Raw genomic sequence first — 56,631 nt, forward strand, 5'->3', positions numbered from 1 at the left:
TGTCGGCCTGGTAGCCGGTCTCCTCGTAAATTTCGCGCCGGCACCCGTCCACCGGATGCTCGGCGAGGTCCAGGCCACCGCCGGGCAGGGTCCAGCCTTCACGGCCGCCCTGCTTCCAATAGGCCAGCAGGAGGGAACCGTCGCGGATGATGACACCGTAGGCTGCGGGGCGGGTGTCGAAGGCCAAAGTCATTGATCAAGCCTAGCGGCCGGCCTGCCGCTTCCTCCCCGGCCCGCCGGTCAGCCCTCCTCGGCCACCAGTTGCAGCACGCCGAACACCGGTTCCTGCCGCAGGACGCGGACATCGGTGATCCCCGCTGCGGCCAGCCACTGGCGGAACGAGTCCTGCAGCCGCGGCACGTTCATGCCGAGCCCGCTGCCGAGGATGACGGGACCTTCGATGCCGAGTTGGCGGACGGTCTGCTCGGCCAGGCCGGCGAGGTCCCGCCCGGCCCGGTCAATGAGTGCCTGGCTTGGCGCGTGCCCGGCGTCGGCCGCTCCGACCACGAGCCGGGCCTGCTGGGCCCAGAACCGCCGCCCGGTCGCCGGGGAATGGAACAGCGCAATCAGCTTGTTCGGGTGGTCCACGCCGCAGGAGTCCAGCAGGGCCCGGGTGAGCTCATCGGGATCGAGCCCGAGGTTCATCCGGCGCAGACTGTGGCGGACGGCTTCCCGGCCCAGCCAGTAGCCGCTGCCTTCGTCGCCGAGCAGGTAGCCCCAGCCGCCGGCGCGGGCCTCGCCGCCCCGGCCGTTCCTGCCCCACGCCGCGGAGCCGGTACCGGCAATCACGGCGACGCCGGTGCTCGCGCCGCCGGCCGCCAGCAGGAGACGGGAATCGTGGACCACGGTGACCCTGGCTGCCGGAGCATGCGGTGCAATCAAAGCCGCGAGCGCCGCAGCATCCTCGTCGGTGTCGATGCCGCCCGCGCCCGCGTAGACCCGAGCGACCTCGCCGCCGCCGATCCGGGCGAAGAGCTCGGCCAGGTTGCGGGCGGCTTCCGCGGCGGTAACGTTCTGCACGTTGGCGCTGCCCACTGACACATCCGCCACCGGTACGCCGCCCTCGAAGCGGACCCCGCGGGTCTTGGTGCCGCCGATGTCGAGCCCGATCACGGCGCCGGCGGGGGTGGCGGAAGGGGCGTCCGGCGCGGCGGGGATGTCAGAATGGGTCACCGGACCAGCCTACTGAATCAACGTCAGGAGCGAGCCATGCCACACGGCATCTTCAACACCCGGGTCATCGCCGCGCCGATGGCCGGAGGGACCTCCACCCCGGACTTCGTCACAGCCGTGCACGCCGCCGGCGGTCTGGGCTTCCTGGCCGCCGGCTACAAGAGCGTGGCGGCCATGCAGGCCGAGATCCGCACGGTCCGCGGCTCCGGTGCACGGTTCGGCATGAATGTCTTCGTTCCGGACCCGGGCCAGCTGCCGCCGCCCGCAGCCGTACTGGCCGAGCTGGCGGACTACCGCCGGCAGCTGGACGCCGAGGCGCGCCGGTACGGGGTGGAACTGCCTGCCCTGCGGCTCGATGACGACGACGCCTGGCGCGGCAAGGTGGATGCCCTGCTGGCGGATCCGGTGGAGCTGGTCAGCTTCACCTTCGGTCTTCCCGGCGAGGACGTCGTCAGTCGTTTGAAGCGGGCCGGCTCGGCGGTTCTGGCCACCGTCACCTCGGTGGCGGAGGCACGGCAGGCAGCGGAGCAGGGCGTCGATGCCCTGGTGGTGCAACATGGCTGCGCCGGCGCGCACAGTGCAGCGTTCCTGGCGCGCCCCGGAGGGTCCTCGACGGCGCCGGCCACGACGGCGGAGCTCGTCGCGGCCGTCCGGGCGGCCGTGCAGCTGCCGCTGGTGGCAGCCGGCGCTGTGATGGACGCTGCCGGGCTGGCGGCGGTACTCGAGGCGGGGGCGGACGCCGCGCAGCTGGGCACCGCGCTGCTCCGCGCCGACGAAAGCGGCGCCCGGCAACTGCACAAGGACGCCCTGGCCAGTGCGCACTTCACCGGTACCGCCGTGACGACTGCCTTTACCGGGCGCCCGGCCCGTGCGCTGGTCAACGAATTCGTCCGGGACCACCCGACCGCCCCGGCCGCCTACCCGGCGGTGCACCATCTGACCGCGCCGCTGCGGGCCGCCGCCGCAGCCGCGGGCGACGCGGAACGGCTGAACCTCTGGGCCGGGACCGGGTGGCAGCGCGCGCGGTCCGGCTCCGTGGCCTCGATCCTGGCCGACCTGGTGGACTGACCGACGACGGAGCGTGCGCATTCGAAGCATCGCGATGCCAGGCCATAGGCTGGTTCCATGCCTCCCTCCCCCGCTGCCGGACCGCACCCCGGGGGCCGTCGGCCGACGCCTGACAGCTGGCCGGGACACGCCAAGGGCTCGGCGGCATACCGCCGGATCCTGGCCGGCCTTGCCTTTGCCGGCGTGGCCACGTTCGCCCAGCTCTATTCCACTCAGGCCGTGCTGCCGCTGATCGCACGCGAACTCCAGGTCACCGCGGCGGAGGCCGCTCTCACCGTTTCGCTGGCCACGGTGGGCCTGGCCCTGACGGTTCTGCCGTGGTCTTTCCTGGCCGACCGGGTGGGACGGGTCCGGGCCATGGCGTGGGGCATCTCCGCCGCGACGGTCCTGGGCCTGCTGACCCCGCTGGCGCCAAGCTTCCCGGTGTTGCTGGCCCTTCGGACGCTGGAAGGCATGGCGCTCGGCGGCATCCCCGCCATTGCCATCGCCTACCTCAACGAAGAAGTGAACAAGGCGCACGCCGCCCTGGCCGCGGGCAGCTACGTGGCGGGCACCACGCTCGGCGGGCTGGCCGGACGGCTCGTGGCCGGTCCCGTAGGTGAACTGTGGGGCTGGCGGGCGGCGGCGCTGGCCGTGTCCGTCATGGCAGCCCTCGCCGCTGCCCTGTTCCTGGTCTCGGTACCGCCGGCACGAAATTTCACTGCGGCGGCAGCCAGCGGACTGCGCGGGGCCGTCTCGACGCTCACCGGGCACAGCCGAAACCCCCGGCTGCTCGCCATCTACCTCCAGGCCTTCCTGCTCATGGGTGGCTTCGTGGCGGTGTACAACTACCTGGGCTTCCGGCTCTCGGGAGAACCATTCAGCCTGCCTGCCTCCCTGATCAGCCTGATCTTCCTGGCTTACCTCTCCGGCACTGTTTCAGCCCGGTGGGCGGCGGGGCTGACGCTGCGCTTTGGCCGCCGCAACGTGATGTTGGCCGGCACGGTGCTGATGATCGCCGGTCTCGCGCTGACCCTGGCCCAGTCCCTAGTCCTGATCCTGGCCGGCCTCGTGCTCTTCACCGGCGGATTCTTCGCGGCCCACAGCATCGGTTCCGGCTGGACCGGCGTGATCGCGAGTACGGGGCGGGCGCAGGCCGCCTCACTGTACAACCTCGCCTACTACCTCGGCTCCAGCGTCATCGGCTGGGCCGGGGGGCTGCTTTTCCAGTCCCTCGGCTGGGCCGCCCTGGCCGTGGCGGTGATGGCACTGGCCGGCACGACGGCGGTGGTCACCGCCGTCGTGCATCCCGCCGGCCCGGGCGGTCCGGTGGTCCGCGGAGGCGGGCCGGTGCCGGCACCCTAACGGGTCAGCGGGTCCCCTCGAGAGCCTGCACCAGGTCCGCAACAATGTCCGCCGGGTCTTCCAGGCCGACCGAGACGCGGAGCAGGGCAGCGTGCGGCTTGGCCTCGGCAGCCACCGGGCGGTGGGTCAAGCCGGCAGGGTGCTGGATGAGCGTGTCGACGCCGCCGAGCGAGACAGCGTGGGTGATCATGCTGACGGCCGACGGCATGCGCTCGGCGTGCTCGGCGCTGTGCAGTTCGATCGACAACAACGACCCCGGCCCCGCCATCTGCGATCCGACCAGGCCCTGCGGGTCGCATTCAGGCAGGCCCGGGTAATAGACGCGCCGGACGAGGTCGTGCCCGGCGAGGGCGGATGCGACTTTCTCGGCGCCGGACTGCTGTGCCCGCACCCTGACCGGAAGCGTCGCGAGCCCCCGATGCAGCAGGTAGGCCGGCCACGGCGTGAGGATGCCTCCGGTGATGGCCCGCAGCTGCCGCAGCCGGACGGCCCATTCCGGGGGGACCGCCACGACGCCGCCCATGGCGTCGCCGTGGCCGCCAATGAACTTCGTGGCACTGTGCAGCACCATGGCCGCGCCGTGCCGGAAGGGCCGCTGAAGGACCGGCGTAGCGAAGGTGTTATCCACCAGCAGCGGCACGCCGTCGGCCGCGGCCGCCATCGCCGTGATGTCCACCAGCTCAAGGCTCGGGTTGGCTGGGGTCTCCAAAATGACCAGGCCGGTATCGGCCCGCAACGTAGCGTGCACGCCGTCGGGCGTCGTGAACGTGACCTCGGTGCCGAGGACACCGGAGGCCAGCAGGTGGTCGCTGCCGCCGTACAGCGGCCGGACCGCCACCACGTGCCGTTTCCCGGTCGCGACGACGGCGAGCAACACTGCGCTCAGCGCGGCCATGCCGGTGGCAAAGGCCACGGACTCGGGGGCGTCCTCCAGCAGCGCGACGCCTTCTTCGAACCGGGACACGGTGGGATTCCAGAGCCGCTGGTAAACCGTGCTCTGGCCGTCCAGGTGCGGGCCGCCGGTCGCCATCTGCTCGTACGCGAGGCCGCCGTCGTGGACCGACGGCAACGGCGCCGTGGTGGAGAGATCAATCGGGACGGCGTGGACGCCAAGGCCGGTGAGACCGGCCCGGCCGGCGTGGACCGCCAGCGAATCTTGAGAGAGCACCTTACTCCTTACGAATATTCCTCATTGAATGCGATAACTATGTGGCAATAATTCGGAGCTTTATAGTGCCTTCGAATGGAAGTGTGGGATTCGACTGTTTATGATGAACTCACATCACATCGAGGAGGATCCGTGAGCAGTAGCACGAAGAATGTTCGGCCGGGGGCGGGCGCCGGCGAACCTCTGGACGCCATCGACGAGCGCCTCCTGGCCGCGCTGGTGGAAGACGCCCGCGTCTCCAACAAGCAACTGGCCGAACTGGTCGGAATCGCGCCGTCCACGGCCCTGATGCGCACCCGGGCCCTTTCCGAGCGCGGCATCATCGAGGGCTTCGAGGCCAAGCTGAGCCTCGCCGCGGTGGGCCGCTCAGTACAGGCGCTCATTGCCGTCCGGCTGCGGGCCCACGACCGCGAACAGATTGACCGCTTCACCGCGAGGGTCCCCAAGCTCCCCGCGGTGCTCTCCACCTTCCACACCTCCGGTTCGGTGGACTACCTGTTGCACATCGCCGTGGCCACGACGGAAGACCTCCGCGACTGGGTGCTGGACAACTTGGCCACCGACCCCGTCGTCGGCCACACCGAGACCACCCTGGTGTTTGACCACATCCAGGGAAACCACGGACCCCTGCCGGACTAACCTGGCGCACAGCAGCTCGAAGCCCGTCACGGCCGACCCGGGTCCGCCGACGCCGGCGGCCCGGTTCGGCAGGACACTGGCCGCTGCTGGATAATGTCCCGGTGACCATCATTGACAACGCCGTCTACGTCGACGGCGTCCGCCGCGCCGAGCCGAGCGACCTTGCCCAGACATTTGAAACGCTGACCGAACTTGGCGGCATGGCCTGGATCGGTCTATACCGGCCCACCGAGAAGGAAATGGCGGCTGTCTCGGCAGAATTCGGGCTGCACGGCCTCGCCGTCGAGGACGCGATCTCCGCACACCAGCGGCCCAAACTTGAGCGCTATGACGACAGCCTGTTCACGGTGCTCCGCCCCGCCCGGTACCTGGACGAGTCCGAGACCGTGGAGTTCGGCGAGTTGCACGTCTTTACCGGCCGGAACTTCGTGGTGACGGTCCGGCACGCTGAGACCTCCGTCGTCGGGAACGTACGGCGGCGGATGGAGGGACGTCCCGACCTGCTGTGCCATGGTCCCGAGGCGGTCCTATATGCGCTGATGGACCAGGTGGTGGACGATTATCTTCCGGTGGTCGCGGGGTTGGAAAACGACATCGACGAGATCGAGGACCAGCTGTTCAGCGGCGACCCGCTGGTCTCACGCCGCATTTACGACCTCGCGCGGGAAGTCATCCATTTCCAGCGCGCCATCCACCCCCTGCCCGCGATGATGCAGCAGCTGCGGGAGGGTTTCGAGAAGTACCACGTGGACACCGAGCTCCGGCACAACCTCCGGGACGTCGAGGACCACGTGGAGCGGCTGATTTCCCGTGCGGATTCGTTCCGCGACCTGCTGCAGAACGCGCTTACCCTGGACGGCACGCTGACCGCCAACCGCCAGAGTGAGGCCAGCGCCGAACAAAACGAGCAGGTCAAGAAAATTTCCTCGTGGGCCGCCATCTTCTTCGCGCCGTCCTTCGTGGCCGGCGTGTACGGGATGAACTTCGAACGGATGCCCGAGTTGCACTGGACCTTTGGCTACCCGATGGCGATCGGCATGATGGCGGTCACCGCTGCCGTCATGTATACCGTTTTCAAGCGCAAGGGCTGGCTCTAGGGCGGCGCCGGGTTCCAGGGCCGGGGCCTCTTCGCCGGGCCGGCCGGGACTACGGCGTCGGCCCGCGGCGGCGGGCCTGGGCCACCAGCCGGGCGAAAGCCAGGACAAACACGGTCTCGATCGCTGCCATCAGCGCCAGCCAGAGCCACTGCCCGTGCCCGATGAAGTAGACCGCCCCAAGCAGGACCAGCACTGTGCCGAGCACCAGGGCGTACACGGCGAACCCGACGGCGACGCGGACACTGCGCACTCCGGTCCGAAAACCGAAGCCATACGGCTCGCCGCCGGGAAAGCCGCCGACCCGGTCGCGTGCGGCCGGTGGGAGCCGGTCAAACTCCTCCCAGGGGTCACCTTCGTGTTCCCGATGCTGTTCGGCCATGCTCCTATTATCCCCGCGTTACCCCGCGCGTGCCGCCAGCCCGCCCTTCGCTCGCAGCCCACCCCGGGTGCTGCCTCAGCGGGTCAGGCGGCCTGCACATCGACCTCTCCCGGGGCACCGCCCGGCGTACCGAAAATGAGCCGGCGGGTGGCGATTTTCTCGGTAAAGAACCGGTCGTGGCTCACCACGACGACGGCGCCGGGGAAATGCAGCAGCGCCCGTTCCATTACCTGGGTACTCGAGAGGTCCAGATGGTTGGTGGGTTCGTCGAGCAGCAGCACCGAAGCCCCGGAGAGCAGGCACTGCGCCATCGCCACGCGCGCCTTCTGGCCGCCGGAAAGATTGCCGATCTTCTGCTTGAGGTCGGCCTCGGAAAACTGGAACATCGCCAGGAAGCGGTTGACGGACTTCTTCGTGGCGCTGAAGGCCAGGCTGTCCGGCAGGGCGTTAACCGCGTGCGAGACGGTGTCGCCGTCGTCGAGGTCCGCAAGCATCTGGTTGTACGAAACGAAACCGGGACCCTTGGCCCAGGTCACCTCGCCGGAATCGGGGACCTCCTCGCCGGTCAAAACCTTCAGCAGCGTGGATTTCCCGCTGCCGTTGGCGCCGAGGACGGCGATCCGGTTGCCCTTGCGGATTTCGAAACTCAAGTCGTCGAACAGCAGCTTGTCGCCGTAGGACTTGCCGAGCCCCTCCACCCGGCACAGAACGTCCTTCACATGGAGTCCGCCGTAGAGCTCCGTGACGATCTGGTCCACCGGCCGGGGGTTCCGGGATTTCTTGATCCTGGCGAGCTGGTTGCCCAGCCCCCGACCGGCGGCCTTAGCGGCTTCGCGGCGGTCCGCGATCCCCTCGGCCTCGAAGGCGAGGAGCTCGGCCTCGTGCACAAACTGCTGCTCGAGAGTCTTGAGCCGGAACTGCTTCTGGACGACGTATTCGCCGAAGTTTCCGGGGTATTCGTGCAGGTGGAAGTTCTCGACCTCGATGATCCGGGTGACGACGGCGTCGAGGAACTTCCGGTCGTGCGAGACGATCACCGCGGCGCCCTTGAAGTCGCGGAACCAGCTTTCCAGCCACTCCACGCCGGCCACGTCCAGGAAGTTGGTGGGCTCGTCGAGCAGCAGAACGTCCGGTCCCTCAAGCAGGATTTTGGCGAGCGCCGCCCGGTTGCGCCAGCCTCCGGAGAGATCGTCGATGGGACAGTGGCGGTGCGCGGTGTCGAAGCCGAGGGTGGTCAGCACGGTATCGATGCGGCGCGGGTAATCCCAGCCGTCAAGCCGGTCCATCTCCTCGAACAGTCCGGCCTGCCGGCTGATCAGACGGTCGAGTTCCGCTGCCGCGGGATCTTCGGCAATGGCGGCGTCGATGGCGGCAAGCTCGGCCTCCACTGCCTTGATTTCGGCGAACAGCCCGTCCAGCACCTCGGTGATGGTGGCGTCCCCGTTCAACTCGGAGAACTGCGAGAAGTACCCCACCCTGGTACCCAGCTCGACACTGACCGTGCCCGTGTCCGGGGCCACCTGGTCAAGGATCAACTTGAGGACGGTGGTCTTACCGGATCCATTCTTGCCGATCAGGCCGACTCTGTCCCCTGGTTCGAGCCGGAAGAACGCTTCCCGGAGGACTGGGGTGTTCTCAAAGCGGACACTGACGTCGTGCAGCCGGATTAGGCTCATGGAAAGGGTCCTCTCAAGGGGCGGGTGCGTTGTTCAGAATATCCCGGACCTGCCGGAGACATCCGCGGGCCGGGCTGAGCCCTCAGCCCACCGGGCTGCGGGGCGCGAACATAATGACGGACACCCCGGCGAGGCAGATCAGCGATCCGATGATGTCCCAGCGGTCTGGACGGAATCCGTCAAACGCCATCCCCCAGGCCAGCGATCCCGCGACAAAGACGCCGCCGTACGCGGCAAGTATCCTGCCAAAATGCGCATCGGGCTGCAGGGTGGCGACGAAGCCATAGAGTCCCAGGGCGATGATGCCCAGCCCGGCCCACCACCAGGCGCGTCCTTCGCGGACTGCCTGCCAGACCAGCCAGGCACCCCCGATTTCGGCAACGGCGGCAAGGGCAAAAAGGAGCACGGACTTCGCAATGGTCATGGCCTCATCATCCCGCACGGGGTGTTATACCTCGCGCCGTGGTGGTTGACTTTCAAGCGGGCCGCACCGCAGCCGAGCACTACCGGACGCCGCAGTGGCACGCCGGCCCGACCGGTTGATCCGTTTCATTGAGAAGGAGAGCACCATGACTGACATCACCATCATTGGTTCCGGCAACATGGGCCGCGGTATCGGGACCCGCGCGGTCGCGGCCGGACGTTCCGTCCAGATTCTCAGCTCCAGCGCCGAGGACGCCCGGAAGCTGGCCGCCGAGCTGGGGTCCGGGGCAACGGGGGCCGCCTCGACCGAAGCACCAGACGGCCGCATCGTCGTCCTGGCCCTGCCCTTCGATGCCGCCAAAGAGGTCGTGAGCAGTTACGGCGATGCCCTCGACGGCCGGATCATCATCGACATCACGAACCCCATCAACTTCGAAACCTTCGATTCGCTCGTGGTGGCACCCGGCACCTCTGCCGCTGAAGAGATCGCCAAACTGGCCCCCGCCGGGGCAACTGTGGTCAAGGCCTTCAACACCACCTTCGCCGGGACGCTGGTCGCCGGCGAAGTGGCCGGACAGCCGCTGGACGTTTTCATCGCCACAGACTCGGAGGAAGCCCGCACCGAGGTTGCCGACTTCGTGACGGCCGCAGGGCTCAGGCCGCTGCAGGTCGGAGGACTGCACCATGCCCGCGAGCTCGAAGGCTTCCAGCTGCTCCTGATGGGCCTGCAAGCCAATCCCGCCTACGAAGACTTCAACTGGGGCACGGCGCTGAAGATCCTGGGTTAACTGCACTCGGCAAACCGGCACCCGGCCGGGGTCGGCCGGGTGGCGGCTTGCCGGTTGGCCGGCGCGGGACCTAAGAACGCAGTCCTTGGGCTTTCGGCTTCCGGTCCAGGACCAGCGCGGCCGCGATCCCGAGCATCCAGACGTCCTTGGCCAGCGCCGTTCCCTGTGGAGTGGGCCGGATCCCGTCCTCCAGCGTCATGCCCGGCGTCTTCAGGTACGCGGCGAAGAGGGATCCGGAAAACATGCCCAGCCCCAGTCCGACCAGCCGGCTGGGCAGGAAAGGCGTCAGCAACGCGGCACCGAGCGTCATCTCTGTGTAGCTGAGCAGCTTGCCGAATTGTTCCGGTTCCAGCCGGCCGAACTGAGGAATGACCCTGACCGCCATTGACTGCAAGCCGGCGGCGCTGTCCGCGTCCAGATTGCGCTTGCCCAGTCCGGCGTTAAGGATGAACGCGCCCGTCACGGCGCGAAGAGGTATGTGGCTGAGTTGCATCGTGGCTCCCTTGGAATAGCCGGTACACGCGCCCCGGCCCGCCGTCGTTACATCCATCCTGACGCTGGCCCCGTCGCCGTCGCCGTGGGTTTCACCCTACCGGCGATGTCCGGCCTTGGAAATGCTCGGCGCAGGGTGGTGGGCGTCATCATGTGCGCCAGCATCGTCGGCGGGGTCGCAGTTGGTACGCCGGCGCCAGGGCTGGTTGCTGGTCGCGCGGGGCGCCGGCGTGGCAGCCACCCGTCGGCAGCGCCGACTGGGACCTGCGCAGGGTGCCGCCCAGAGCCCGGCGGCTTCCGTGCGGCTGTCCGCGGTTAGCTGAACTTGTGGGGTCCCTACTTGAAATCATGATCCTAAGTAGGCTTAGGATGGCTTATGGCCGTATTGATCGGCCGCCAAACCGTAGGAGGAAACACCATGGGACTAGGCGACAAGATTGAGAACGCAGCTGAAAAGGCTGGCGGCAAGGGCAAGGAAGCTGCCGGCACCGCGACCGGCGACGAAAGCCTGCGAGCCGAAGGCAAAGCTGACCAGGCCAAAGGCGACCTGAAGCAGGCCGGCGAAAAGGTCAAGGACGCGTTCAAAAAGGACTGACCCGAACCGAGCGAAGGGCGTACCCCCCGGGGGTGCGCCCTTTGCTCTGCCCGGCACCGAGCGCACGGCCCGGCGCACGCGCGGTCCTAGAACCTTCCGTATCGCGCACGGGCCATTGAGTAGACCCCGTAGCAGACCAGCCCTGCCGCGGTCGCGGCGAGCAGGAACACTCCGTACGGCTGGGAACCCAGCGTCTTCAGACCGCCGTCGAGTCCGGAGGATTTGGAAGGATCTGCGGTGGCGGCGGCTACGATCACGAGGATGCCGACGACGCCGAGCACCACGCCTTTGGCTGCGTACCCTATGGTCCCAATCCACTCAACCGCCTGGCGGGCCCGGCCCGGCTGCTCCACGTCCTCCATGAACTTGCGCGTGACTCCCCGGTAAACGTAAAAGACGCCGCCACCAACGATGGCGAGGCCAACCACGACCAGCAGCACCACCCCTGCGGGAGCCCCCATGAGCTTGCCGGTAAAGTCACTGGTTGACTGGCTGGAGTTCTTACTGCCGCCCGAGGCGAAGACGGCGAACGTAAAAGCCAGGAAGCCGAACACGATGGCTTTGCCCACCGCAGCGCCCGCCCCTCGCAGCTTCTTCTTCGAGTCGGTCTCAGAGCGGACCGCGAAGACCGCCTCGCTGAGCATCCAGAGGGCCAGCGCTGCACAGGCCGCAAACCCGGCCCATAGAAGAATCGTGCCGCCGGGCTTGGAAGCGATCGATCCGATGGCCCCGGACTGGTCCGCCTCACCGCCCCGTCCACCGACGACCTGCAGCGCAATGACCCCTATCATGATGTGGACCAGGCCGATAAAGACGAAGCCCCCGCGTGCGAGCATCCGCAGCGCGGGGCTCCGGCTCGCTGATGCTGCTTCGGATACCGCCCGGTTAGCCTTCTGCGAGGCGTTGCCCATTCCCAGACCCTCCCGATATGTACTTGATCCCCTGTTGTGCGCTGCCCGAACCATCGGCAGTTGCCCTGATGCATCAGTGTAGGTCCCCGCATGGCTGCGCGGACAGGTGTACCCGGACGCCCGGAGCGGACTGCACGATGGTCGCTTACCCGGGCGTCATTGCCGCCCTGGTGTGCTTGGCCGCGGCGCTCCTGGTTCATCGCCGGAAGACACGGTGGCCGCCGGGGAGCCCTCGAAGCCGAGCCTCACTTACTCAGGCCGAAGACGAGTAGCGCGCACTCTGGCGTGCACGACGGGTAGCCAATAGCCTGCGGTCAACCCGCGTGCGCGGGGTCTACCCGACGTTAGGAGCTTTCAAATGCGCCCTCTGAACCGCGTCCTCGCAGGCGTCAGCGTCGTGCTGGCAACAGCCCTTCCCGCCTCGGCAGCCATGGCGACCCCCGCCGAAGTCCTCCGAACCGGCCTCGTCGGCGGCTACTATAGTTGCGCCAACGAATTAGTCACCGTCGAGGGCACATACCAACAAGTCAGCCAGACCAAAGCCGACGGGACCGTCACCTACCACGTTTCCATCAAGGCCACCGGCGTCGGCGACAAGGGGAATGTCTACGTCCTCAATGAGAACGCATGGACGAATTTCAACGCCGACGGCAGCGTAGCCGTTCAAAGTAAGTTCCGCATGATCAGCAAAGGCCCGGCCAGGAACCTGCTCCAATTTGTCGGATTCACCATCTCGCCCAGCGGCGACTTCAACCTGACCACCGACCGAAGCGTCTGCGTGGGCTGATCCCCGGCGCCCGGCGGTTGCAACGGCCATGGAGTCACTCATCGACCCAAAGGGATATCAAAGTGTTTATTCCAGGCACTCAAGGGTTCAAAAACCCCTGCAAACTGTGGAGCTAAGGAGATTCGAACTCCTGACCTCTTCGATGCGAACGAAGCGCTCTACCAACTGAGCTATAGCCCCGTAAGAAAGCCGCTCCCGACGGGAACGGCGATTCCAACGTTCCTAGGCTACAAACTATCCGGGCGCAACGCCAGCCAGCGCTCAAAAGTCTGGGTACCGTGTCGCTCCTCGGGCGCCAGGTTGAGGCCGGCGCGAAGGTATCTTCCCATCGCCCCCGGCAGCGGAAACTCCAGCAGCCAGCCCCGCGACCCGGAGGACCGCTGCCAGATGCGGGCCAGCTCCGCCATGCTGTGGATCTCGGCACCGCCGATGGTCCGGACGCTGTGCGGCGCGGCCCCGGGCGGCGCCAGCGCCACCCGGACCAGCTCCGCCGCCACGTCAGCGGGAGCGATCGGCTGGAACCGGGCGCCTTTGATCACCGGCACCAGCCGCAGCCGCGCACCGGCCGCAAACAGCCGCGCGAGCAGGGAATGGAACTGGGTGGCCCGAAGCACTGCGGTCCGGAGTCCGGACCGCTCGTAGACCTGTTCCTTGGCAGCCTTGGACTGGTAGTAGCCGGAGGTGCTCCGGTCGCAGTTGACGATCGAGAGCAGGACGGCCCGGGGGACGCCGGCGTCCCTGGCCGCAGCGAGCAGCCGTGCACCGCCGTCGGCGAAGTTCTTCAGCGCCGTACCGGATCGCCCCTCCAGGCAGTCGATCACCACCTCGACTCCGGCCAGAGCCGCGGGCAGCCCTTCCCCGGTGGTGACATCGCCCCGGAAATACTCTGCGCCCCCAACGCGGCCGGGCGACCCTGCCGCGGGCGGGTTGCGGCTGAGCACGGCCACCCGGTGCCCGGCGGCAACGGCTTGGCCTACTACTTCCCGTCCAACTTGGCCGGTGCCCCCGGCAACACAGATTCTCACCATGAGGCTCAGGGTAACGCCGATTGCGACAAAAAAGCCCCGGACCGCCTACGTGTCGGCGGTCCGGGGCGGCCAAAGCGATCAGGCGCGGCGCCGCTGCAGGACGTCGTCGAGGTTGCTCAATGCGCTCTGGCCTTTGCCCAGCGGCTTGGACTCGGCGTCGGCCGCCTCCGGCTGCCGGACGGACGCCTGCTTGAGTGAGGGCTTGCCGGTTGCCTTCGGGGCTTCGGGCAGGTCCAACGGTTCCGGGGCGGGCCGCTCCGCCTTGGGCGCTGCTACGTAGCTCGGCTTCGGGACCTCCACGGGGTTCCAGCTCGTGCCGGTGGCGCCGGCCTCCTCGGCGTGCCGGACGGCTGTGTCGCCGGACGCTGCGGCCTCGGCCAGCGCCGCCTGCCGAAGGTCCGCTGCGGTGAGTGGCTTGACGGCTGGCACTGCGGCCCCGGCTTCCGCGTCGAAGAGTACGTTTTCTTTGACCGGGACGGCCGGAGTCGAGGCCCGGTCCGCGACGCGTTCCGCCGGCGCCTCACTCGGTGCCGCGCTCATTGCCCTCCGGAATGCTGCCTCAACCTTTCGGCGGCGGTCCCGCACCGCCAGCCGCCGGAGTGCGACGACGGCGGCAGCCGCGGTGAGCATACAGACGGCTGGCACCCATCCCGAGCCGATGCCAAAAAGCCGCAACGCGCCGGAAATGACGCCGGTGAGCAGGGCTGCCAATCCGAGCAACGCGAGGGTGAGCCTGCCGTACCGGATCCGGAACGCCGGCGCGGCCGTTGCCAGCTTCCGATCGCCGTCGATGTCCGGGGAACTCGGGGCGGACTCGGGGCGCTGCGTACTCGTCATCGGTTTCTCCTGCGGGACCGCCATTGTCATCATGTAACCGGCGTGAGGGTCTGCTTTTTCTACATCTGCGGCGTTGATCAGGAGTTCGCCGGCCGTTTGCAACCCTGGGCGGCCGTTCCGGAGCATGTAGGGAGCCACCCATACAATCCAGAGCGCAACAGCAATGACAAGGATCACTGAGCTGCTGAGAGGGAAGTCCACACTCAAAACGGTATGAGCAAGAAGGCGTCCCGGGCGGCATTGCCTGCGGTGTGTCGCGGCACAACTGCCAAATCACTGGATTTATGGCGAACCCGCTGGTCAGGGGCCGGTTTGTCGGGCGTTCAGGCGGGACGGATCCGCAGCCATTTGGCGAGCAGGCCCTCGGGTACTTCCTCGGCCGTGAGCGCGAAGCTGCGGTGGTCCGCCCACTGCCCGTTGATGTGCAGGAACCGGGGCCGGTAACCCTCGTCGCGGAATCCGAGTTTCTCCACGACGCGCAGGCTCGGCCGGTTTTCAGGGCGGATGTTAATCTCCATCCGGTGCAGCCCCAGTGTCCGGAAGCAGTGGTCCGTGGCCATGGCGACGGCGGTCGGTGCGATCCCCTGGCCCGCGTGGTCACGGTCCACCCAGTAGCCGAGCGTTGCCATCATCGCCGACCCCCAGACGATCGAGGAAACGGTCAACTGACCGACGATCACGGGTTCCTTGTGCCCGGGGGTCCAGGCGGTGATCACGAACGGCAGTGCGGTGGCCTGCGCGGCCTGCGCCTTGAGTGACCGCACCATCTGGCGGTAGTCGGGCAGGCCACCCCCGGGTGCCGGATTGGACGCTTCCCACGGCGCCAGCCACTGCTCGTTGCGGGCGCGCAGTTCGCTCCACTCCCGGCGGTCGCGGTACCTGATGGGACGCAGCACGAGGTCGCCGCACTCCAGCGTCACCGGCCACTGGAAGTTGCCCCCCATGGAACTAGCTCGTCAGGCTGGCAGCGAAGCCCGGCAGCCAATCGCGCAGCCCCGGGCCGAGGTCCTCGCTGTCGGCGGCAAGCTGGACACAGGCCTTGAGGTAGCTCAGCTTGTCGCCGGTATCGTAGCGGCGGCCGCGGAAAACAACACCGTACACGCCGTATCCCTCGCCCTCGCCGGCGGAAAGTTCCTGCAGGGCATCCGTCAGCTGGATCTCTCCACCGCGGCCGGGCTCGGTCCGCTCCAGGACCTCGAAGACCGCGGGGTGCAGGACGTAGCGGCCGATGATGGCCAGGTTGGAGGGAGCCTCAGCGGCGTCGGGCTTTTCCACCAGGTGTTTGATGCGGACGTAGTCGCCGCCCTCAACCGCTTCAACGTCGGCGCAGCCGTAGGCGCTGATCTGCGAGGGCTCGACCTCGATCAGGGCCACCACGGAACCGCCGGTCTTCGCCTGCACCTCGATCATGGTGCTGAGCAGCTCGTCGCGCGCATCGATGAGGTCATCGCCGAGCAGCACGGCAAACGGCTCGTAGCCGACGTGCTGCTTGGCGCGCAACACTGCGTGACCAAGGCCCATTGGGTCGCCCTGGCGGACGTAGTGGATGTCGCCGAGGTTGCTGGCGGCCTGGATGGACTCCAGCTTGGCCGTATCGCCCTTCGCCTCCAGCGTCGCTTCCAGGGTGGGAACCCGGTCGAAGTGGTCCTCGAGGGCCCGCTTGCTGCGCCCGGTGATCATCAGGATGTCATTCAGGCCCACGCTCACGGCCTCCTCCACCACGTACTGGATGGCCGGCTTATCGACGACGGGCAGCATCTCCTTTGGCATCGCCTTGGTGGCGGGAAGGAAGCGGGTGCCGAGGCCCGCAGCGGGGATGACGGCCTTACGTACCGGAGCGTTGGGTGTAGTCACTCGACTAATGTAGCGGAGGGGTCAAACATCAGGTAATTTGGCCCCGCTGGCGCGCCCGCAGCGAAGCGGACGGATCGGAGACGAGGGGAAGCTACGCAATGAACAGCAAGGACGAGATCCGGTCCAGCCACCGACGTGCCCGGGCGGCCCTTTCGCCGGCCGCCGTGGAGGGTGCCGGTGAAGCCCTGGCCAGCCATGGGGTGGCGTGGGCCGGTGGGTTGGCAGACGGAAAAGGCACCTTCGCGGCCTACCTCGGGGTCAACTCTGAGCCGCCCACCCACGCCCTCCTGGCCGCGCTGCACGGCTCCGGGTACCGCGTATTGCTCCCGGTCTGCGAACCCGACCTGGAGTTGAGCTGGGTCTATTGGACTCCCGCGACGGAATTCGTCCGCAGCCGCTTCGCTCCGATCCAGGAACCGGCCGGCGAGCGGCTGGGGACATCGGTGGTACTGGGCGCATCGGGCATCTTCCTGCCCGCCACTGCCTTGGACCTCTCGGGCAACAGGATCGGCCAGGGCGGCGGTTACTACGACAAGTTCCTCGCCTCCCTTCGAACGCTGCGGCGGGAGGCCGCCGGGACGGTCGCCGGGCAACTTCCGACGGCGGCCCTCGTGTACGACGCCGAAGTCCTGCCTGCCGGCAGCATCCCGACCGAGCCGTTCGATCAGAAGGTGGACAACGCCCTGACCCCCCGCGGGCTGATCGGGCTGCGGCAGGAATCGTAGAGCCGCGGATGGTAGCAGCGCGGATGCTGGCAGCGCGGGCCCGGGTGATAGAATTAGCACTCAGGCCCTCCGACTGCTAAGGGCGCGTAGGCTTCCTACGCGTTGGGGCGCAGCACGGTAGCGATCCCGCTTACCGTATGTGCACCCGTTTGCAGCCGACGGACCTGTTCGTTTGCCCCAGAGGAGGAACCCAGTGCCCACGTATGCCTATGCCTGCAAGGACTGCAGCCATGCCTTCGAAGTTGTGCAGTCCTTCACGGACAGTTCGCTGACATCCTGCCCGGAATGCCAGGGGACCCTGCGCAAGAAGTTCAACACCGTCGGCGTCGTGTTCAAGGGCTCCGGTTTCTACCGGACGGACTCCCGCGATTCCAAGGGGAGCACCGTCTCGCCCGCCCCGGCTCCGGCCGCACCCGCTGCCCCTGCTGCGGCTCCGGCGGCGGCTGCAAGCTAGGCCCAACCGCCGCCGCGGGAGCGGCGAGCCAACGGACCTCGGCCCGTTTGTCCACATAGCCCCGGCGGCGCTGCCCGGCCCACTGGGGACGCCGTAGCGTGGGCCCATGGCACTTCGCAGCCGCCCCCGCTGGTCTCCGCCAGGGTCCGGACCCCGGCAAGCTGGTACACGGTTCCGCTCCGGCATTTCACCCATGCAGCCGCCGTGGCGGCGGCTCCGCGGTTGGCTGCGACGGAAACGCCGCCTCACCGTAGCTCTGCTGCTCTGCCTCGCCGCGGGAGCGACCGTTCAACAGTTGACTCCCGCTCCCGAGGCAACGGTGTCTGCCTGGGCAGCGGCCAGCGATCTCCCGGCGGGCCGCCTGATCGCCGCCAATGACTTGGTCTCGCTTGAGGTCCCCCCGCCGCTGCTGCCTGCCGGGTCCCCCGGCCGCGCGGCACTGGTGGGAAAGCAGCTCGCCGTTGCCGTACGCCGGAGCCAGCTTTTCTCCGATGTCCAGCTCGTCGGGCCGGGGCTATTGGCCGGCAGTCCCGCGGGCGCCGCGGCGGTACCGCTGCGAATGGCTGACCCCGCCTCCATCCAGCTGGTCTCCCCCGGCCAGCTCGTCAATGTGGTGCTCTCCAGCGGGAACGGCTACGAGCAGGCTGCCACGTCCCAGCTCCTCGCCTCCGCCGTTCCGGTGTTGTGGACCGCCGCCCACGGGAGCAAAGCCGGCCAATGGCTCGACTCCGGGGAGACCGAAGGCCTGATGGTTGTGGCCGCGGACCCCGACCAGGCGCGCAAACTGGCCGGGGCATCGACGCAGGGCAAGTTGTTCTTTGTCCTCGTGGCCGCGCCACCCGGTTAGCGGTCCAGAGGGTTAGCGGTCCAGAGGGTTAGCGGTCCAGGGCCGCACGGTAGGTGACCGGTCAGCCCCAGTGCGGGGGACGCTGCTCGCGCAGCCATGCGTCGTGGTCGTAGTCGGCGGCTCGGTCGCCCCAGCGGCGCGGATCATCCTCTGCGGCTTTATTGGGCAGCAGCGGGCCCGGCTTGGTCGCGCGATGTTTCCGCCGGTCCTGCTGGGGTTCCGCTGGCTGCGGGCCTTCTGCCTGTGCCTCGCTGTCTGCGCTCATCGCTCCGGCCTCCTTGCTGCGGGTAGCTGTTCCTGTCCGGGATTTCCGCGCCGGTCAGCTTCGGTCGGCGGCCCCGGACGCCGCAAACACGTCGCGGTCGTCATCCACGCTCAGGTTTTCGATGTCATCGGAGAAGCCTGGCGAGGTCCGGAGCCGGCTCGGCGGCACGGGTTTCTCCAGCCCGAGGTAACCACCGATCCGGTCTGCGCAGGCGGATGGATCCGTGAACACCTCTATGGTCCATAGTGGCATGTACCGCCAGCCCATGCGCTCGAGCAGTTGCGGCCGCAGGCGGCTGCGTTCGCGCACACTCATCCGGCGGTACCGCTCCGTGCCGTCAGACTCGATCGCCACGGGGCTGGGGATCTCGGCGTCGTCCTGGCCAATGGTGTGCATCGGGTCGGCCGCGGCCACCATGTCCAGCACGCCGTCGTACTGGTGCCAGACCCGGGCGCCGCGGGCCCGGAGCCGGTCGCCCAGGTCTGCCACCAGCGGGTCGGCGCCGAGGGCCTGTTCGCTGGCCGCGGCGCGGGAGGCAGGGCTGCCCAGGTCGGAGTGGCCCGCAATTTCGCGGTTCAGGAGTTCGTAGAAATCCACTGCACCGTGGCTGAGCCGGGTGACGTCCAGGTCCTCCGGGCGGAAACAGGTCAGAACGTGCAGGGAGCGGCGGGCCCTGGTCATCGCCAGCGCGAATTTGGCGCGGCCGCCGTCGGCTGACAGCGGACCGAGGCTATGCAGCGCGCGGCCGTGCGGCGTGCGGCCGTAGCCGGGTGAGAAGATCACCCGGTCGCGGACCAGACCCTGTGCCCGTTCCAGGTCCACCACCCGGAAGGACTCGCCACCGGCGGTGAAAAAGCTGCCCAGCAGGGGGTGGTTGGGCAACTGGAGCCGGATCGCCTCGCCGATCCGTGCGGCGTGCCGCAGGCTGCCGGTGACGACCGCCAGCGAGGTGCGGGGGCGTAGCCGCGCGTGCTCGAACACCAGCTCGACGACGCGGTTCACTTCGGCGACCACCGACTCAACGCCGTCCTGGTCGGCGCTGGGCAAGCCCGTCCCATCCGGCAGATATTCCATCGTCAAGGCCCGCTCCAGCCCCGTCGCGGACTGCCCCTCGGGGAGCCGGCGGAGCTCGCCATCGTAGAACCCCTTGCTCAGCTGCCGCACCAGGTCCTCATCGACTGCACGGTAAACCGTCCTGAGCTTCCGCGTCGGCAGCACGGCGGACAGGGCCCGGAAGGCGCTGGTCACGCCATGGTGCGAGCTCTCGCCGGCCGCCAGCCGCTCCACCCCCACCGTGAAGCTGCGTGGACTGGCGATCCGGTCGTCGCCGAAGGCAATGACCTGACGCGAACGTGCGACGGCGGGCAGCACCGCCTGCAGCGACGTCGCCTCGGCGTCGAGGATCACCACCGCGTCGAAGCGTTGCTCTGCGGGCAACAGGCTGGTGAGCAGATACGGGCTGACCGACCAGACAGGCACCAGCATGGGGATCAGGTCCGGTGACTGTGCGGTCAGCGCCGCCGTCGTGACCCGTCCGTCCTTGAGCAGGCTGCGCAACAGTTCGGCCTGGCGGGGCTCCTCCTCAAGGCCGGCGCGCCACCGTTCGGACAGCTTCCAGCGCAGCCGCGCGGCTCCGCTGGCGATGTGGGCGTTGTCCGCGAGCCGGTACTCCGCCTCAAGCTGGCGGAGGGCGTCGCCGTCGGACATCGCGAGGTAGTCATCGCCGCTGATCATGGCTTCCAGTGCCGACTGCCACCAGGCGAGCTCGAGCTCGGCGGACACAGAATCCGCGGGAACTTCACGCTCTGCAAGGTCTGCGAGCAGTTCGCCCAGGCCGTGTTCGCGCATATTTTCGACGAGCAGCGTCCGTTCGGGCAGCGTCTCGAGCGTGCCGGTATCCGCCACAAGCCGGTTAAGGCGCTCAATCAGCTCGTCGTACGGAGTGTCATGGACCGCTCCCCCGGCGCTGGTGTGCCGGACCGCATCGCCCAGTTCGGTCAGCTCGGCTTCCAGCTCCCGGTACAGGCCGCTGATTTCGGCCAGCCCGGACGGCACCGCCGGGTGCCGCTGGGTGGTCGCGTACTCCGTCCAGGTGGCGCGCTGCTCCTGGACCAGCACCAGTGAACTGTGCAGGTCGGCGATGTGCACGCCTGGCCGGACATACTCCTTGGCGACGCGGCGCAGCCGGGAGCGCTGCATGGAGGGCATGTCGATGTTCCGCTCGCGCCGCCACGAGGACGGAGCGGTGGCCGAGATCAGGTCATGGACCGGCCGGTCGAAAATGTCCGGCGTGAACTTATCCAGGCTCTCCCGGACGGCGACCAGCAACTTGATCTGGTCCCCCCACTCGGTGAACGTTTCACCCAGCCGGATCTCGGCGTGCTCGGCCACGGAGTTCATCCGTTCCCGGAGCTGCGGGAGCTTTTCCGCGACGGACCGGGCCACCTGCTGGGCTTCCTCGGTTTCCTTGCGCGTCAGGAGCCGTGCGCCGTGCCAGGGGCTCGTGGTCGACGCGTGGCTGAAGCTGCCCAGTTCGGCCGCGCGGCGGAGCCGGCCGGCAAGCTCCTCCCGGTCCCGGATGCTGTCCAGGACGCTGCGTTTGAGCCGGACCGTGGTGGCCGGCGCCGGGTGGATCGCGGTCAGCGCCGCCAGGGACTGCATGGCCTCGTACGGCGAGCAGCCCCAGCGCTGCCGGACGTTGTGCAGGGAGGCGACATGGTCCATCAGGGCGTGCCGGTGCGCGGTCAGCGTGGCATGGAGGTTCTTCAGCTGCGGTTCGAGGGATTTTTCGTTGCGAACAATGGCCCGGACCAGCTGGCCCTTGAGCTGCAGCGGCGTGGAGTTACCGGAGAGCTGGACGAGGACGGATTCAAGGCCCAGCGTCTCCAGTTGCGCGGACAGCTCGCCGAGGCTGGCCCGGCGGTCGCCGACGACCAGGACGGTCTTGCCCTCATCGATCAGCGTGCCGATGGTGTTGACGACTGTCTGGGTCTGGCCGGTGCCGGGCGGGCTGCTGACCACCAGCGAGTCGCCCGCCCGCACGGCGTCCACCACGTACTGCTGGTCGGCGTCGGCGTCGAGCAGCAGGAGTTCATCGGCGGGGTCGCGTTCGTCGGTACCCGGGAACCGGCCGTCCTTGAGCGCCGGCACGTCCACCGGCTCCCCCGAGCCGGCACGCGCCAGCGCTGCCACCAGGGGGTTGCCCGGGTTGATCCACGGATCGTCCAGGTTCCCGGCAAGGTCGGCGAAGGTCGAGACCAGCAAGTTGTGTTCAATCTCTGCGCCATGGATCGGCTGGATCAGGGTGCCCAGGCGGTCCAGGACGGGCTGCGGATCGTAACGGGCCGTGCTGTAGGCCATCCGTGTGACGGCGTTGACGTCGAAAACGATGCCGTGGACGTTCTTCAGGTGGCGGACCAGAGCCGGATTGATGCGCGCCTGCTCGGTGAGTTGCAGCTCGTAATCGTCTTCGCCGGGGCGCACGGTCAGCGATATGGCGGTCAGCATGACGGGTGCGGACACACGCTGCGGCTTGCCCCCGACGGCCGAGGTCCACACGACGGTGCCCGCGGAAAAGTACCCGGCGTCAATGCCGCGGTCGTTGGCCAGTTCGAAAATCTTGGAGCGAAGGTTGCGGGAAGCCCGGGCGGCGACGACGTACTGCTGGCGGTCCCGGATCAGCGTTGACAGCCGGGTGCGGCGGCCCGCCATCAGCTGCGCCAGGCCTGAAGGGTGGGCATGCGTCAGGTCAATGGAGCCTTCAGGGGTTTTCGTGAAGCGCAGCATGGTGTCCGCTCCGGTGACGGGTTTAAGACCCGACAGCCATTTCCTGAACTCATCGGAGCCCTCGGGGTGGCCTTGACCAACTGACACTGCTGCCTTCTTTTCTGTTCTCGCGGTTTCTGAGTTCGCGCGGGACGCCCTTGACCATACCGGCATGCTTTCGAGCGTAGCCCGAATCGGGCCCGGGTGAGGGGCCGCAACACTGGAGCGGGCCAAATTCGTGCGGCGGGTCACTGAGGCGAAGTGGCGGGTAATGCGCAAATGGCCGGCCCCGAAGGAGGACCGGCCACTCGTCATGCTATTCCCACTCGATGGTTCCCGGCGGTTTGCTGGTGACGTCCAGGACCACCCGGTTGACCCCGTCCACCTCATTGGTGATCCGGTTCGAGATCCGGGCCAGCAGCTCGTACGGCAGCCGCGACCAGTCGGCCGTCATGGCGTCTTCCGAGGACACCGGGCGCAACACGATCGGATGGCCGTAGGTGCGGCCGTCGCCCTGCACACCGACGCTGCGGACGTCGGCCAGGAGTACCACCGGCATCTGCCAGACCTCGTTGTCCAGGCCCGCCGCGGTCAGTTCGGCGCGGGCGATCGCGTCCGCCTTCCGGAGCAGGTCCAGCCGTTCCTTGGTGACTTCGCCGACGATCCGGATGCCCAGGCCGGGCCCGGGGAAGGGCTGCCGGCCGACGATTTCCTGCGGCAGCCCGAGCTGGGCTCCGACGGCCCGGACCTCGTCCTTGAACAGGGCGCGGAGCGGCTCCACGAGCTCGAACTGCAGGTCTTCGGGCAGGCCGCCCACGTTGTGGTGGCTCTTGATGTTGGCCGCGCCCTCGCCGCCGCCGGATTCGACGACATCGGGGTACAGCGTGCCCTGGACCAGGAACCTGATCTTTTCGCCGTCCGCCGCTGCCTCGGCAACGATGGCGCGTTCGGCCTCCTCGAAGGCCCGGATGAATTCCCGGCCGATGATCTTGCGCTTGGTTTCGGGGTCGCTGACCCCGGCCAGGGCGGCCTGGAAGCGTTCCTGTTCGTTCGCGACGTAGAGCTTGACGCCGGTGGCCGCAACGAAGTCGCGTTCGACCTGCTCGGCTTCGCCTTCACGCAGCAGCCCGTGGTCCACGAAGACGCAGGTCAGCTGATCCCCGACGGCGCGCTGCACCAGTGCGGCGGCAACGGCGGAGTCGACGCCGCCGGAGAGACCGCAGATAACCCGGGAGTCCCCAATCTGCTCGCGGATGCGTTCGATCTGTTCCTCGAGGATGTTGCCGGTGGTCCAGTTGGGTTCGAGCTTGGCGCCCTTGAACAGAAAGTTTTCCAAAACTTCCTGCCCGTAGGCGGAGTGCTTCACCTCGGGGTGCCACTGCACGCCGTACAGGCCTTTTTCCTCGTTGGCGAAGGCCGCGACGTCGGCGCCTGCGGTCGTCGCCAGTACTTCGAAGCCGGCCGGGGCTTCGTGGACGGAGTCGCCGTGGCTCATCCAGGTGTTCTGGTGCTGCGGCATGCCCTCGAGGATGGAGCGGCCGCCGCCAATGGTGGTGGTTTCGGTGGCGCCGTATTCCCGGAGCCCGGTCTGCGCGACCTTTCCGCCCAGGGCGTTGGCCATGGCCTGGAAGCCGTAGCAGATGCCGAAAACCGGGACGCCGGCCTCGAACAGGTCTGCACCGACGCTTGGCGCGTCTTCGGCATAGACGCTCGCGGGGCCGCCGGAAAGGATGATTGCGGCCGGGTTCTTGGCCAGCAGCTGCTCGGTGCTGTAGGTATGCGGAACGACTTCCGAATACACATTCGCTTCCCGGACGCGGCGGGCAATCAGCTGGGCGTACTGGGCACCGTAGTCAACAACCAGCACGGGCCTGTGGGACGTCTGGGATGCAGTGGGAGTGGTCACCATCCCAGCCTACTTTGCGGCGCCGGGTGGCCGCATCCTGAGAAGCCGCGGGTAAGCGAACTCACAGCCGGAACCGTCCGGCTCAGTAGCGCTGCGGGGCCTGCGGATGGGCGGCGAGTTCCGCCTCCACCTCGGCGTGGAACTTCTTCTCCACGAAGAAGGACAGGAACGGTACGACACCGCCGAGCGCCAGGATGATGAGCTTGGCAAAGGGCCAGCGCATCAACGACCAGAGCCGGAAGTTGGAGATCAGGTAGACCACGTACATCCAGCCGTGCACGATCAGCACGGTGACGGACACGTTGACTCCCCCGATGACTCCCGGCGGCTCGGCGTCGGCGAACCCGAAGCCGAACGGCTTGCCGGTGACGGCGTCGGTGCCGCCGGCAAAAAGGTAGTGGCCGAAGCCGTAACGGGCGATCAGTTCCGCACAGAGCAGCAGCAGCATGCTGCCCGTGAGGTAGGCGAGGACCTTGTAAAACTTCAGTGCGGAACGGATCTGGGCCTCGGTGCCGCCGAAACGGCGTTTCTTTCCGCCGGGGTTGCCGGTTTCGTAGGGCTGCTGCGGCTCGATGGCCGGTTTGGGCTCGATCATGATTGCACTCTCGGATTGGTGGGATGCTGGTCGGTTTCGGAGGAATCAGCGTCGTGGGGGCCGGCTGCGGCCCGTCGGGCTGCGGCTTCGTCCTCGGCGTCTTCGAGGCTGCGCCGGTAGTCGTCCTTGACCAGGCGCCACCAGATGAAAAGCGCGAAGCCGGCGAAAACCACCCACTCTGCGGCGTAAAACAGGTTCAGCCAGTTGACCGTTTGGGCCGGGGGCTGCGGGCCAATATTCAGCGGTCTGACGGCGCCGACTGCGGCCGCGTCGGCACCGGCGGAACGTTCGGCGCTGGCGGCGATGAACCCGGGGTAGCTGCTGACCTGCCAGGCGTTGATCAGTTCTGCGACGGATACGGCGCTAGCGCGGCCGGGGCCGGCGTCGGTGTTGGGCAGCGGCGCCTCGGACGGGATGAGCCGGCCGGTCAGTTCGACGGTGCCCGACGGCGGCGCGGGTGCGTCAGCCGGATCGGCAACCCAGCCGCGGGCTACCGGGATCCAGGTTTGCGGCGAAGCACCGGCACCTGTCAGCGCCGGCGCGCCCTGGACAGCGAAGGCGGTGACAATCCAGTAGCCCTTGGCGCCGTCGTTGATCCGGCCCGCCACCAGGACCTGCTTCTCTCCGTCGTACCGGCCGGAAGCGGTGACCATCTGATCCGACACGGTGCCGGGAAAGAACTCGCCGGGCTTCAGGACAGCGGTGAGCGGGCGGGCGTCCTCGGTTCCGGTCGAAACCGGCGCTTCGGATTGCGTGGACCGGCCGAACTGCCACTGGCTGAGCAGCACAAAGACCGCGGAGATCACGAGCGCAAGCACGAGGCCTGCGATCCAGCGGGGTTGGAGGGCGGTTTTCAGCACCCCTTAACCGTACTTCGTCCGTGTGTAGAACAACGACACGGGCTGCCCTGCTGGCGGGGTCGCCTGCCCCAGAGCGGGCCTGCCCCGGTCCCTAGTGGTCAAAGAACACCAGGCTGGAGTTGATCAGCTCCGCGATGACCTCGGGATCGTAGGCCCGCCGGAGGGATTCCCGGAATGACTCCTTGGACAACGAGCGGGCCATGGTGGCAAGGACCTCCAGGTGGTCCGAGAAGGAACTCGCGGGCGTGGCGATCAGCAGCACGACGGTGGCCGGTCCGTCGGCCGCGCCGAAGTCCAGCGCCCGGCCGTACTTCGTGATGCCGACCGCGATGGAGGTGCGGGACACAAATTCGCTGCGGGCATGCGGAAGACCGATCCCGCCGGGAAGCCCGGTGGCCATCTGATGCTCCCTGGCGTCGACGTGGTCGAGGAATCCTTGCAGGTCGGAGATCCGGCCGGCGTCGTACATCCGCCTGGCGAGCTGCGCTGCGGCGTCGAACTTGTCTGCCGCGTCGAGCTCGAGGATCACCATCTGCGGGGTGGTGAGGTCGGCGTCGTACCGGTCCAGTGGTTCCGCCAAGAGTTGTCCCTTCAAATTGGCGTCCGTGCGCCGCCGGAGCCGCGCCGCGCCCGGTCAGCGTCACGCGACGATCAGCGCAGCGGAACGATGTCCTCGACGCCCAGCCGAGCGGCGTCCGCGGACTCATCATCGGGTTGTTCCTGGCTCAGCCTTTCGGCGTCGACCCGGGCCAGGTAGTGCTTGATTTCACTCTCGCGCTGCGCGTCGCTCCAGCCGAGAACCGCACCGATCAGTTCAGCCACCACGGGCGCCGCGGACACGCCACGGTCCCACGCCTCGATCGATATCCGGGTCCTTCGGGTCAGCACGTCCTGGACATGGCGGGCGCCCTCGAACCGGGCCGCGTAAACAGCTTCGGCGGCCAGGTAATCGTCGGCGCCGGGCAGCGGCTCGGCGAGGTCGGGGTTTTCGGCGATCAGCGCGAGCACCTCCGGAGCCATCGAACCGTAACGGTTCAGGAGGTGTTCGATCCGCGCCACGTGCACGCCGGTCTCCTCCGCCATCCGGTTGCGCTTGTTCCAGGCGGCCTTGAAGCCGCTCGCGCCGAGCAGCGGGATGGAATCGGTGCACGACGGCGGGACGCGCTCGTCCATGCTGCGGGTGGCTTCGTCAACGGCGTCTTTTGCCATCACCCGATAGGTGGTCCACTTGCCGCCTGCCACGACGACGAGGCCGGGGACCGGGTGGGCCACCACGTGCTCCCGCGACAGTTTGGCGGTTGAGTCATTCTCCCCCGCCAGCAGGGGGCGCAGGCCGGCATAGACGCCCTCGACGTCCTCCCGGGTCAGCGGCCGTTTCAGGACCTTGTTGACATGCTCCAACAGGTAGTCGATGTCCTTGCTGGAGGCGGCAGGGTGGGCTTTGTCCAGGTGCCAGTCGGTGTCGGTGGTGCCGATGATCCAGTGCCGGCCCCACGGGATCACAAACAGCACGGACTTCTCAGTCCGCAGGATCAGGCCGACCGTGGACTGGAAACGGTCCCGCGGCACGACCAGGTGGATGCCCTTGGAGGCCCGGACTTTGAGCTGGCCGCGGTCGGTCACCATCGCCTGGGTCTCGTCCGTCCAGACGCCGGTGGCGTTGATGACCTGTTTGGCCCTGATGTTGAAGCTCGAGCCGTCCTCGTGGTTGACCACCTTGGCGCCCACGACCCTTTCGCCCTCGCGCATGAAGTCGACCACCGCCATCTGGTTGACAGCGTGTGCGCCGTAGTACGCCGCCGTCCGCACCAGGTTGGCCACGTATTTCGCGTCGTCGACCTGGCCGTCGTAGTAGCGGATGGACCCGACGAAGGCATCGTCCTTGAGGCTGGGCGCCGCCCGCAGGGTGCCACGCCGGCTCAGGTGCTTGTGGAACGGTACGCCGCGGCTGTGGCCGCCGGTGATGGACATCGCGTCGTAGAGGGCAATCCCGGAACCGACGTAGGGCCGTTCCAGGAACCGCTTCGTCAGCGGGTAGAGGAACGGAACCGGCCTCGCCAGGTGCGGGGCGAGGACCGAGAGGATCAGGCCGCGCTCGTGCAGGGCCTCCTTGACGAGGGCGAAGTCGAGCATCTCAAGGTAGCGCAGGCCGCCGTGGATCAGCTTCGAGGACCGGGACGAGGTGCCGGCCGCCCAGTCGTTGGCCTCGACGATCCCGACGCTCAGGCCCCGGGTGACGGCGTCCAGCGCAGCACCCGCGCCCACGATGCCGCCGCCGACGATCAGGATGTCGAGTTCCTTACCGGGTTCCGTGCTGGCTTTGAGGACGGCAATGGACGCGTCGCGTTCGGCGGGTCCCAGCGCACCGCCGGCCATGGGAGCTCCACCGGGAAAACTGTTCATCTCATGCCTCCGTCTGGATCAAACGTCGTAGTGCACCACACTACTTCCAAGTGCTCCGGAAGGGCAGGGCTCCGCCGCCGCGCAGCCGCGGGGATCAGTTGCCGGCGTAAGGCGAGACGACGACGTCGACGCGCTGGAACTCCTTCAGGTCCGAATAGCCGGTGGTTGCCATCGACCGGCGCAGCGCGCCCACCAGGTTGGAGGTGCCGTCCGTGTGGTGGCCCGGTCCGAACAGGACTTCCTCCAGCGGGCCGACGGTGCCGACGTTGACCCTGTCGCCGCGGGGAAGCTCACTGTGGTGTGCTTCCTGGCCCCAGTGCCAGCCCTTGCCGGGGGCTTCGTCAGCACGGGCAAGGGCGGTGCCGAGCATGACCGCGTCCGCGCCCACGGCGATGGCCTTGACGATGTCCCCCGAGCTGCCCATGCCGCCGTCGGCGATCACGTGGACATAGCGGCCGCCGGATTCGTCCATGTAATCCCGGCGGGCCGCCGCGACGTCGGAAATCGCGGAAGCCATCGGTGAATGGATGCCAAGGGCGCGGCGGGTGGTGGTGGTGGCGCCGCCGCCGAAACCGACGAGCACACCCGCTGCGCCGGTGCGCATGAGGTGCAGGGCAGGGGTGTAGCCGGCAGCGCCGCCGACGATCACCGGAACGTCGAGTTCGTAGATGAACTGCTTGAGGTTCAGCGGCTCGTGGTCCTTGGAGACGTGTTCGGCTGACACCGTGGTTCCGCGGATCACGAAGATGTCGACGCCGGCGGCCACCACGGTTTTGTAGAACTCCTGGGTGCGCTGCGGGGTCAGGGAGCCGGCGACGGTGACACCTGCGGCGCGGATCTCGGCGAGCCGGGAGGTGATCAACTCCGGCTGGATCGGCGCCTTGTAGAGCTCCTGCAGGCGCCGGGTAGCCGACGGGCTGTTGGTCTCGCTGGCAAGGGCAGCGATCTGGTCGAGCACCGGCTGCGGCTCCTCGTAGCGGGTCCACAGGCCCTCAAGGTCCAGGACACCCAAGCCGCCCAGGCGGCCCAGGGCGCTGGCCGTCTCCGGGGACATGGCCGAGTCCATCGGCGCCGCGATCACGGGCATCTCGAACTTGTACGCATCGATCTGCCAGGAGACAGACACGTCCTTGGGGTCGCGGGTACGACGGTTGGGGACGATCGCAATGTCATCCAGGGAGTAGGCACGACGCCCACGCTTGCCACGGCCGATCTCGATCTCGTAAGTCACTGCTCTAGGTTATCCCAGGCGTGGCTCCTGGCCGTGGTTCTGGGCGGCCGGGAGTCTTTCCGCCGCAGGCTCGGGACGGACCCGCGCCTGCGCTCAGCGGGCGAGGCGGACCTGGCGGACTGGCACGATCCGCGCGACAGCGCCGGCTACGGTCCCCTGTAGCCGGTCGCAGAGCGCGGCCCAGCAGTTGCGTTGGCTACAGTGGCTCCATGGCTGAGCGCTGGGTCTTTGACGGGCATATCGCCGGGATCGGTGCTGCCTCAGGCTTCCGGGCCGTGATCGGCCTCTGGCATGCCTCCCCGTTCGCTGCCTTCGCGGACGTCATGGTCCAGGAAAGCTCCGGGCGCCGCCTGTTGCTGGCCCCCTCCGCGGAGGTGGCGGAGTTCGTCTCCACCACCTACCGCTTCGACGAGGTGCATGTCGTGGAGGTGGATGCCAGCCTGGACGACGGCCGGCTGGCAGTTGCCGCCGGTCCGCGGCGCATCGACGCCGCCGTCGGTCCCAGGACGGTGATGGGCCTAGGTCTCAGGGCCGTCCCGCACCGTCTGGCTGTCCATCCGGCGTGGCTGCGGGCCATCGACCCGCTGGCTGCCCTCCTCAGCCCGGGGGCCCGGACCTCCGGCGCCGCCGGGAACGGCCGGCGGGAGTCCTACGGCGTGACAGATCTGCACCGGATCACCAGCGCCCGGGTCGCCTGGGACGGCGCGGACCAGGGCACCCTGGTACCGATCCGGCCGGCCGTGACCTTCGGCTTCAGCAGCGTTCCCGCCCGGCCCAGCCTGGCGAGGGTCCGCACCACCGTGGTGGAGTCCGCCTCAGCCGGGGACAAGTCCCCATCGCCGCGCCGTTACGAATGACGTAGTTTGGGTGCAGAGCACATCACGGTGCAGTGAAAATTGGGGGACATCATGGCGCTTGGGATTTACGGCGCGGACATGGAACAGCTCCGGTCGCTGTCCACATCCTTGGGGCAATCAGGCACGCGGCTGAAGAGCGTGGAGACCGGGGCTCAGTTCCGGCATGAGCGGACACCGGCATGACGCGCACGGCAACGGATCCCCGCGCAACGGCGTTCGGCTTCGGTCAGCGCCGGTCCTGGGTCTTCTCGGCGTGGTGGTACCCCGCAGTGCTGGCGGTGGCCGGAGCAGTGCACGCCGGACTTGCCGCCGCCCTGGGACAAAGCGCGGAGATTGGGGTGGTCATGATGATCCTTGGCGGAATCTTCGCGGCCCTGGGCTGGGCGTTCACCGCCTGGCCGCGCTTTACCCGCAAGCCGCCGAAGCCGGCCTCGGACATCCCCCGGGTGGAACAGGGAATCCGGATTACCCCCGGCATGATCCGGACAATGCTCATCGCCAGCGCCGTGGGCATCGTGGCCTTGGCGGTGCTGACCCCTATGGGCGGTTCCGTGGACGCAGTCCCCCTGCTCGGCATGCTCGTGGCAGTGCCCCTGGGCGTCGCCGCAGGTCTGGCGTATACGGGCCGGCTCATGAGGAACAGCTCCGGGCTCTACTCCCGATGGCTCGACCGCCGTTAGGCACGTGGCGCCACCCTGACGGCACCGCGGGTCGGGTTACGGACCGCTTTGAGGGTCCAGGCTCAGCTGCGACTCGAACATCCTAAAGTAGCGGCCACGCAGCGCAACCAGTTCCTTGTGGGTGCCCTGTTCCACGATCTGCCCGTCCTCGAGCATGTAGACGACGTCGGCCTTCTCGATCGTGGCAAGCCGGTGGCTGATGGCGATGATGGTGCTGCCGCGTTCGGCGAACAGCCGGGTGAAGATCCGGTGCTCCGCGAGAGCGTCAATGGCTGAGGTGGGCTCGTCCATCACCATGAACTCGGCGTTCCGGTAAAAGTTCCGTGCCATGGCCAGCCGCTGCCACTGTCCGCCGGAGAGCCCGCTGCCCTTGCGGCCGCGAGGGTCTTCCATCCAGTTGCTGACGTAGTTGTCCAGGCCGTTGGGCAACTTGTCGATGAACTCCAGGGCCTCCGCGTCGGCCGCGGCCCGGCGGACGCGGCCGTCATCCCGGGGTGCGTGGACGTCGCCAAAGAAGATGTTCTCCGCCGCGGTGGCGAACTCGTATTTGAGGAATTCCTGGCTGAGCACCGCAAGATGGCGGTGCCAGGACTTTACGTCGATGGCGGCGAGGTCAACGCCGTCGAGCAGTACCTGCCCGGAGTCCGGGCGGTAGAGCCCGGCAAGAATCCGGATCAGGGTGGATTTTCCGGCGCCGTTCTCGCCCACGATGGCAACGTGCTGGCCCTGCCGGATGGTCAGCGAGATTCCCTTGATGACTTCCACCTCGCTTCCGGTGTACGAGAACCTGAGGTCCCGCAGTTCCACGGTCCGCGGCGTCTGGCGGAGGGCCGGGGCATGGCCGGAGTGCACCGGCAGCGCCATAAACAGCTCGTAGTCTTTCAGGTTCGCGAGGTCCTCGTCGATGGAACTGAGTGAGGAGACCAGGTTGTTGGCGGTGGACAGGGCGCGGCTGACAATTTGCTGGACGTAGAGGAACTGGCCCACCGGCTGGGCCCGGGCGATGACCTGGCCCACCACCCAGATCAGTGACACCAACTCCGCACCGTACTGCAGCGCGTCGGCGGCGAGTTGCTTCGGGATGTAGCGCTTCTGGAAGTCCAGCCGGCGTTTCTCGTCCGCGTCCCGGAGCCGGGACCGGAGCCCCATCAGGTAGCCGACAATCCCGTAGAGCCGCATCTCCGCGATGTGCTGCGGCCGCAGCAGGTTTGTTTCAATCATCCGGCGCTGCCGGCGCGAATCGACCTGGGTATTCCAGTGCGCGATCTGTTCCCGGGAGAGCTTGAACTGCAGGTAGACGCTGGGCACAATCGCGATCAGGACAATCACAGCGATCCACCAGCTGACGAGCAGGAGCGCCCCGATGGCCAGGATCACCGAGACCAGCTGGGTGAAGATGGCGGCGATCCGGTCCAGGACCCGCGCGTAGGAATCGGAGAAACGCTTGGCCCGGTCGTACAGGTCCACCGTCTCCTTGTCGTCGTAGCGCCAGAAGTCGAGGGCGAGGAACCGCTCGTACATCTGGTCCCCCACGACCGCCCCGACCCGGAAGCTCATCAGCTGCTGGATGTAGCGGTCCACGCTGCTGAACGCGCCCCAGAAGAGACCGAGGGCCGCCGTGATGACGACGTAAACGATCGCCCGCTGCCCGGCGGCGGCGTTGCCCGCATAGGCGGCCGCCAGCGCCGTCGTGGTCAGGGCGGCGAAGTAGGTGGTGACCAACGGCAGCACCGCCGAGATCAGGGAGCCGAGTACCTTCATCACAACGGCAGCCGGCGAGGCCCGGAAGCTGACCCGAAGCACCTGGGCAACCGCCCGGGCGTAGGGCCTCAGCGCGAGCTTTCGGCCGGGTTCCCGGGCGGGCCTCAGTTCCGACACGTGGGTTTAGCGGGAGCCGTAGTTCGGTGCCTCCACCGTCATCTGGATGTCGTGCGGGTGCGATTCCTTCAGCCCTGCAGCGGTGATCCGGACGAACTTTCCGCGGGCCTTCAGCTCGGGAATGGTCGGGGCTCCGGTGTAGAACATGGTTTGGCGCAGGCCGCCGACCAGCTGGTGCGCCACCGAGGCCAGCGGGCCGCGGTAGGCGACGCGGCCTTCGATACCCTCCGGGATGAGCTTGTCATCACCGGAAACGTCCGCCTGGAAATAGCGGTCCTTGGAGTAGGAGGTGTTTTTCCCGCGGGTCTGCATGGCTCCGAGCGAACCCATGCCGCGGTACAGCTTGAACTGCTTGCCGTTGACGAAGATCAGGTCGCCCGGGGACTCGTCGCAACCGGCCAGCAGGGAGCCGAGCATGACGGTGTCGGCGCCGGCGACCAACGCCTTGCCGATGTCGCCCGAGTACTGCAGGCCGCCGTCGGCAATCAGCGGCACGCCTGCCGGGATGGACGCCTTGGCGGACTCGTAGATCGCCGTGATCTGCGGAACGCCGACGCCGGCCACCACCCGGGTGGTGCAGATTGACCCCGGGCCCACGCCGACCTTGATGCCGTCGGCGCCGGCGTCGATCAGGGCCTGCGCCCCTTCGCGGGTCGCCGCCTGGCCGCCGATGATGTCGACGTGCGCCGCTGCCGGGTCGGCCTTCAACCGGGCGATCATGTCCAGCACGCCCTGCGAGTGTCCGTTGGCGGTGTCGACGAAGAGGGCATCGACGCCGGCGTCGACCAGCGTCATGGCCCGCTCCCAGCCGTCACCGAAGAACCCGATGGCGGCGCCGACGCGCAGCCGGCCCTCATCGTCCTTGGTGGCCAGCGGGTACTGCTCGGCCTTCGTGAAATCCTTGGTCGTGATCAGGCCCTTGAGCCGGCCCTGCTCGTCGACCAGCGGAAGCTTTTCGATCTTGTTGGTGGCGAGCTTGTGGGAGGCTTCCTCGCGGCTGATGCCGACATGGCCGGTGACCAGGGGCATCTTGGTCATCACGTCGCTGACCAGCCGGATACCGAAGTCCGTTTCCGGAACGAAGCGGGTGTCGCGGTTGGTCACGATGCCGAGCAGCCGCATGCCTTCGTCAACCACCGGCAGGCCGGAGACCCGGTAGTGCGAGCAGATCTCGTCCAGTTCGGCGAGGGTGGCCTGGGGGCCGATGGTGAGCGGGTTGGTGATCATGCCGGACTCGCTGCGCTTGACCCGGTCGACCTGGTCGGCCTGGTCGGCGATCGAGAGGTTCCGGTGCACCACGCCGAGGCCGCCTTGGCGCGCCATCGCGATGGCCATCCGGGATTCGGTCACGGTGTCCATCGCCGCGGAGAGCAGCGGGGTGTTCACGGTGATGCGCTTGGAGATCCGCGATGATGTGTTGGCCTCGGAGGGAATGACGTTGGTGTGCCCGGGCAGGAGCAGGACGTCGTCGTAGGTCAGGCCAACAAAGCCAAAGGGATCGTGTTCGGGCTGGGTCATGAGTGCGCCTCTTACCTTGGGTTTTCCGGGTTCACGGGTAGGGATTGCAGCAGATGACCAGCCCGTCATTACGGGCGTGGCCTGTGCAGAAGTGTTGAGTAAATAGTAGAACCTTGGCGGCGATCCCCATATTCCGCGCGGTCATTGTGAGCTGGGGCATGCGCCGGCGCCGGAACCGTCCAACCGGCGTCACTTCCAGCCGGTGGCAGCGAGCAGCCGTTCTTCAAACATCGGGATCATGGTCTGGACGTAGGTCTTGGTCAGGTGGTTGTCGTCCTTGTAGACGTAGACATTTCCGACCACAGCGGGGCAGGTCCCGTCGGCGCAGATGAAGTCGCTCATGTCCATCAGGTGGAGGCGGTCGACCTTTCCGCGGTAATCGTCAAGCGGCGAGGATGCGGCCAGCGACTCCTGCAGCGGGACGTTGCAGTCCGCCGCGTCGGCCCCCTTCTTCTGGACGCACTCGGGCATGTTGATGCTGAAGCGGGGGTTGTCACGGATGCCGACGACGTCGATGCCGGCGTCGGTGAACGGCTTGATCCCCGGCAGGTACTGCGGCACTTCTGTTTCGTAGGGAGCCTCCGCGTGGGTGAGCGAGGCAACCGTGAAGACGGCATCGGGTTGGTGTTCCAGGACGTAGTCGGCACTGGCCTTGTTGAAGGCGTTGCAGTCGGCGTCCCGCTCGGCGGCCTCGGCACCGAAGCGGCAGTTTCCCTTCAGGAGGGTGACCACTTCCCACCCGCGGCTCGCAGCGATCGGCCCGAGCGCCGCCATGTACTGCTGGGCGTGCGAGTCCCCCAGCACCACGATCCGCTTGGTCACGTGGTCAGGGCGGGCGTTCTGCAGGCACCCGGCCAGCAGCGGATCGTCCGGCACGTTGCTGTCCGTGCACAGGCCATCAATGTCGGCCCATTCGTTCTTCATCGCCCCCGGCGCCGGGATGATCTTGGCCGCCGGCGTCGGTTTGCCGGCGTTTTCCGGTGCCAGCGCCGCCGCCCCGGGCGTCAACTCCCTGGGCTGCGAGGCGGCCGCCGCCTCGTCGGCGCTCATGTGGGTCTGCCAGGCGCTGACGGGGACGGCCAGGAGGGCGCCGCAGGCGGCGATGACGACGGCGGTACGCCACGCTCGGCGCTGCGGCCAGTGCCAGTCGCGGAGCGGCTTTTCCACAAAGCGGGTGGTTACGACCGCCAGCAACACGGAAGCGGCGACAATGGCCAGGCCCTGCCACAGGTCCGGGGCGCTCAGTCCCAGGGCCGAGAGCGCGAGGACCAGGAGGGGCCAGTGCCAGAGGTAGAGCGCGTAGGAGTTGTCGCCGAGAGCCACCAGGGGGCGCCAGGTCAGGAACCGGTCCACGCCAAAGCGGCTGCCGCTGCGGCCCGCCACAATGATGGCTGCTGCGGCCAGCGTCGGCCACAACGCGATGAAGCCGGGGAACGACCGGTCCACGGTCAGCAGCAGGCCGCAGGAAAGCATCGCGGCCAGGCCGGCCCAACCCAGCACCACCCGGAGCGCCTTGCCCGGTTTCAGGTACGGCAGGCCCAGTGCCAGCAACGAGCCGAGGGCGAATTCCCAGAGCCGGGTCCGGGTGTCAAAGTAGGCATAGGCCTGGTTGCCCGCCGTCTGGTCGATCGAGTATGCGAGCGAAACGGCGAAGATCGCACCGAAAGCCAGGGCCAGCAGCAGCCGGTAGTTCAGCAGGCGCTCGTGCAGCCCGGTCCAGCGCCGCAATGCGCGGCGCAACAGCGCGGTCCCGGCGAAGACCAGCGGCCACAGCAGAAACACCTGGCCCTGGATGGACAGCGACCAAAAGTGCTGCAGCGGGCTTGCTCCCGAGTGGTCCTGCGCGTAGTAGTCGACGGCGGTGTCTGCCAGGAGCCAGTTCTGCCGGTAGAACAGCGAGGCCCAGGCCTGGTCGAGGATATCCGCCCAGCGGCTCTGCGGCAGGACGGCCCAGGTGCCTACCAGCACAGCCAGCACCACGACGACGACAGCGGGCAACAGGCGTTTGAGCAGGTGCAGCCAGTGGTTCAGGAGCCGCAGCGGCTTCCCGTCGTCGACCTTGCGGGCGAAGCTGAGCGTCATCAGGAAGGCGGAAATGAGCAGGAAAATGTCCACACCGCCGGAGACTCTCCCGAGCCAGACGTGGTAAGTCACCACCATGAGCACGGCGAGGGCCCGGAGACCTTGCACTTCGGGCCGGTAACCCGATTTTCGGCTCGCCGGAGAGCCCGCCGCCACATGGCGCGGGCTCTCTGCGGTCAGCCGGTTCGGCACGTTCGGACCCTTCACGCCGTCTTCCAAAGCAGCAATGTTACCGATCCGTAATGTTAACTGCCAATCGACGGGCAGCGTCTAAGCCAGGCTGTCGCGGCTTAGTTCCATCCGGTGGCAGCGAGGAGCCGGTCCCGGAACATGGGCGCCATGCTCGCTGAGTAGGTGCGGCTGAGGTGGTTGTCATCCAGGTAGACGAAGGTGTTGCCGACGACGCCCGGGCATTCGCTGCCGTCGCAGATCAGGTCGGTCAGGTCGAGCGGGACCACACCCGGCAGCGTTCCGAGCGCGTCGAGGGGGCTGGTGGCGGCGAGGAGCCCGTCCCGGGCCGGCCGGCACTCCTGCGCACCGGCACCCTTCGTCACCACGCACTCGGCCATGTTGAACCCGAATCTGGGGTTGTCGCGCAACACCACCACGGCGATGACTTCGTCCGTCCACGTCTTCAGGGAGGCCTCCAGGCCGGGGATCAGGGTCTCCTCTGGCGACGAGGGCGCCGCGGCAGTGCCGACCATCACCATGACGTCCGGCGGGTTCCTCTTGATCTCGTCGGTCACTGCGGCGTTGAACTCATCGCACTCGGCGAGTCCCTGCGAAGCCGTGGTGCTGGGTTTACAACCACCCTTAACAATCGTGTACAGCCGCCAGCCTTTGGCGGCGCTGACGGGCTCGACTGCGGGGAGCCATTGTTCGGCGTGCGAGTCGCCCAGCACCAGCACCGTTTTGGCTCCGGCACCGGCCAGGCCCGCTTGCTTGGTCTGCGTACAGTTTCCCTGCACGAGTGGATTCTGCGGCTTCAAATCCCCGCTGCACGGCTCCGGAAGATTGGCCCAGTCTTGCCCCAGCCGCTCCGGGGCGGGAAGCAGCGTCGCGTCGGCATCGGCCTGGCTGACAAACTCGGGCGTGAGCGCCTGGGCCCCGGGGTTGTTGCGCGCCGCTTTCGCCAGGTCCGCCTGGCTTTCGAAGTAGAGCTGCGTCTGGAGTCCGGCGAGCGGAACCGCCGCCACGGCCGCGGCAGCCACAATAGCAATGGCGGCGCGGCGGCGCCGCAGTTCCGGCCACTGCCAGCTCCGCCAAGGCTTCTCGATGAAGCGTGTGGTCAGATAGGCGAGGATCAGGGAAACGGCCACAATGACCACCCCGGTGATGGGTCCCGCCTGGTCCCGACCGGTAGCAGCCAGCGCGATGACCAGCACGGGCCAGTGCCACAGATACAGCGCATAGGACGTGTCACCCAGCCGGACCAGCGGACCGGAGCTGAGGAAACGGTCAACGCCGAGTCTGCTGGCGGTCTGGCCGGCGACAATGACGCACGCCGCGGCAAGGGTTGGCCAGAGCGCAACAAAACCCGGGAACGATCCCTGGACGTTGAGCAGGATGCCGCAACTCAGCATCGCCACAATTCCCAGCCAACCAAGCAGCACCCGCCAGCGCCGGGGTATCCGGAGGGCGGGCAGCGCCAAAGCCACCAGGGTACCGAGGGCAAATTCCCACAGTCTCGCGCGGGTATCGAAGTACGCCTCGGTTTGGTTCGCAGCCGTGAAAATAATGGAGTGGGTGAGCGAGGCCACGAAGACCGCCCCGAAGACGAGACCCAAAAGCGCACGGTATCTAAGCCTGAAGCGCCGCGCCACCAGCCCTGCCAGAACGAAGATGATCGGCCAGAGGATGAATACCTGGCCTTGAATCGACAGGGACCAGAAGTGCTGGAAAGGGCTGGCCAGGCCACGGTTGGCCGCGTAGTAGTCGGCGGCCTGCGATTGCAGCAGCAGATTTTCCGTGTAGCTCAGCGATGCCCAGCCCTGGCTGATGATCTCCAGCCAGCGCGTCCTGGGCAGGAACAGCAGGCTGGCGGCGAGGATGGCGACGATCACCACAGCGGCAGCAGGGAGCAGGCGCCGGAACAGGTGCAGCCAGTGCTTGATCAGTCCGGTTGGCTGACCCCGCTCATAGCGCCCGACGAATTGCAGGGTCATGAGGAAGGCGGAAATGAGGAGGAATACGTCCACACCGCCGGAAACCCGGTCCAGCCAGATGTGGTAGGTCATCACCATGAGGACCGCCAAGGACCGCAGACCCTGGATTTCCGGCCGGAACGACGATTTTCGGCCCGCTTGAGGCACCCGGCCGGTCAGGGCAGAGCTCGGTATGGACTTTTGCTGTGTCATAGAAAACGCCTCAGACAGATAACCAAAGCAACCATGTTACCCACTCGTAATATTTCCCGCCATTTGGTGCGCGTACCGCGGAGCTCCATTGAGCCATGCGCACATGTGAATTTCCGGAGAGCCATGCACTCGGTTGCGCCCCGCGCGGGCCGCGGCGGCCGGGCGAGCGCAGAAAAAAGACCGGGCCAGCGTACGCCGGCCCGGTCCCTTTCGCGCTGTTGCCTTAGTGCTGGTGGCCTGCGTGCTCGTCTTCCTCGGCAGGCTTCTCCACCACAAGGGTCTCGGTGGTGAGAACCAGTGCGGCGATCGAGGCTGCGTTGCGGAGAGCCGCCCGCGTCACCTTGACCGGGTCGATGACACCGGCAGCGATAAGATCCTCGTACTCGCCGGTCTTGGCGTTGAAGCCCTGGTTAAGCTGGGATTCAGCGACCTTGGCCACGACGACGTAGCCGTCGAAGCCCGCGTTCTGGGCGATCCAGCGCAGCGGCTGGGTCAGCGCCCGGCGGACGATGCCCACGGCAGCTGCCGCGTCGCCCTCCAGCGCCTGAACGGACGGATCCTCATCGAGGGCCTTGAGCGCGTGGATGAGGGCCGAGCCGCCGCCGGCGACGATGCCTTCTTCCAAAGCAGCGCGGGTGGAGGATACGGCGTCCTCGATCCGGTGCTTCTTTTCCTTCAGCTCGACCTCGGTGGCGGCGCCGACCTTGATCACACCGATGCCGCCGGCCAGCTTGGCCAGACGCTCCTGGAGCTTTTCCTTGTCCCAGTCGGAGTCGGTGCGGGTCAGCTCGGCGCGCAGCTGGGCAACCCGGGCCGCGACGTCCTCAGCGGAACCGGCGCCGTCGACGATGGTGGTGTTGTCCTTCGTCACGGTGATGCGGCGGGCGGTGCCGAGCACCTCGAGGCCCACGGTGTCGAGGCTCAGGCCGAGCTCCGGGGAGACCACCTGGGCCCCCGTCAGGGTCGCGATGTCCTGCAGCATGGCCTTGCGGCGGTCGCCGAAGCCCGGTGCCTTGACGGCCACGACGTTCAGGGTGCCGCGGATGCGGTTGACGATGAGCGTCGAGAGCGCCTCGCCGTCGACGTCTTCAGCGATGATGAAGAGCGGCTTGGAGCTCTGCAATGCCTTCTCCAGCAGCGGCAGGAATTCCTGGACCGAGGAGATCTTGCCCTGGTTGATCAGGATCAGGGCGTCTTCGAGGACCGCTTCCTGGCGTTCCGCGTCGGTGACGAAGTACGGGGAGAGGTAGCCCTTGTCGAACTGCATGCCCTCGGTGAGGACCAGCTCGGTCTGCGTGGTGGAGGATTCCTCGATGGTGATCACACCATCCTTGCCGACCTTGCCGAATGCCTCGGCCAGGAGCTCGCCGATCTCGTCGCTCTGCGCGGAAATCGCGGCGACGTTGGCCACGTGGTCGCCTTCGACCGGGCGGGCGTTTTCGAGCAGGCGGGCGGCGATGGCCTCAACCGAGACCTCGATGCCGCGCTTGATCTGTCCCGGGGCCGCGCCGGCCGCGACGTTGCGCAGGCCTTCCTTGACCAGGGCCTGGGCGAGCACGGTGGCGGTGGTGGTGCCGTCGCCTGCGACGTCGTTGGTCTTGGTGGCGACCTCCTTGGCAAGCTGCGCGCCAAGGTTTTCGTACGGGTCGTCCAGTTCGACTTCACGGGCAATGGTGACGCCGTCGTTGGTGATTGTGGGGGCGCCCCACTTTTTGTCCAGCACGACGTTGCGGCCGCGCGGGCCGAGGGTCACCTTGACGGTGTTGGCGAGCTTGTCGATGCCGGCTTCAAGTGACCGGCGGGCAGCGTCGTTAAACGCAAGCTGCTTTGCCATGGTTTTGTCCTTTCAAGACAGAACCCCGCGCTGCCGTTCCGTTCAAAGGCGAAGGAGCGGCGGCGCGGGGTCCAAGAGAGTTACTTTACGACGATCGCCAGAACGTCGCGGGCGGACAGTACGAGGTACTCGGTGCCGCCGGTCTTGACTTCGGTTCCGCCGTACTTGGAGTAGATGACGACGTCGCCGACGGCAACGTCGACGGGAACGCGGTTGCCGTCTTCAAAGCGGCCGGGGCCTACTGCTACAACTTCGCCTTCCTGCGGCTTCTCCTGTGCGGAGTCCGGGATGACCAGGCCGGAAGCCGTGGTCTGCTCGGCTTCGAGCGGGCGGACAACAATACGATCCTCAAGAGGCTTAATAGAGACCGACAAGGACCTCTCCTTTTCGTCAGCAAATTCATGGACTTTAAAAGCTGTGGTGCCATGGCGTACAGACCGTCGTCGCGGTGCCGGCAGCAGCCAGGCTGGTCAAGCTTCAGGGTTAGCACCCGCCTAGGCAGAGTGCTAATGATGACTCTATGTAAGTAGTTAGCACTCGGTCAAGGTGAGTGCTAAGAAATTACTCCGCCACCGGCGCCGGGACCCTGCCCTTCGCGGCCGGGGACGGCGGTTACTCCCCCGCGAGGTCCTCGTAATTCCAGTCCTGGCCGTCGTCGTCCTCGTCGGTCCGGACGTTGGCGTTCCGTCCGCGGTACAGGAGGACGCCGCCGGCCAGTGCGGCCACCGCTCCGAGGACCAGGAAGACGATGCCGCCCGCCCGCACCCCGGCGTAGGTGTCCCGGATCGCCCGCGCCTCGTCGGTGGGGTCCGTGACGTTCCTGCCGCCCACGGAATAGACGGTGGCGTTGAACGAGTCGAGGAAGAAGATGATGACCAGCAGCGCTACGCAAATGACGGCAACGACAGAACCGGCGATCAGTGCCGGCTTGGCGAAACGATCCGGTCCCCGGCGGACCGGGCTTTCACCGGCCGCCTGTCCGGTTTCTGCCGCGCCCGAACCGTTGCCCGCGTCCCTGTCATCCATAGCGTCCACCCTATCCGCCGGCCGAGGACGTCCGGTGCCTGAACTACGCTTGAAGGCATGGCTGAGACTCCGCAGGACCAGATCGCTCCGCTGCTCAATCCCGAAGGCTGGGAGCTGCTGGCGTCGCTGGGACCGTACCGCGAGGAAGAGGCTTTCCGGCTCAACGCGTCGCTAAGGAAGGCCGGGCATTCCGCCGAGTTGGTTTCGGCCGCCCTCACCCAGTCCCGGCTGCGGACCAAGGCGGAGGCGAAGTTCGGCGAGTTCGCCCGGCAGATGATCTTCACCCGCGCGGGCCTGGAGCAGGCGACCCGGCTCACCGTCGCCGCCCGGCATGCGCAACGGTTCGCGGCAGCGGGCATCACCCACGTGGCCGACCTCGGCTGCGGCCTGGGTGCCGACTCGATGGCGCTGGCCTCCCTCGACATCACGGTCACCGCCGTGGAGCGGGACGAAACCACCGCCGCCTGCGCCACCATGAATCTGATCCCGTTCCGGAACGCCACGGTGGTCCATGCCGACGCCGCCAGCGTGACGCTGGACGGTATCGACGGCGTGTGGCTGGATCCCGCGCGCCGCACCACCTCCAGTTCGGGCACGAAACGGCTCTGGGACCCGGAGGATTTTTCTCCACCGCTGTCCTTCGTGGAGTCCCTGGCCGCCGGAGGCCGTGCGGTGGGCGTCAAGATGGGACCGGGGATGCCCCACGATTCGGTGCCTGCCGACTGCGAGGCGCAATGGGTCTCGGTGGGCGGGGACGTCACCGAAGTGGCGTTGTGGTTCAACGCAGTGCGCCGGCCCGGAATCCGCCGCGCCGCTCTGGTCCTGGGTCCGCAGGGCGCGGCGGAGCTGACCAGCACGGAGGACTTCGGCGCCGGACCGGCGGCCCCGGTGGGCCCGGCCGAGGGCTACCTTTACGAACCCGACGGCGCCGTGATCCGGGCCGGGCTGGTGGCCGACGTCGCCCTCCAGTTGGGCGGCCACCTGCTGGACGAGCACATCGCGTACATCTGCGCGCCGGAACGGCGTGACACTCCCTTCGCCCGGGCCTACCAGGTCCTCGAGGTGATGCCGTTCAACGTCAAGGCGCTCAAGGCCTGGGTCCGGGACAACGGCGTCGGCGTCCTCGACATCAAAAAACGCGGTGTCGCGGTCACGCCAGAGGACCTGCGCAAACAGCTGTTGCCCGCTGGCCGGAGCGCGAAGAACTCCGCCAACAAGACGGCCACCCTGGTCCTGACCAGGATCGGCGAAGAGCGGGTGGCCATCTCGGTGCAGCCGGTCTAGGACTCGGCGGACGGCGCTACTGCGCGCGCATGAACTCCTCGGCGGCCCGGACCTGCTCGTCTGCCGGCCGGATGCCGGTGTAGAGCACGAACTGTTCCAGGGCCTGGATGGTGGCAACTTCGGCTCCGGTGATGACCGGTTTCCCCGCGGCGCGGGCGGCCCGGATCAGCGGCGTCTCGGCGGGCAGCGCCACGACGTCGAACACCATCTTGGCGGCGGCCACCGCGTCGGACGGGAACGGCAGCGCGTCGGCGTCCGGGCCGCCGGCCATCCCGATCGGGGTGACATTGATGAGCATGTCGGCCCGGTTGCCCGGATCCTGCCCGGCCGGGATTTTGGGCAGCCACCCGAACCCGTACTGCGCCGCCAGGGCCCGGCCCGCGTCCTCGTTGCGCGCAACGATGGTGACCTGCCGGAAGCCCGCGTCCCGCAGGGCCGCGGCCGTGGCCTTCGCCATCCCTCCTGCGCCGAGCAGCCAGACGGTGTAGTCGGTGGGGACGCCGTTGCCCCTGAGCAGCTGTGCAATCGCGGTGTAGTCGGTGTTGTACGCCGTGAGCGTGCCGCCGTCGTTAACGATGGTGTTGACCGAGTCGATGGCTTTCGCGGACGGGTCCATCACGTCCACGAGGGCGATCACGTCTTCCTTGAACGGCATGGACACCGCGCAGCCGCGGATCCCCAGACCGCGCACGCCGGCGATTGCTTGCGCCAGGTCAGTGGGCGCGAAGGCCTTGTAGATCCAGTTCAGGCCCAGCTGCTCGTAAAGGTGGTTGTGGAAGCGGGTCCCGTTGTTGCTCGGCCGGGCCGAGAGCGAGATGCAGAGGGTCATGTCTTTATTCAGGATGGGCACGGCACCATTAAACGCCACCCGCCGCGGCCACCGCTGCGGGGCCGCCGCGGGAGCAACTGCGCGGGTCGGTTGTGAAGACTCTCACGGCCCGCCCGTTCGCGAGCCGCCGGCGCGCTGCTGCCCCTGCACTAGACTGAAACTCGCCGTCGGCCCGCCGCAGCAGGCCGCGAGGCGACACATTCACGGCAGGCACCGCCAGCAGCCGAAACAGCGAAAGGACCGCATGAAGATTGATTTTGCTTCATCCAGGCAATCAACTCTTGGTGTGGAATGGGAACTAGCCTTGGTCGACGCCGACACGGGCGAGCTGGCGTCGGTGGCCGCGGAGGTGCTGCGGGGTGTGGTGGCACGGCACCCTGAACTGAACGAGGATGATGAACATCCGCACATTAAGCAGGAACTGCTGCTGAACACGGTGGAACTCGTCACCGGCATCTGCACCACGGTGGCAGAGGCGAAGGCGGACCTGGGCAGTTCGCTTGCCGCGTTGCGCGAGGTCACCGACCCGATGGGCGTTGAGGTTTTCTGCGCCGGCAGCCACCCGTTCAGCCCGCCGCAGCTGCAGCCGGTCACGGACAAGGCCCGGTATGCCAAGTTGATTGACCGCACCCAGTGGTGGGGGCGCCAAATGGTGATCTACGGGGTCCACGTCCATGTGGGTCTCGACCACCGCGACAAGGTCCTCCCGGTCCTGGACGGGCTGGTCAACTACTTTCCGCATTTCCAGGCCCTGTCCGCCTCCAGTCCGTTCTGGGGCGGCGAGGACACCGGCTATGCTTCCCAGCGCGCCCTGATGTTCCAGCAACTGCCGACGGCGGGGCTGCCGTTCCAGTTCGGAAGCTGGGCCGAATACGAGTCCTACGTCCAGGACATGTTCACCACCGGGGTCATTGACACGCTTTCCGAGATCCGCTGGGATATCCGTCCGGTACCGAACCTCGGGACCATCGAGATGCGTATCTGTGACGGGCTGGCCACGCTGGAGGAAGTCGGGGCCATCGCGGCACTGACGCAGTGCCTGGTGGAGGAGTTCTCGACGATTTTGGATCAGGGCGGCACCATTCCGACCATGCCGCCGTGGCACGTCCAGGAAAACAAGTGGCGCGCGGCCCGTTACGGGCTGGACGCGATCATCATCCTCGACGCCGACGGCCATGAACAGCTCGTCACCGAGCACCTCCGTGAGACGCTCACCCGGCTTGAGCCGGTAGCGGCCCGGCTTGGTTGCAGTGCCGAACTGGCCGACGTCGAAAAAATCATCCAGCGTGGCCCGGGCTACGCGCGCCAGCGGCGGGTTGCCGCCGAACACGGCGGTGACCTTCGCGCCGTCGTCCTCGACCTGGTCCAGCAGATGCGCCGGGGCCCCGGCGCCTGACTGCTAGGCCGACACCGAGGTCACGGGCATCGACGAATCGGGGGCGAAACCGAGGCCGCTGGGCGCCGTTCCTGACATCACCAGCTGCGCCCCGAGCGCGGCCACCATGGCGCCATTGTCCGTGCAGAGCACCAGTGGCGGGACCGTCAGCCGGATTCCGGCCGCGCTGCAGCGCTGCTCCGTCAGCTGGCGCAGCCGCGAGTTGGCGGCCACTCCCCCGCCCAGCAACAGCTCGGTGATGCCGTTCTCCTGGCAGGCGAGCACCGCCTTGGCCGTAATCACGTCCACCACAGCCTCCTGGAAGGCCGCCGCGACGTCCGCGACCGGGACCGCTTCGCCGCGGGCCTCGAACTGCTCCACGCACCGGGCCACAGCCGTCTTGAGTCCGCTGAAGGACCAGTCGTAGCGGTGCGGGCCCGGCGCTTCTGCCGTGCCCATGTACTTGGGCTGGGTCAGGCCGCGCGGGAACCGGATCGCCTTGGCGTTGCCGGTACCGGCGAGCTTGTCGATGGCGGGGCCGCCCGGGTAGCCAAGCCCCAGCAGCCGGGCCACCTTGTCATAGGCCTCGCCGGCGGCGTCATCGATCGTGGAGCCGAGCAGCTCGACGTCGTCCGTGATGTTCCGGATCCGGAGGATTTCGGTGTGGCCGCCGGAGACCAGGAGCGCGCCGAGATTTTGCGGCAGCGCCTTTGCCGGGGAATCGGTGTCCGGGGCGTGGCTGCCCGGCGCACCGGTGTCCGGGGCGTCCGCGTCGGACTCGAGCAGGCCGACGCCGACATGGGCGACCAGGTGGTTGATCGCGTACAGCGGCTTACCGGTGGCAACGGCGAGCGCTTTTGCGGCACAGACTCCCACCATGAGGGCCCCGGCGAGGCCCGGGCCTGAGGTGACAGCGATGGCATCGACGTCGTCGAGGGTCACCTCAGCCGCGGCGAGGGCCTCATGCAGCGTGGGAACAAAGGCGTCGAGGTGCGCGCGCGAGGCGATCTCGGGGATCACGCCGCCGAAGCGGACGTGCTCCTCCATGGACGAGGAGACGGTGTTGGCCAGCAGCCGGGTGCCGCGGACGATGCCGACGCCGGTCTCATCGCAGGAGGACTCGATCCCCAGTACCAGCGGCTGGTGGTGCGGGTGGCGGTTCATGGTCGGATTGTTCCCCTCGGCGGTGTCTCGGGCAGTATGGTCCCCGGCGGTGCTTCCGCGGGCGGAGGCCCAGGCGGCGGTTCGTGGCCTGCCGCGAGCCGCCGGCGCATGATGAGCGCGTCCACGCCGTCGCGGTAGTAGCGTTGCCGGACGTGGATCTGCTCGAAGCCGAAGCGGCGGTAGAGCTCCTGGGCCCTGGGGTTGTCCGCCCGCACCTCCAGCAGCACATCCTCGGCGCCGCGCCGCCGGCTTTCCCGAATGAGCTCGGTCAGCAGTGCCGAGCCGATGCCGCGGCCCTCCTGTGCGGGCACCACGGCGATGGTCTGCACGTCCGCGATCGGTTCGATGCACATCAGGCCTGCGTAACCGACGATGACGCCGCCCACCTCCGCCACCAGGTAGCGGCGGGTTCCGGCTTGGGCCAGTTCGTCGATGAACATCTGCAGCGGCCAGGCGTCCACCGGGAACAGTTGACACTCCAGCGCGTGCACGGCAGGGATGTCCGCGGGCACCATGGACCGCAGCGTCACGCCCTCGGGGGACGTCCCCGGCGCCAGCTCCGTCGCGTTCACAGCGCGCGCTTCCGCGGGCCGGGTACCTGCGCGTCGGACTCTCGCAGGTACAGCGGGGTGGTGTCCGGCAACTGCTCCCCCGCGGCGAGGCGTGCGAGCGTGAACTGTCCGAGCGAGAGCGCCTCGGGCTGCCGTGCCGAGAATTCGGGGACGGCCGCGAGGACGTCTGGATACAGGCCTGCGCCGGCGCCGTAAACGGGAAGCCGGGGCACCTCGGCCGCGGAGCCAACGTGCGGTCCGTCCAGCAGGCGGGGCAGCTGGCCCTGGGCGAGGACATAGCGGGCCCAGTACACCTCCCTGCGCCGCGCATCGGTCGCCACGATGAACTCTGCGGATGACTCGGTGGACTCGGCAACTTCCAGGGCGATCGCGTCGAGGCTCATCGAACCGTAGAGCGGCTTCTGCCATACAAAGGCCAACGTGCGGGCTGTCACGATGCCCGAACGCAGGCCGGTGAAGGGGCCGGGGCCGACGCCGGCGACAATCGCGTCGACGTCGGCGCCGGTCAGGCCGGCGTCGCTGAGCAGCTGGTCGATCCCCGGGGCCAGTACCTCGGCATGGCTGCGGGTGTCCTCGGTGGCGAAGCTGCCGACGACGGATTCCAGCGAATCGTCGGACAACAGCGCGGCGCTGGCGACGGCCGAGGTATCGATGGCGAGGATGAGCATCTTTAGTCCGTTTCCGGGGTCGCGGATAGTTCAGGAAAGGCGGCCAGGGCTGCGGGGGGTTCGGTCCAGCGCGGGCCGAACCCGCGGAAGACCACGGTCCGGGGCTCGTCGACGTCGTCCGTGTCAAAGTCCAGGACGTCGTCCCCGCCGTCGGCAGGCGCGGGGCCGGTGGCCGGGCTGGCGCCGGCCGCGGGGCCGGGTCCGCCCAGCCGGCGGTGGAACTCCACGTCGAGCCGGCTCTCGCTCAGGTGTTCCACCCGGCCGCGGCCCCACTCCACCACGGTCACCGAGCTGTCCAGGGTGTTTTCGAGATCGATGTCGTCGATCTCGGAGGCAGAGCCCAGCCGGTACGCATCGACGTGGACCAGGTCAGGGCCGCCGGGGCGCGGCCCGTCCGGCAGGTTCGGGTGGATCCGGACGAGGACGAAGGTGGGCGAAATGACGCCGGCCCGGACGCCGAGGCCCTCGCCCAGCCCCTGGGTGAAGGTGGTCTTGCCGGCACCGAGCTCGCCGCTGAGGACCAGCAGGTCGCCGGCCTGGAGCTCGGCGCCGAGACGGGCCGCGAGCGCGTGCGTCTGTTCGGCGGTCCCAAGGACAAGGCTGCGCCGCCAGGGGTGCCCGTTCACTGCCCGTCTCCGCCGTCGGCCGCGGGTTCCTCGTTGATGTAGCGGCGCGGAACCCGGGGGCTGATGCGGGTGACGACTTCGTAGTTGTTGGTCCCGGCGGCACGGGCCCAGTCATCGACGGTGGGGCCGCCGTCGGTCCCGTCGCCGAACATCACGGCTTCAGCACCCAGCAGGCTGGTGCCTCCGGCCGCGACCTCGAGCGGACCCAGATCGATGACCATCTGGTCCATCGCGATGCGACCCACCACGGGGTAGGTCACGCCGCCGACCCGGACCGGGCCGCCGGTGGCGATCCGCGGGACGCCGTCGGCGTAGCCCAGCGGGACCAGGCCCAGGGTGCTGCGGCCGGAGGTACGGTAGTTCAGCCCGTAGGAGACGCCCTGGCCGGCGGGCACGTCCTTGCAGTGCGCGAGGACGGTCCGCAGCGTCATGGCCGGCCGGAGACCCACCTCCGCGGAGCTCTGCCCCTCGAAGGGTGAGAGCCCGTAGATGCCGAGGCCCACCCGCACCAGGTCGAAGTGCGTGTCCGGGCGGGACAGGGTGGCCGGGGTGTTGGCGAGGTGCCGGACCTCGGGATCGACGCCGGCGTCCTGCGCCATCGCCAGGACCTCGCGGAAGGCGGCGAGTTGCTGGTCCGTTTCCGGGCGGTCGGGTTCGTCGGCGACGGCCAGGTGGGAGAAGATCCCCACCACGCGCAGCAGCCCTTGGTCCTGGTACTCCATGGCCTCGCCCAGCAGCGCGTCCCAGGCTTCCAGGGTGACGCCGTTCCGGCCCAGTCCGGTGTCAACTTTCAGGTGGATCCGTGCCGGCCGTTCCTGCTCGCGGGCGGCCGCCACGATCCGGCCGAGCTCCCAGCCGGAGCAGCCGATGTCAATCCCGGCAGCGACGGCGGCGGCAAAGTTGCTCTCCGGGGTGTGCAGCCAGGCAAGCATCGGGGCCTCGATACCGGCCGCGCGCAGGGCAAGCGCCTCGGAAATGTGGGCCACGCCCAGCCAGCTGGCACCGGCATCCAGCGCGGCACGGGCGACCGGGATGGCCCCGTGACCGTACGCGTCCGCCTTGACCACGGCCATCACCTTGGCGGGTGAGGCCACCGCGGCCAGCCGCCGGACGTTGTGCCGGATCGCCTCGAGGTCCACGACGGCGGAACGTTCCTCGCGATGGTGGTCGGGGGCTGCCTCTGCCAGGGGCTGGAAATCACCTGTTGCTGCTGGGTACATCACCTGACGATTCTACGGGTGGCGCCGGAGGCCTCTGAATTTCTCCCCGGCCGGCGTCCACGGGACATGCCCATCCGTCGTGTCCGGACATGCCCATTCTTCGCGGCCACGAGTGCGCATCTCCTGGTTCTGCCCACTCCCCGGCCCGCCCACCGGACATGTCCATCCGTCAGCCCAGCCCTCGGCCCGGCCCACGGGACATGCCCACCCGTCAGCCCAGCCCCCGGCCCAGCCCACCGGACATGCCCACCCGTCAGGTCCGGACACGCCCATTCTTCGCGGCCACGGGTGCGCATTTCCTGGTTCTGCGCATTCCCCGGCCCGCCCACCGGACGTGCCCATCCGTCAGCCCGGCCCCCGGCCCAGCCCACGGGACATGCCCATCCGTCAGGTCCGGACATGCCCAATCTTCGCGGCCACGGGTGCGCATCTCCTGGTTCTGAGCACTCCCCGGCCCGCCCACCGGGCATGCCCAGCCGCCGGCCCACCCCACGGGACAGGCCCACCCGTCAGGCCCGGATGCCCATTCTTCGCGGCCACGGGTGCGCATCTCATGGTTCTGCGCACTCCCCGGCCCGCATACCGGACATGCCCATCCGTCAGCCCAGCCCCCGGCCCAGCCCACCGGACATGCCCACCCGTCAGGTCCGGACATGCCCATTCTCCGCGGCCACGAGTGCGCATCTCCTGGTTCTGCCCGCTCCCCGGGCCGCCCACCGGACATGTCCATCCGTCAGCCCGGCCCAGCCCCAGGCCACCGGCGCACCGCTGCCCGACCGCTGCCCGACCTCGCCCCGACGTTGCCGGCCGGCGGACACCCCGCGGACCGGTCCGCAGTTCAGGAGTAGTGTTTTATCGGATCCGTGTGTTGCGCCGAGGAAGGGAGACAGGATGCCGCTGGCCCGCCGTGTCGCATTTCTCTCCCTGCACACCTCACCGATGGAGCAGCCCGGTTCCGGGGACGCCGGCGGCATGAACGTCTACATCCGCGCCCTCGCCGCCGCCTTGGCGGAGACCGGCGTCGAAGTCGAGATCTTCACCCGCTCCACTGCGGCCGGCCAGGCCGCCGTCGAACACCCGGCCCCGGGCGTCTGCGTCCACAACGTCCTCGCCGGGCCGCCGCGGAAGCTGCCCAAAGAGGAACTGCCGGCACTGCTGCACAGCATGGTCGCCGAAATCGACCGGATCAAGGAACTGCAGCCGCACGGCCGCTACGACCTGATCCACTCGCACTACTGGGTCTCCGGCGTCGCCGGGCTGGAACTTTCGCAGCTCTGGGGAGTGCCGCTGGTGCACACCATGCACACGATGGCCAAGGTCAAGAACCTGCTCCTCGCGTCCGGCGAGCGGCCCGAGCCGCGGCGCCGCGAGGACGGCGAGCACCGGATCGTCGACGGCGCCACGCGCCTGATCGCCAACACCGGCGCCGAGGCCGCCGAACTGGTCTCCCACTACGGGGCCGACCCGGACCGCATCGACGTGGCACCCCCCGGCGTCGACCTGGCGGTCTTCACCCCGGCGTTCCGCGGCCGCGCCCGGAAGGAACACGGCGTGCCGCAGGGCCGCTTCCACCTGCTGTTTGCCGGCCGGATCCAGCGGCTCAAAGGCCCGCAGATCCTGATCAAGGCCGCCGCCCTGCTGCGTGCCCGCCGCCCGGACATCGATCTGCAGCTGACCATCCTGGGAGCCGTGAGCGGGGCCAAGGACTTTGACCTCAAGGCCCTCGTCACCGCCGCGGGGCTGGACGACGTCGTCACGCACCATCCGCCGGTCCGCGCTCCCCAGCTGGCGGCCTGGTACCGCTCCGCCGACGTGGTGGTGATGCCCTCCTACAGTGAGTCCTTCGGCTTGGTGGCCCTGGAAGCGCAGGCCTGCGGCACCCCGGTCGTCGCCACGAAGGTGGGCGGTCTCGCACGGGCCGTTTTCGACGGCCGGACCGGTCTGCTGGTGGAAGGGCACAAGGCCGCGGACTGGGCCGACGCCCTGGAAGCGCTGCACGATGACCCGTCCACCCGGGAGGACATGGGCCGCGCGGCCTCGGTGCACGCCGAGGGTTTCGGCTGGCAGCGCACCGCCGCGATCACGCTGGAAAGCTACCAATCAGCCTTGGTCCAGTATTTTGGAACCATGAGCATCCCGGCGGGGCGCACGCCCTGACCGGGGACCGGACGGAGGTCCGGCCGGAACCGCCGGCCGGAACCGGACGACGCCCTGAGCCGAAGGACAACGATGTCTGAGAACAGCACGGAAACCGCAGCCGCCGGCACCGCCGTCGAGAGCCCAGCCGAGGAAACCGCTGGGCACGCAGACCGGCCGCCGGCCCTGAGTGATCTGGACATCGCGCAGCGGGCCACCATGCGACCCATCGAGGACATCGCCGCGGCGGCGGGCATTAACCCTGAGGCGCTGGAGTTCTACGGCCGGTACAAGGCGAAGATCGATCCGGCCAAGCTCAACCGGACCGGTACGCGCGAACCGGGCAAGGTGGTGCTGGTCTCGGCAATGTCCCCCACCCCGGCCGGCGAGGGCAAGTCCACCACCACCGTGGGCCTGGCCGATTCCCTGGCCCGCGCCGGACACCGCGTCATGATCGCCCTGCGCGAGCCCTCACTGGGACCGATCCTGGGCATGAAGGGCGGCGCCACCGGCGGCGGCTACTCCCAGGTCCTGCCGATGGACGAGATCAACCTGCATTTCACCGGCGACTTCCACGCCATCACCTCCGCCAACAATGCGCTGATGGCGCTCGTGGACAACCATATTTACCAGGGCAACGCGCTGAATATCGATCCGCGCCGGATGACCTTCAAGCGGGTGCTGGACATGAACGACCGGGCGCTGCGGGAAGTGGTGATCGGCCTCGGCGGCCCGACCCAGGGCGTGCCGCGGCAGGACGGCTTCGACATCACCGTGGCCTCGGAAATCATGGCCGTGTTCTGCCTCGCCACCGGCCTGGACGACCTGCGCGCCCGGCTGGGCCGGATCACCTTCGGCTACACCTACAACCGTGAACCGGTCACCGTCGCTGACCTCGGCGCCCAGGGCGTCCTCACCATGCTGCTCAGGGACGCGCTCAAGCCCAACCTGGTGCAAACCATCGCCGGCACGCCGGCGCTGGTCCACGGCGGCCCGTTTGCCAACATCGCGCACGGCTGCAATTCGCTGATCGCCACGCAGACCGCGCGGAGCCTGGCCGACATCGTCGTCACCGAGGCCGGCTTCGGGGCGGACCTGGGCGCCGAAAAGTACATGGACATCAAGTCCAGGATCGCCGACGTCGCACCGTCCGCCGTCGTGGTGGTGGCGACCATCCGGGCGCTGAAGCTGCATGGCGGGGTCGCCCTGGACCAGCTGACCGAGCCCAACGTCGGCGCCCTGGCGGCGGGCGCGGCGAACCTGCAGCGGCATGTGCGCAACGTGGAGAAGTTCGGCATCACCCCGGTGGTGGCGATTAACAAGTTCGGCACGGACGCCCAGGAGGAGCTGGACTGGTTGCTGGAGTGGTGCGCCGCGGAGGGTGTGCAGGCCGCCGTGGCCGACGTTTGGGGCCGCGGCGGAGGCGGCGACGGCGGCGACGAACTCGCCACGAAGGTCGCGGCGGCGCTCGGCGCCCCGCACAGCTTCCGTCCCCTGTACCCGCTGGACATGCCTGTCGAGGACAAGATCCGCACCGTTGTGCAGGAGATCTACGGGGCCGACGGCGTGGAATTCTCCGTCCCAGCGCTGAAACGTCTGGCGGAGATCGAGAAGAACGGCTGGTCCGGCCTGCCGGTCTGCATGGCGAAGACGCAGTACTCCTTCAGCGACGACGCCACCAAGCTGGGCGCACCGAAGGGGTTCACCGTGCACGTCAGGGACCTGATACCCAAAACCGGGGCCGGCTTCATCGTGGCACTCACCGGGGCCGTCATGACCATGCCCGGGCTGCCCCGCGTGCCGGCAGCGATGCGGATGGACGTCGACGCCGCCGGAAACCCCGTCGGCCTCTTCTAGCCCCGTTGCGCTATCAACGGGTCCTTGTGGATATCCGGAGCAGGGATCCGGCGTCGGATAAGAATGGTTCCTCATGCGACCACCTGTTGCGTTGCCGGCCCACGGAGCTCCACGGCCGTTAAACGCCGGTTGCCCTATCACATGTGGCGGCTAAACCGGCTGTTTAGGCGCCACATGTGATAGGGCAACTCGGGGTTTGGGTCGGGCTTAGCGCTCCAGGTCGCCGCGGATGAAGGCCTCGACCTTTTCCCGGGCAAGGTCGTCGTTGAACTGCTCCGGCGGGGACTTCATGAAGTAGCTCGACGCCGAGAGCAGGGGGCCGCCGATACCGCGGTCCAGGCCGATCTTGGCGGCACGGATGGCATCGATGATTACGCCGGCCGAGTTGGGTGAGTCCCAGACTTCGAGCTTGTATTCGAGCGACACCGGGGCGTCGCCGAAGTTGCGGCCTTCGAGGCGGACAAACGCCCACTTGCGGTCGTCCAGCCACTGCACGTAGTCCGAGGGGCCGATGTGGACGTCGCGCGGGGCGATGTCGGCTTCCACGTTGGAGGTCACGGCCTGGGTCTTGGAGATCTTCTTGGACTCGAGCCGGTCGCGCTCCAGCATGTTCTTGAAGTCCATGTTGCCGCCGACGTTCAGCTGGTACGTGCGGTCCAGGGTGACGCCGCGGTCCTCGAAGAGCTTCGCCATGACCCGGTGCGTGATGGTGGCACCGATCTGGCTCTTGATGTCGTCGCCGACAATCGGCACGCCGGCGGCGGTGAACTTGTCTGCCCACGCCTTGGTCCCGGCGATGAACACGGGCAGCGCATTGACGAAGGCCACGCCGGCGTCGATCGCGGCCTGTGCGTAGAACTCGGCAGCTTCCTGGGAGCCCACCGGCAGGTAGCAGACCATGACGTCGACCTTGGCGTCCTTGAGGACCTGGACGACGTCGACCGGTTCCTCCGGGGACTGCTCGATGGTTTCGAGGTAGTACTTGCCGAGGCCGTCAAGGGTCGGGCCGCGCTGGACGGTGACACCGGTCGGCGGTACATCGGCGATCTTGATGGTGTTGTTTTCGCTGGCGAGGATCGCGGCGGAGAGGTCCTGGCCCACCTTCTTGCCGTCGACGTCGAACGCTGCGACGAACTCCACGTCGTTGACGTGGTACTGGCCGAACTGCACGTGCATCAGACCCGGGATCGTGGCCTGGGGGTCGGCGTCCCGGTAGTACTGGACACCCTGGACCAGCGAGGTGGCACAGTTACCCACGCCGACGATTGCTACACGAATCGGATTTGCAGACACGAAACTCCCTTTGAGAACAAACTTCAGGCACCCGGCCCGGACGCACTCTGATGTACGACGGCCGCAAACGGGCACAGCGCCATACGGCACCCTTGCATTCTAGCCAACGCCACCGGGAGGCGGGTTGTTCCCGCTCCCGGCGGCGAATCTGTTACGGACGGTGCGGTGCCGTCCGTCCGCTCCGGTTCACTTCTGCGCCCAGAGGTTGATCCCGGACTCGACGGCGAACTCGTCGATCGCTTCCAGCTCCTCGGCCGTGAACTCGAGCCTGTTGACCGCCGCCAGGGTGTCCTCGAGCTGACCGACGCTGGAGGCACCGACCAGCGCGGAGCTCACGGCGGTGCCGTTGGCTTGCGGGCGGAGGATCCAGGCGATGGCCATCTGCGCCAGGGTCTGGCCGCGGCCCTCGGCGATCCGGTTGAGCCCGCGCACCCGGTCCAGTTTGTCGTCGCTGATCATGGCCTGGTCCAGGGACTTGTGCTGGGCGGCACGGGAGTCCTCCGGTACGCCGTTGAGGTAGCGGTCGGTGAGCATGCCCTGCGCCAGCGGCGAGAAGGCGATGGATCCGGCGCCCACCTGTTCCAGCGCTTCGTAGAGGTTCGGGCTGCCGTTCTCGGTCCAGCGGTTGAGCATCGAGTAGCTGGGCTGGTGGATCAGCAGCGGCGTGCCGAAGTCCTGCAGGATCCGCGCCGCTTCGAGAGTCTGCTCCGGCGTGTAGGAGGAAATGCCGGCGTAGAGCGCCTTCCCGGACCGCACTGCATGGTCCAGGGCGCCCATGGTCTCCTCCAGCGGCGTCTGCGGGTCCGGCCGGTGGCTGTAGAAAATGTCGACATAGTCCAGCCCCATCCGTGTCAGCGACTGGTCCAGGCTCGCCAGCAGGTACTTGCGGGATCCCCACTCCCCGTAAGGTCCCGGCCACATGTTGTAGCCGGCCTTGCTGGAGATGATCAGTTCGTCCCGGTAGGGCGCGAAGTCGTCCTTGAGGTGCCGGCCGAAGTTCGTCTCGGCCGAACCGGCCGGCGGCCCGTAGTTGTTCGCCAGGTCAAAGTGCGTGACGCCCAGGTCGAAGGCGCGCCGCAGGATCGCCCGTTGCACCTCGAAGGGCTTGTCGTCGCCGAAGTTGTGCCACAGGCCCAGCGATATGGCCGGCAGTCTCAGGCCGCTGCGGCCCACCCGGCGGTACGGCATGGCGTCATAGCGGTTCTCCGCTGCAAGGTATGTCATGGGTCTATCCTGCCTCCATCAAGCATCGTTCCGGTGTGTCAGTGGAATCCGCGCGCCACGACGGCGGCGCTGTGGCCGGGCAGTCCAAGCCGGCCGGCCGCGAGGCTGACGCCGTCGTCGGTGGTGAGCAGCAGCGATCCGCCGCTGACGGGCAGCTGCCGCGGCTCGGCGGAAAAGTTCAGCGCCACCTCCACGGTGCCGCGGCGCAGCAGCAGCCAGCCTTCGTCCTCGCTGACGTCGACGGCGGTGTCCGCGAACCCGCCGCCGGCCAGTTCCGGCGTCGCCCGCCGCAGCGCGATCAGTTTGCGGTACAGCTCCAGCAGCCGGGCGTGGTCCCCGGACTCGGACTCGGCCCAGTCCAGCTTGGAGCGGGTGAACGTGGCCGGGTCCTGCGGGTCCGGGACGACGGCGGGGTCCCAGCCCATCCGTTCGAATTCCTTGATCCGGCCCTCCGCGGTGGCCGTGCCGAGCTCCGGTTCCGGGTGCGAGGTGAAGAACTGCCACGGCGTGCTGGCGCCGTACTCCTCGCCCATGAACAGCATCGGTGTGAACGGCGCGGTCAGGGTCGCGACGGCGGCGAGCGCCAGCGGCCCGTAACCGAGGCTCTGCGAGAGCCGGTCCCCGGTGGCGCGGTTGCCGATCTGGTCGTGGTTCTGGCTGCAGACCACCAGCGCCGACGGGTGAACCAGGGAGGCGTTGATGGGCCGGCCGTGGTGCCGCCCCCGGAAGCTGGAGTAGCTCCCGTCGTGGAAAAACCCCTTCTCCAGGACCTTGGCCAGGGCGCCCAGGGAATCGAAGTCGGCGTAGTAGCCGGTGGTTTCCCCGCTGACGTTGACGTGGA

At 68.0% G+C, this 56,631-nt stretch carries 52 protein-coding genes and 1 tRNA gene (2 of these 53 only partly in view); 16 read left to right on the plus strand and 37 right to left on the minus strand.

The window, feature by feature from the left end:
- A protein-coding gene (locus AC3ANP_RS00775; RefSeq protein ID WP_488331491.1) for an NUDIX hydrolase crosses the window boundary here: on the minus strand, positions 1–193 show its beginning. Its footprint begins 260 nt before the window's first position; the window shows 193 of its 453 coding nt (coding positions 1–193); it begins with the start codon at positions 191–193; the stop codon falls past the left edge of the window.
- A 47-nt stretch (positions 194–240) separates the two neighbouring features.
- Positions 241–1,173 carry an N-acetylglucosamine kinase gene (locus AC3ANP_RS00780; RefSeq protein ID WP_488331492.1) on the minus strand — a complete coding sequence of 311 codons (933 nt, stop codon included), beginning with the start codon at positions 1,171–1,173 and terminating at the stop codon, positions 241–243.
- Between the two features lie 36 nt (positions 1,174–1,209).
- Here AC3ANP_RS00780 and AC3ANP_RS00785 point away from each other — a divergent pair, with 36 nt between their 5' ends.
- A complete protein-coding gene (locus AC3ANP_RS00785; RefSeq protein WP_488331493.1) occupies positions 1,210–2,241 on the plus strand; it encodes a nitronate monooxygenase in 1,032 nt (343 codons plus the stop codon).
- Positions 2,242–2,298: 57 nt separating this feature from the next.
- Complete coding sequence (locus AC3ANP_RS00790) at positions 2,299–3,585, plus strand: MFS transporter (RefSeq protein WP_488331494.1); 1,287 nt, start codon at positions 2,299–2,301, stop codon at positions 3,583–3,585.
- A gap of 4 nt (positions 3,586–3,589) precedes the next feature.
- Here AC3ANP_RS00790 and AC3ANP_RS00795 read toward each other — a convergent pair whose 3' ends face one another.
- Entirely contained in the window at positions 3,590–4,753 is a 1,164-nt protein-coding gene (locus AC3ANP_RS00795; RefSeq protein ID WP_488331495.1) for a trans-sulfuration enzyme family protein, read from the minus strand.
- Positions 4,754–4,885: 132 nt separating this feature from the next.
- Between AC3ANP_RS00795 and AC3ANP_RS00800 the strand changes: the two genes are divergently transcribed.
- Positions 4,886–5,392, plus strand: a complete 507-nt coding sequence (locus AC3ANP_RS00800; protein WP_488331496.1) for an Lrp/AsnC family transcriptional regulator — start codon at positions 4,886–4,888, stop codon at positions 5,390–5,392.
- Positions 5,393–5,493: 101 nt separating this feature from the next.
- Entirely contained in the window at positions 5,494–6,489 is a 996-nt protein-coding gene (corA, locus tag AC3ANP_RS00805) for a magnesium/cobalt transporter CorA (RefSeq protein WP_488331497.1), read from the plus strand.
- A gap of 49 nt (positions 6,490–6,538) precedes the next feature.
- Here corA and AC3ANP_RS00810 read toward each other — a convergent pair whose 3' ends face one another.
- The 3 genes from AC3ANP_RS00810 to AC3ANP_RS00820 all read right to left on the minus strand — a co-directional run bounded on the left by AC3ANP_RS00810 (position 6,539) and on the right by AC3ANP_RS00820 (position 8,968).
- On the minus strand, positions 6,539–6,868 hold the full coding sequence (locus AC3ANP_RS00810; RefSeq protein WP_488331498.1) for a hypothetical protein: 330 nt from the start codon (positions 6,866–6,868) through the stop codon (positions 6,539–6,541).
- Between the two features lie 83 nt (positions 6,869–6,951).
- Positions 6,952–8,544, minus strand: coding sequence for an ABC-F family ATP-binding cassette domain-containing protein (locus AC3ANP_RS00815; protein ID WP_488331499.1), 1,593 nt, complete (start codon positions 8,542–8,544; stop codon positions 6,952–6,954).
- An 82-nt stretch (positions 8,545–8,626) separates the two neighbouring features.
- Positions 8,627–8,968 (minus strand): YnfA family protein, encoded by a 342-nt coding sequence (locus AC3ANP_RS00820; RefSeq protein ID WP_488331500.1) that lies wholly within the window; start codon positions 8,966–8,968, stop codon positions 8,627–8,629.
- Between the two features lie 145 nt (positions 8,969–9,113).
- Here AC3ANP_RS00820 and AC3ANP_RS00825 point away from each other — a divergent pair, with 145 nt between their 5' ends.
- On the plus strand, positions 9,114–9,755 hold the full coding sequence (locus tag AC3ANP_RS00825) for an NADPH-dependent F420 reductase (protein WP_488331501.1): 642 nt from the start codon (positions 9,114–9,116) through the stop codon (positions 9,753–9,755).
- A 70-nt stretch (positions 9,756–9,825) separates the two neighbouring features.
- On the opposite strand, the gene AC3ANP_RS00830 is transcribed toward AC3ANP_RS00825, so the two are convergent.
- Positions 9,826–10,248, minus strand: coding sequence for a hypothetical protein (locus AC3ANP_RS00830; protein WP_488331502.1), 423 nt, complete (start codon positions 10,246–10,248; stop codon positions 9,826–9,828).
- A 417-nt stretch (positions 10,249–10,665) separates the two neighbouring features.
- Here AC3ANP_RS00830 and AC3ANP_RS00835 point away from each other — a divergent pair, with 417 nt between their 5' ends.
- Positions 10,666–10,842 (plus strand): CsbD family protein, encoded by a 177-nt coding sequence (locus tag AC3ANP_RS00835; protein ID WP_488331503.1) that lies wholly within the window; start codon positions 10,666–10,668, stop codon positions 10,840–10,842.
- Between the two features lie 86 nt (positions 10,843–10,928).
- On the opposite strand, the gene AC3ANP_RS00840 is transcribed toward AC3ANP_RS00835, so the two are convergent.
- A complete protein-coding gene (locus AC3ANP_RS00840) occupies positions 10,929–11,753 on the minus strand; it encodes a DUF1206 domain-containing protein (protein ID WP_488331504.1) in 825 nt (274 codons plus the stop codon).
- A 358-nt stretch (positions 11,754–12,111) separates the two neighbouring features.
- Here AC3ANP_RS00840 and AC3ANP_RS00845 point away from each other — a divergent pair, with 358 nt between their 5' ends.
- On the plus strand, positions 12,112–12,540 hold the full coding sequence (locus tag AC3ANP_RS00845) for a hypothetical protein (RefSeq protein ID WP_488331505.1): 429 nt from the start codon (positions 12,112–12,114) through the stop codon (positions 12,538–12,540).
- A 107-nt stretch (positions 12,541–12,647) separates the two neighbouring features.
- Here AC3ANP_RS00845 and AC3ANP_RS00850 read toward each other — a convergent pair.
- The 5 genes from AC3ANP_RS00850 to galU form a co-directional block, all read right to left on the minus strand.
- Positions 12,648–12,720: transfer RNA gene (locus tag AC3ANP_RS00850), tRNA-Ala, on the minus strand.
- A gap of 47 nt (positions 12,721–12,767) precedes the next feature.
- Complete coding sequence (locus AC3ANP_RS00855; RefSeq protein ID WP_488331506.1) at positions 12,768–13,568, minus strand: SDR family oxidoreductase; 801 nt, start codon at positions 13,566–13,568, stop codon at positions 12,768–12,770.
- A gap of 78 nt (positions 13,569–13,646) precedes the next feature.
- A complete protein-coding gene (locus AC3ANP_RS00860) occupies positions 13,647–14,405 on the minus strand; it encodes a hypothetical protein (RefSeq protein ID WP_488331507.1) in 759 nt (252 codons plus the stop codon).
- A 323-nt stretch (positions 14,406–14,728) separates the two neighbouring features.
- On the minus strand, positions 14,729–15,349 hold the full coding sequence (locus AC3ANP_RS00865) for a GNAT family N-acetyltransferase (RefSeq protein ID WP_488331508.1): 621 nt from the start codon (positions 15,347–15,349) through the stop codon (positions 14,729–14,731).
- Positions 15,350–15,353: 4 nt separating this feature from the next.
- Positions 15,354–16,259: a UTP--glucose-1-phosphate uridylyltransferase GalU gene (galU, locus tag AC3ANP_RS00870; RefSeq protein ID WP_488331509.1), complete on the minus strand. Its 906-nt coding sequence runs from the start codon at positions 16,257–16,259 to the stop codon at positions 15,354–15,356.
- A 98-nt stretch (positions 16,260–16,357) separates the two neighbouring features.
- Between galU and AC3ANP_RS00875 the strand changes: the two genes are divergently transcribed.
- The 3 genes from AC3ANP_RS00875 (at position 16,358) to AC3ANP_RS00885 (ending at position 18,285) form a co-directional block, all read left to right on the plus strand.
- Positions 16,358–16,984, plus strand: coding sequence for a 5-formyltetrahydrofolate cyclo-ligase (locus AC3ANP_RS00875; RefSeq protein ID WP_488331510.1), 627 nt, complete (start codon positions 16,358–16,360; stop codon positions 16,982–16,984).
- Between the two features lie 193 nt (positions 16,985–17,177).
- Complete coding sequence (locus tag AC3ANP_RS00880) at positions 17,178–17,438, plus strand: FmdB family zinc ribbon protein (protein WP_488331511.1); 261 nt, start codon at positions 17,178–17,180, stop codon at positions 17,436–17,438.
- A 295-nt stretch (positions 17,439–17,733) separates the two neighbouring features.
- Positions 17,734–18,285, plus strand: coding sequence for an RcpC/CpaB family pilus assembly protein (locus tag AC3ANP_RS00885; protein WP_488331512.1), 552 nt, complete (start codon positions 17,734–17,736; stop codon positions 18,283–18,285).
- 61 nt (positions 18,286–18,346) lie between these two features.
- On the opposite strand, the gene AC3ANP_RS00890 is transcribed toward AC3ANP_RS00885, so the two are convergent.
- The 8 genes from AC3ANP_RS00890 to AC3ANP_RS00925 all read right to left on the minus strand — a co-directional run bounded on the left by AC3ANP_RS00890 (position 18,347) and on the right by AC3ANP_RS00925 (position 29,310).
- The gene (locus AC3ANP_RS00890) at positions 18,347–18,550 is read right to left on the minus strand and encodes a hypothetical protein (RefSeq protein WP_488333139.1); all 204 of its coding nucleotides are present in this window, start codon (positions 18,548–18,550) and stop codon (positions 18,347–18,349) included.
- Positions 18,551–18,604: 54 nt separating this feature from the next.
- A complete protein-coding gene (locus AC3ANP_RS00895) occupies positions 18,605–22,423 on the minus strand; it encodes an AAA family ATPase (RefSeq protein WP_488331513.1) in 3,819 nt (1,272 codons plus the stop codon).
- A gap of 208 nt (positions 22,424–22,631) precedes the next feature.
- Entirely contained in the window at positions 22,632–24,224 is a 1,593-nt protein-coding gene (gene guaA, locus AC3ANP_RS00900) for a glutamine-hydrolyzing GMP synthase (protein WP_488331514.1), read from the minus strand.
- Between the two features lie 79 nt (positions 24,225–24,303).
- The gene (locus AC3ANP_RS00905) at positions 24,304–24,816 is read right to left on the minus strand and encodes a DUF3817 domain-containing protein (protein ID WP_488331515.1); all 513 of its coding nucleotides are present in this window, start codon (positions 24,814–24,816) and stop codon (positions 24,304–24,306) included.
- The gene (locus tag AC3ANP_RS00910) at positions 24,813–25,676 is read right to left on the minus strand and encodes an SURF1 family protein (protein WP_488331516.1); all 864 of its coding nucleotides are present in this window, start codon (positions 25,674–25,676) and stop codon (positions 24,813–24,815) included. Before AC3ANP_RS00910 ends, AC3ANP_RS00905 begins: the two co-directional genes overlap by 4 nt.
- Before the next feature lie 91 nt (positions 25,677–25,767).
- Positions 25,768–26,256, minus strand: a complete 489-nt coding sequence (locus AC3ANP_RS00915) for a PTS sugar transporter subunit IIA (protein ID WP_488331517.1) — start codon at positions 26,254–26,256, stop codon at positions 25,768–25,770.
- A 71-nt stretch (positions 26,257–26,327) separates the two neighbouring features.
- A complete protein-coding gene (locus AC3ANP_RS00920) occupies positions 26,328–28,079 on the minus strand; it encodes a glycerol-3-phosphate dehydrogenase/oxidase (RefSeq protein ID WP_488331518.1) in 1,752 nt (583 codons plus the stop codon).
- A gap of 94 nt (positions 28,080–28,173) precedes the next feature.
- Positions 28,174–29,310, minus strand: a complete 1,137-nt coding sequence (locus AC3ANP_RS00925; protein WP_488331519.1) for a GuaB3 family IMP dehydrogenase-related protein — start codon at positions 29,308–29,310, stop codon at positions 28,174–28,176.
- A 209-nt stretch (positions 29,311–29,519) separates the two neighbouring features.
- On the opposite strand from AC3ANP_RS00925, the gene AC3ANP_RS00930 reads away from it, so the two are divergent.
- On the plus strand, positions 29,520–30,167 hold the full coding sequence (locus AC3ANP_RS00930) for a hypothetical protein (RefSeq protein WP_488331520.1): 648 nt from the start codon (positions 29,520–29,522) through the stop codon (positions 30,165–30,167).
- A gap of 179 nt (positions 30,168–30,346) precedes the next feature.
- Positions 30,347–30,847: a hypothetical protein gene (locus tag AC3ANP_RS00935; RefSeq protein WP_488331521.1), complete on the plus strand. Its 501-nt coding sequence runs from the start codon at positions 30,347–30,349 to the stop codon at positions 30,845–30,847.
- Positions 30,848–30,883: 36 nt separating this feature from the next.
- Here AC3ANP_RS00935 and AC3ANP_RS00940 read toward each other — a convergent pair whose 3' ends face one another.
- The 7 genes from AC3ANP_RS00940 to AC3ANP_RS00970 all read right to left on the minus strand — a co-directional run bounded on the left by AC3ANP_RS00940 (position 30,884) and on the right by AC3ANP_RS00970 (position 41,542).
- Positions 30,884–32,725: an ABC transporter ATP-binding protein gene (locus AC3ANP_RS00940; protein WP_488331522.1), complete on the minus strand. Its 1,842-nt coding sequence runs from the start codon at positions 32,723–32,725 to the stop codon at positions 30,884–30,886.
- Positions 32,726–32,731: 6 nt separating this feature from the next.
- Positions 32,732–34,243 carry an IMP dehydrogenase gene (gene guaB / locus AC3ANP_RS00945; protein ID WP_488331523.1) on the minus strand — a complete coding sequence of 504 codons (1,512 nt, stop codon included), beginning with the start codon at positions 34,241–34,243 and terminating at the stop codon, positions 32,732–32,734.
- 189 nt (positions 34,244–34,432) lie between these two features.
- Positions 34,433–36,505 (minus strand): acyltransferase family protein, encoded by a 2,073-nt coding sequence (locus AC3ANP_RS00950; protein ID WP_488333114.1) that lies wholly within the window; start codon positions 36,503–36,505, stop codon positions 34,433–34,435.
- A gap of 110 nt (positions 36,506–36,615) precedes the next feature.
- Positions 36,616–38,682, minus strand: coding sequence for an acyltransferase family protein (locus tag AC3ANP_RS00955; RefSeq protein WP_488331524.1), 2,067 nt, complete (start codon positions 38,680–38,682; stop codon positions 36,616–36,618).
- 223 nt (positions 38,683–38,905) lie between these two features.
- Positions 38,906–40,516 (minus strand): chaperonin GroEL, encoded by a 1,611-nt coding sequence (groL, locus tag AC3ANP_RS00960; RefSeq protein ID WP_488331525.1) that lies wholly within the window; start codon positions 40,514–40,516, stop codon positions 38,906–38,908.
- 80 nt (positions 40,517–40,596) lie between these two features.
- Positions 40,597–40,890: a co-chaperone GroES gene (groES, locus tag AC3ANP_RS00965; RefSeq protein WP_003805290.1), complete on the minus strand. Its 294-nt coding sequence runs from the start codon at positions 40,888–40,890 to the stop codon at positions 40,597–40,599.
- A 238-nt stretch (positions 40,891–41,128) separates the two neighbouring features.
- Positions 41,129–41,542 (minus strand): hypothetical protein, encoded by a 414-nt coding sequence (locus tag AC3ANP_RS00970; RefSeq protein WP_488331526.1) that lies wholly within the window; start codon positions 41,540–41,542, stop codon positions 41,129–41,131.
- A 57-nt stretch (positions 41,543–41,599) separates the two neighbouring features.
- Between AC3ANP_RS00970 and AC3ANP_RS00975 the strand changes: the two genes are divergently transcribed.
- Positions 41,600–42,826, plus strand: coding sequence for a THUMP-like domain-containing protein (locus AC3ANP_RS00975; RefSeq protein WP_488331527.1), 1,227 nt, complete (start codon positions 41,600–41,602; stop codon positions 42,824–42,826).
- 16 nt (positions 42,827–42,842) lie between these two features.
- Here the strand turns inward: AC3ANP_RS00975 and AC3ANP_RS00980 are convergent, their stop codons facing one another.
- A complete protein-coding gene (locus AC3ANP_RS00980; protein ID WP_488333115.1) occupies positions 42,843–43,655 on the minus strand; it encodes a shikimate 5-dehydrogenase in 813 nt (270 codons plus the stop codon).
- Between the two features lie 244 nt (positions 43,656–43,899).
- On the opposite strand from AC3ANP_RS00980, the gene AC3ANP_RS00985 reads away from it, so the two are divergent.
- Positions 43,900–45,051: a glutamate--cysteine ligase gene (locus AC3ANP_RS00985; RefSeq protein WP_488331528.1), complete on the plus strand. Its 1,152-nt coding sequence runs from the start codon at positions 43,900–43,902 to the stop codon at positions 45,049–45,051.
- A 3-nt stretch (positions 45,052–45,054) separates the two neighbouring features.
- Here the strand turns inward: AC3ANP_RS00985 and tsaD are convergent, their stop codons facing one another.
- The 5 genes from tsaD to alr are packed head-to-tail and all read right to left on the minus strand — an operon-like array spanning position 45,055 to position 49,283.
- Entirely contained in the window at positions 45,055–46,194 is a 1,140-nt protein-coding gene (tsaD, locus tag AC3ANP_RS00990; protein ID WP_488331529.1) for a tRNA (adenosine(37)-N6)-threonylcarbamoyltransferase complex transferase subunit TsaD, read from the minus strand.
- Complete coding sequence (gene rimI / locus AC3ANP_RS00995; protein WP_488333116.1) at positions 46,191–46,709, minus strand: ribosomal protein S18-alanine N-acetyltransferase; 519 nt, start codon at positions 46,707–46,709, stop codon at positions 46,191–46,193. The genes tsaD and rimI overlap by 4 nt, the downstream gene beginning before the upstream one ends.
- A gap of 53 nt (positions 46,710–46,762) precedes the next feature.
- Complete coding sequence (tsaB, locus tag AC3ANP_RS01000; RefSeq protein WP_488331530.1) at positions 46,763–47,434, minus strand: tRNA (adenosine(37)-N6)-threonylcarbamoyltransferase complex dimerization subunit type 1 TsaB; 672 nt, start codon at positions 47,432–47,434, stop codon at positions 46,763–46,765.
- A 2-nt stretch (positions 47,435–47,436) separates the two neighbouring features.
- Positions 47,437–48,060, minus strand: a complete 624-nt coding sequence (gene tsaE, locus AC3ANP_RS01005; RefSeq protein WP_488331531.1) for a tRNA (adenosine(37)-N6)-threonylcarbamoyltransferase complex ATPase subunit type 1 TsaE — start codon at positions 48,058–48,060, stop codon at positions 47,437–47,439.
- Entirely contained in the window at positions 48,057–49,283 is a 1,227-nt protein-coding gene (alr, locus tag AC3ANP_RS01010; protein WP_488331532.1) for an alanine racemase, read from the minus strand. Before alr ends, tsaE begins: the two co-directional genes overlap by 4 nt.
- 888 nt (positions 49,284–50,171) lie before the next feature.
- Here alr and mshA point away from each other — a divergent pair.
- Complete coding sequence (mshA, locus tag AC3ANP_RS01015) at positions 50,172–51,437, plus strand: D-inositol-3-phosphate glycosyltransferase (RefSeq protein ID WP_488331533.1); 1,266 nt, start codon at positions 50,172–50,174, stop codon at positions 51,435–51,437.
- A 198-nt stretch (positions 51,438–51,635) separates the two neighbouring features.
- Positions 51,636–53,273: a formate--tetrahydrofolate ligase gene (locus AC3ANP_RS01020; RefSeq protein WP_488333117.1), complete on the plus strand. Its 1,638-nt coding sequence runs from the start codon at positions 51,636–51,638 to the stop codon at positions 53,271–53,273.
- A gap of 207 nt (positions 53,274–53,480) precedes the next feature.
- On the opposite strand, the gene AC3ANP_RS01025 is transcribed toward AC3ANP_RS01020, so the two are convergent.
- The 3 genes from AC3ANP_RS01025 to treZ form a co-directional block, all read right to left on the minus strand.
- Entirely contained in the window at positions 53,481–54,566 is a 1,086-nt protein-coding gene (locus AC3ANP_RS01025) for an inositol-3-phosphate synthase (protein ID WP_488331534.1), read from the minus strand.
- 186 nt (positions 54,567–54,752) lie between these two features.
- Positions 54,753–55,790: an L-glyceraldehyde 3-phosphate reductase gene (gene mgrA, locus AC3ANP_RS01030; protein ID WP_488331535.1), complete on the minus strand. Its 1,038-nt coding sequence runs from the start codon at positions 55,788–55,790 to the stop codon at positions 54,753–54,755.
- 38 nt (positions 55,791–55,828) lie between these two features.
- Positions 55,829–56,631, minus strand: the 3' end of a protein-coding gene (gene treZ, locus AC3ANP_RS01035) for a malto-oligosyltrehalose trehalohydrolase (protein ID WP_488331536.1). 973 nt of this gene lie beyond the right edge of the window; only the last 803 of its 1,776 coding nucleotides appear in the window; the start codon falls outside the window, past its right edge; it ends in the stop codon at positions 55,829–55,831.

It is taken from the genome of Arthrobacter sp. JB02-1C, from assembly GCF_057748045.1.

Excerpts from the sequence above, each read along its gene's own strand:
- mgrA (WP_488331535.1), bottom strand. The coding sequence starts at position 55,790 with ATGACATACCTTGCAGCGGAGAACCGCTATGACGCCATGCCGTACCGC.
- AC3ANP_RS01020 (WP_488333117.1), top strand. The coding sequence starts at position 51,636 with ATGCGACCCATCGAGGACATCGCCGCGGCGGCGGGCATTAACCCTGAG.
- AC3ANP_RS00825 (WP_488331501.1), top strand. The coding sequence starts at position 9,114 with ATGACTGACATCACCATCATTGGTTCCGGCAACATGGGCCGCGGTATC.
- AC3ANP_RS00820 (WP_488331500.1), bottom strand. The coding sequence starts at position 8,968 with ATGACCATTGCGAAGTCCGTGCTCCTTTTTGCCCTTGCCGCCGTTGCC.
- AC3ANP_RS00980 (WP_488333115.1), bottom strand. The coding sequence starts at position 43,655 with ATGACCCTCTGCATCTCGCTCTCGGCCCGGCCGAGCAACAACGGGACC.
- AC3ANP_RS00905 (WP_488331515.1), bottom strand. The coding sequence starts at position 24,816 with ATGATCGAGCCCAAACCGGCCATCGAGCCGCAGCAGCCCTACGAAACC.
- AC3ANP_RS00835 (WP_488331503.1), top strand. The coding sequence starts at position 10,666 with ATGGGACTAGGCGACAAGATTGAGAACGCAGCTGAAAAGGCTGGCGGC.
- rimI (WP_488333116.1), bottom strand. The coding sequence starts at position 46,709 with ATGGTGCCCGCGGACATCCCTGCCGTGCACGCGCTGGAGTGTCAACTG.
- AC3ANP_RS00855 (WP_488331506.1), bottom strand. The coding sequence starts at position 13,568 with ATGGTGAGAATCTGTGTTGCCGGGGGCACCGGCCAAGTTGGACGGGAA.
- tsaB (WP_488331530.1), bottom strand. The coding sequence starts at position 47,434 with ATGCTCATCCTCGCCATCGATACCTCGGCCGTCGCCAGCGCCGCGCTG.
- AC3ANP_RS00920 (WP_488331518.1), bottom strand. The coding sequence starts at position 28,079 with ATGAACAGTTTTCCCGGTGGAGCTCCCATGGCCGGCGGTGCGCTGGGA.
- AC3ANP_RS00860 (WP_488331507.1), bottom strand. The coding sequence starts at position 14,405 with ATGACGAGTACGCAGCGCCCCGAGTCCGCCCCGAGTTCCCCGGACATC.
- AC3ANP_RS00935 (WP_488331521.1), top strand. The coding sequence starts at position 30,347 with ATGACGCGCACGGCAACGGATCCCCGCGCAACGGCGTTCGGCTTCGGT.
- AC3ANP_RS00930 (WP_488331520.1), top strand. The coding sequence starts at position 29,520 with ATGGCTGAGCGCTGGGTCTTTGACGGGCATATCGCCGGGATCGGTGCT.
- AC3ANP_RS00875 (WP_488331510.1), top strand. The coding sequence starts at position 16,358 with ATGAACAGCAAGGACGAGATCCGGTCCAGCCACCGACGTGCCCGGGCG.
- AC3ANP_RS00815 (WP_488331499.1), bottom strand. The coding sequence starts at position 8,544 with ATGAGCCTAATCCGGCTGCACGACGTCAGTGTCCGCTTTGAGAACACC.
- AC3ANP_RS00830 (WP_488331502.1), bottom strand. The coding sequence starts at position 10,248 with ATGCAACTCAGCCACATACCTCTTCGCGCCGTGACGGGCGCGTTCATC.
- mshA (WP_488331533.1), top strand. The coding sequence starts at position 50,172 with ATGCCGCTGGCCCGCCGTGTCGCATTTCTCTCCCTGCACACCTCACCG.
- AC3ANP_RS00985 (WP_488331528.1), top strand. The coding sequence starts at position 43,900 with ATGAAGATTGATTTTGCTTCATCCAGGCAATCAACTCTTGGTGTGGAA.
- guaB (WP_488331523.1), bottom strand. The coding sequence starts at position 34,243 with ATGACCCAGCCCGAACACGATCCCTTTGGCTTTGTTGGCCTGACCTAC.
- AC3ANP_RS00810 (WP_488331498.1), bottom strand. The coding sequence starts at position 6,868 with ATGGCCGAACAGCATCGGGAACACGAAGGTGACCCCTGGGAGGAGTTT.
- AC3ANP_RS00840 (WP_488331504.1), bottom strand. The coding sequence starts at position 11,753 with ATGGGCAACGCCTCGCAGAAGGCTAACCGGGCGGTATCCGAAGCAGCA.
- AC3ANP_RS00970 (WP_488331526.1), bottom strand. The coding sequence starts at position 41,542 with ATGGATGACAGGGACGCGGGCAACGGTTCGGGCGCGGCAGAAACCGGA.
- AC3ANP_RS00785 (WP_488331493.1), top strand. The coding sequence starts at position 1,210 with ATGCCACACGGCATCTTCAACACCCGGGTCATCGCCGCGCCGATGGCC.
- groL (WP_488331525.1), bottom strand. The coding sequence starts at position 40,516 with ATGGCAAAGCAGCTTGCGTTTAACGACGCTGCCCGCCGGTCACTTGAA.
- AC3ANP_RS00845 (WP_488331505.1), top strand. The coding sequence starts at position 12,112 with ATGCGCCCTCTGAACCGCGTCCTCGCAGGCGTCAGCGTCGTGCTGGCA.
- AC3ANP_RS00975 (WP_488331527.1), top strand. The coding sequence starts at position 41,600 with ATGGCTGAGACTCCGCAGGACCAGATCGCTCCGCTGCTCAATCCCGAA.
- AC3ANP_RS00790 (WP_488331494.1), top strand. The coding sequence starts at position 2,299 with ATGCCTCCCTCCCCCGCTGCCGGACCGCACCCCGGGGGCCGTCGGCCG.
- tsaD (WP_488331529.1), bottom strand. The coding sequence starts at position 46,194 with ATGAACCGCCACCCGCACCACCAGCCGCTGGTACTGGGGATCGAGTCC.
- AC3ANP_RS00865 (WP_488331508.1), bottom strand. The coding sequence starts at position 15,349 with ATGGGGGGCAACTTCCAGTGGCCGGTGACGCTGGAGTGCGGCGACCTC.
- AC3ANP_RS00890 (WP_488333139.1), bottom strand. The coding sequence starts at position 18,550 with ATGAGCGCAGACAGCGAGGCACAGGCAGAAGGCCCGCAGCCAGCGGAA.
- guaA (WP_488331514.1), bottom strand. The coding sequence starts at position 24,224 with ATGGTGACCACTCCCACTGCATCCCAGACGTCCCACAGGCCCGTGCTG.
- AC3ANP_RS00955 (WP_488331524.1), bottom strand. The coding sequence starts at position 38,682 with ATGACACAGCAAAAGTCCATACCGAGCTCTGCCCTGACCGGCCGGGTG.